Source organism: Bifidobacterium bombi DSM 19703, from assembly GCF_000737845.1.
Taxonomy (GTDB): domain Bacteria; phylum Actinomycetota; class Actinomycetes; order Actinomycetales; family Bifidobacteriaceae; genus Bifidobacterium; species Bifidobacterium bombi.
On record NZ_ATLK01000001.1, the window covers coordinates 749,728 to 807,398 of the forward strand.

The following is a 57,671-nucleotide window of genomic DNA, read 5'->3' on the forward strand; positions in this document are numbered from 1 at the left end:
CCATGGCACATACGGACTTCAAACGCAGACACCCCTATGTCGAGGACTTCTACACAGACGACGACCGCGTGCGCGTCTCCCGCCGGATGGCCGGGTATCTGGTCGGAGGAATCGCTTTCGTTTTCATTGGAATCGTAGTAAGTAAGAACCTGTCGCTGGTCCGCAGCGTAAAAGCCTGGAGTTCAGGGGCATTCTTCTTTTTTGTAGCAGGCGCAGTGGCCTTCTTCATCTATAGCTCGATACACCTCTCAGCGCTCAAGGTGAACAGGTATAACGAGAGAATGGAAAAAAGACTTGGCAGACACCGCTTCGGAATGCGGCATCACCTTTGGGACGACCGTTTGGATCGGCTCAGTTCAGTGGTAACAGATGTAATCATGGGTATCGCTACCATCGTAGCCTTCTTCCTTCTCTTCGTCAGCCACAACAGAATCTGCGACGTGACCTTCCCCTTCTGGCTTCCCTGGGTGATCGGCGGCCTCCTTTGCGGTATCGCATCGAGTATCATCAGCATCTACGACAAGAATCGGAAGGACTGAACCGCATGAAGATCTGAGCGGATTGGTATACGCACACGAAGTTGCAGAACCCATGACTTTGCGTTGCGTGCATTGCACGATGTACCTCTCCCGGCCCAGCCCATGCGAAGACCTGAAGGCCATTCCATGAAGCAGAATCTTATAACTATCATGGGCGTGTTCCAATGAATTCATAGAGTGGTTGTACCGACTCCATTCAGAGCAATAATTTGTTTTATCATGCTTGATCCTGAGGTATTCAGACAGTCGAAGTACATAGTTGGAGCATTACGTCACGAGTGGAGAAGGATAGCATTTTAGATACATGAGGATGCGTGATATAAAATGGAAGATAATGTAGTAATTAGTGTTGAATCCTTATCGAAGGGTTATAAGACTAAAACAGTTTTGAATGATTTGTCTTTCTCAGTTAGAAAGGTGATTTTTATGGTATCTTGGGGAAAAATGGTGCCGGTAAAAGTACTTTAATCGAGTGTCTATATGGTGCTTTGAAACCAGACAAAGGCCGCGTATCCGTTTTAGGTCTCACCCCCTTCCCGCGTAATCGCAAATTACTCGCTGAGATAGGTATTCAAGAACAACGAGGCGCTTTTATATACAGGGCTACCGTTAAAGAGCATCTTGAAACTTTAGCGAGAATCTTTGATTGTGACTTAAAACGCGTCGATATGCTAATTAATCGTATGGGTTTGCAAGAAGTTAAAGATCAGCGAGCCCGTTTGCTTTCAGGCGGACAGCAGCAAAAAATTGCTCTAGCAGCTGCTGTCCTTAATCGTCCTAAAGTTTTATTTTCAATCCACGCCTCCGTGAAGGGGGCGACGCGTGTTCGTATGCACCGCGCTTATGAACTGCACTCCCATGTGCGGAACAACGGTTGAACTCACTGAAATAGGATGGGACGACGGATTGACTTCAACGGTAAAGAACAGACACGGAATCATTGGAACAAAAGCCACTTGCACCGCCGTTCACCTGCGGGGACATCACTCCATTGGCGCATACACGCACCCGATGATACAGGCATGATTTCATTTCTTCTACTTGATGATGGGCTTCATCGGGGCGGAAACGTCGATCTGGTGCTTGTCTCCAATCACGTTTGGATTGTTGAGGATGGTCACAACCGTGGCCTGCTTCAGTTTGATCTGAGAGGAGTCGCCCCAAATCACCGTATAATTGCCGTGATCAAGCTCGCATGTGACCGAATCCTGGGTTTTGGAGGTGACTTTGGAGACTCGCTGCCGCAAATCCTTGGGCAGATGATCCATGATGATAAGCGCCTGCTGCACTGCCCGGTCACCAAGCGCTTTATCCACATCATCCACTTCAATAACCGGAATTCCATTCATCGGAGCGCCGTTGACGGAATTGAGCTTTCTGCCTTTGCCGTCAACCGCCGTCAGATTCTTGTCCGAAGTCTTAAGCATAGCGGCCGGCTCCTGTGCATGGACGGTCACATCCAGCATTCTCGGAAACCTCTTCTCCACCTTCGATTCCGTGACACCGGGAATGTTGTCAAGATCCCGGGTGATTTCATTCGATGAAACAAGAAACAACGATTTCCCTGACTCGCGCTGAGCTATCCCCATGATCTTGTCCTTACTCACCCAAGCGTTCTGACCTGAAACATGGATGCCCTGTTCATTGAGCAGGAACACCGGCGAAAACAGCAGAAACCAAATCAATGCCAATACCGCCGCAACAGCTGCAACCACAACGCAGACGCGCAGCATGAGGGTCCTTCGGCCAGCTTGCTTTCTTTCTTTCAGTCTCGCATTGAAATCGACGACTTTGGGTCTGGAGACCACTCCCACCGGGCCTGCCGTCTGGTTCAATGTCTGGGCCACATAATCCTTGCTCTTCAATTTACGCATATCAATGGAACGTTCGGAACCCGAAAAATTCAATGATTCCCTATCTGCGCCAGCGTGGGTTGAAGACACCATCCGGGCCGTACCGCCCCGTTGGCGGACACCCTTCGCCCTGACCTGCTCATTGCGTTCGCCGGACCTGACCTTTCGCTGCTTTTGAGCCTGACGCACTCTGCCTGACCGTAAGGTTGCGCTCTTGCGAGACACGGACTTTTTGCCGGCACCACTCTTACCACCAGTACGTCGTTCCACCCCTTCCCCATCAACGCCACTCTCCGAGGCACGGCCGCGCTGCACGGATGCATTCGAGGAGGCAGCACGAGGCATGCCATACCGGGAACCGGCGACCTTGCGGGGCTGTCTACTGGCCTCTCCTGAAGATAAGCCTTCGCCTCCACGGCCGCCTGAGCTTGCACCGATGCCATCGGACTCACCAGAACTGACGATTCTACGTGTCATCGCTGGTCTCCAGATCCATCGTTCTGACCGGAAATACAGTCCGATCCACCGCCATTAACTTGTGCCTCGCCCGAGCTTGCCTGAAGCACGCAAAGCATCACCTTCCCCATCGATGTCACATCTCCGGCGCCGACCGTGAAAAGCACGTCCCCTGATTGCGCGCGCAGCGCAAGCATCTTGGCCGCTTCACACATATCAGGAACGACCTGCATCCTCACTTTTCCGCGGGCCTGCGCACATCCGGCCGAACCGGCTTCATCGACGATGAGCTGAGAGGTCACCCCAGGGAAATCACTTTGCCGCTCACGAGCCGGGTATATCGAGGTGAGCACCACGTCATCGGCGAGCGCCAGGGCCTGCGCAAAATCCTTCACGAAAAATCGAGTCCTTGAAAAAAGATGCGGTTGGAACAATACACGAAGCCTTCCTTGGGGGTATCTCCTCCTGGCGGCGGTCAGCAACGCGTCAATTTCCGTAGGGTGATGCGCGTAGTCGTCCACCACGGTCACGCCACGTGCCTCGCCTTTGATCTCAAAACGCCGGGAAGCCCCTCGAAAACCGGATGCAGCGCTTGCAGCCACCTGCGGATCCATTCCCAGCAACGCAGCGCAGACGATTGCAGCGGTGGCGTTGCGAGCGTTGTGAATTCCAGGCATACTCAGCCGAACCGGAATGCTCAAGCCAGAGGGCGCGCTCGAGAGGTCAGCTCCGAAACCGGATCGGTCCGACGTGAACCGTAAGAGGCTCGGAGGCAGCTCTATCGTAAAACCCTCGTTACCGTCGCCTGCATCCTCATGCTCCGAAACTATATGGACCACCTGCAAACCACGTGCGCACCCACTTTCGGCATGGTCACTGCTTCGGTCGTCTCCCCGCAGCGCTTCCTCATCCAGCGCCGGGTCGGTGGTGTAGGCGATCGTTCTGTCCGCCACCTGCTGCGGCAACGATGCCAATATGGAACGCGATCCCTCATCGTCAGCCGACATCACCACGGCACCGGACGCATGTGAGGCGTATGCGACGAACGCCTTCTGGTAATTCCGCGCATTGCCGTAATGATCCAGATGGTCGGCTTCGGCATTCACTATGACGGCGATCTGAGGCCTGTACTTTTCAAAACTGCCGTCCGATTCATCACATTCAGCCACGAGAACTTTCCCCCGACCGGCATGGCCGCCATCCAACGCCTCGCCATGAGGGTTCTGAATCGACCCGCCTATGGCGTAACCGGGATCGGCCAAATCTCCCACCCCAGCGTGCACGAGGATGTGTGCGAGCAGCGAGCTGGTGGTCGTCTTCCCATGCGCCCCGGCAACGCTCACGGACGTTTTGGAAACCATCAACAACGCCAGAATGTCGCTTCGGTGCACGATGCGTAGTCCAAGACGCCTCGCTTCGACAATCTCAGGGTTGCTTGGTTTGATGGCGCTTGAATACACAACGGTACGCGCTCCTCGCACGTTTTCGGCCTTCTGCCCGAATTGCACATCGATGCCGAGCGATGCCAGACGGTCGGTCTTGGCATTGGGCACGCGGTCCGAACCATCGACGCACACGCCGCTTTCATGCAGCATTTCGGCCAGTACGCTCATTCCCGCGCCACCGATTCCTATGAAGTGAGTGGATCCCAGGACGTCAAGCGAATCCCCATCACCAAACGCGGCTTCCCGTGGGTCAAGAACATCATCACACCTGGATCGGTCATCAATATGCGGCACGTCAAACTCCTCGGACAATAGACTCACACTTCAACGGTACTCCCGACAATGGAGTGCCATGGCACAGTAAGGCACCCTCGGAAATATGAAACCGGAATCGGTCCGCACAGCCACGGCCGTACGGAATCCTGCAACCGACATTCTGATTATAGGACATCGCAGCACCTCCCCCAAATACCTGAGAACGCCGCATCCCGTGCGTGCGGACCAAGTGAAGCCTCCTCTACGACGCATGCCGAGCACACCGACCACCGGCATTACATGAAATCTTTCCTGAAGGCCCGCTCCGTAATGCCGCCCACCTCTCCGTCAGACGATATCCAATATCACCTTCGCCATCGTCGCAGCGGCATCTCGAATGCCATATGAATAGGCCTTACGACGCATGTCGATGAGACGGTCCTTGTCGGCCAGCAGGGAGGGGACATTCGAGCGCACCCAGTCGCAGGTGAACTCCTCATCGCTCACCATGACACCTCCTCCGGCCTTCACCACCGGCTCCGCATTGAACCGCTGCTCACCGTTGCCCACCGGAAGGGGCACGTAGACCGCCGGCAACCCTATCGCCGCAAGCTCGCTGACCGACCCCGCACCCGCCCTGCATATCACCAAATCCGCGCAGGCGAAGGCCAAATCGATACGTTCCAGATATTCCGCAACATGATAATCCCCCTCGCCCGCACGAGCCGGATCGAGGTCGTTCAATGAAGACTCGCCGGCGGATGCAGTAACGGCACGACGAACATCCTGTGATTTTCCCCGCCCGGTAAGATGAATAACCTGAGCCACGTCAAGCAGTTCAGACGCGCAACCGGCGACCGCCTGATTAAGGCTCACAGCTCCCAAAGATCCGCCGGTCACCACCACTATGGGCCTTTCCGGATCAAGCCCCAAGGCTCGAGCCGCCTTTATCTTCGTCGCATTCGGATCGGCGGACAGCGAAGCACATAGATTGGCGATGGCAGGTCTGAGCGGAAGCCCCACACGTCTTACCTGCATTCCCGAATGTGGACGGAACTCGGAGTTCTCATATGCGGTTGCGACGAACCGCGCCCATCGTGCGCCAAGCTTGTTGGCCATACCGGCACGCGCGTTCTGCTCATGGACGATGATGGGAATGCGCATCCGGTGCGCCACGGAATAGACCGGAGCGGAGGCGTATCCACCGAATCCTACGACCACTTGCGCTTCACGTCGCATAAGAATCTCGCGAACATGCACCTGCTCTCGATGCCACCGCATCGGAAATCGCAACGCCGCCGTATTGAGCGAACGAGGGAACGGTAGCTTTTCTATGGTGTCGAGTTCGAACCCCGCCTGTGGAACCAGGTCGTGCTCCAACCCGACGGAAGTGCCGATGACAGATACACGCGCGGAGTCATCCATATCTCTTATGGCCATGCCCACGCTGAGCAGCGGATTGACATGCCCCGCAGTACCGCCGCCGGCCAACACTATATTCTTCATCACTTGCCTTCAGGCCTTTCCTCAATCAATGCCGAAACCATCGTACAACACCTCACCGGCGATGACACCGGCTCAAGCCGCTCGACCTCTGGCCAACATTCACCCCCCACAGGCGACGGCTACACGCGCTTGGCCGAAATGCTGGCCGCTATCTGCGGTTGGCATCGCATCATACTGATGCACACGCCCGCAACGGTCAGGCACATCACAAGCGAAGACCCTCCTGCGGATACGAACGGCAAAGGAACGCCCATGACGGGCAGCAAACCCAAAACCACCATGATGTTGATGAGCGCCTGGCCCACGATCCACATGGCCGCGCAAACCAGAACGATAGATGCATAATGGTTCTCATTGCGCAAGGCGACGATGATGAGGCACCATGCGATGATGATAAAGAGCAGGACAATCAGGACTGCGCCGATGAAACCGAGCTCTTCGCAGATAATCGCGAAAATGAAATCGTTGTGCGCTTCGGGAAGGTAATTCCACTTCTCGCGTGAATTGCCCAGACCCACACCGAAGAAACCGCCCGAAGCGATGGCGTATTTCGAATGCAGCGATTGATAACAGGTTGTGTCACCAACCTTGCATGGCCGATACGCCGAAAGAACACGGTCAAGCCTGTTCGGCTTGCTGACCACGAAGTACACCACGGTAACCACCATCAGCACGGCCGCGCTCCAGAAGGTCTTCGTCGGAAAACCGCCGATGAAGAATGCGACGCCGCCGATAAGGATGATGATCATGGCCGTTCCCAGATCATCACCCTTCAATACAAGAAGTAACGGCACCATGAACATGAACAACGACCAGAAATATGCCCTGAACCCACGTAGCAGACTCCCGGCCCAATCGCGCAGGACGCCATTGCCGATGCGCGCGATGTACGCTTCAAGCTTCACGAAGGTTGGGGTCGGCGCGAAGTCATTCTCATCCAGGCGTTTCCGAGCTTGAGTCAAAGCGAGGGGAAGCCAGATGCACAACGCCAACTTGACGACCTCCGCAGGCTGAAGCGTGACCGAGCCCACTCCGATCCAGCTCCTGTTTCCGTTGATCTCACGGCCGATCGGCGAGAGCGTCAACGCCTGCAGCACGATCGCAATCCAGCAAAATACGAATCCTAGCCGCTGATAGAAAGCTGCGGGGAGATGGCTGGCTATGAGAAACGTGACCACTCCACCGAAGCAGTACAGTACCTGGGACACCCCCTGCTGCCAAGGCGCTTTCCCATTCGAAATCATCCGCACCGACGAGCTCGAGAAGACCATGACCAAGCCGATGCACGTCAGCAGTATCACTGAAATGATGAACCCGTAATAGCACCAGATGGGATTCGTCAGTACTCCCCCCAACGGGGGATCCCCGTCACGCATGGCATCATCCGGCCGTCGATCCTTGACGGTGGAATTCACCGGTTTCGCTTTGCCGCCTCGCCCGGTGACCTCCCCGGACTTCCCATCGGAAGACCCCGAACGGAACCGAAAACCGAATGTGCCGTTCCATTGCCTCCATGTTTGAGAGGGCTTCCTGAAATCTCCGGATCGATATTCACTCATGTTCGGCCGCCCATCGTTTGGCGCACTGCGCGAACTGATCACCCCGGTCCGCGTACGACTTGAATTGATCCATCGATGCGCACGCCGGCGCCATAAGCACCACATCGCCTCCCTGCGCATATGCTCCGGCCGCCTCCACGGCACGTCGCATGACGCTCGCATTGTCTTTGGGATCGATGCGCGTGAATGCGATTCCGGGGGCGCAAGCGTTCAAGGCTTGCATCACGGGGGCGCCGTCCACGCCGATGATTACCACCGCCTTGATCTTACGTAATTGAGAACGAACCAAACCTTCGAAGCGCGCGCCTTTGGCAAGCCCTCCCGCTATCCAAATCACGTGACCGTCGGGAAAACTGGAAATCGAAGCCTCGGCCGCACTGGCGTTGGTAGCCTTGGAATCATCGATGAAACGAATCGTTCCCTTTGCACTTTCGAACCAGTCTTTGTTCACGACCCCGGAGTCGGATCCGTCGTTGCGCCTTGACGCATCCTCAAATCCGGCCACAGCGACGGTCTCGATTCGATGGTCTCCTGTCGTGAAGCCGCGCAACGCAGCAACGCACCTTTCAAGATCGGCACCGAGCCCAAGGCACATGGTCAATGCGGTCAGGGCATCAGCGAGCAGGTGGGGGTAGAAGGAACCGTCAGGTTCACACAAATGAGGAAAATCAGCCAATGGGGCTACGACACGGGGAACGCCGCTGCATCCGCCGGCGAGGCCGCTCATATCGATAATCGACTGACGATCCACGCCGACCTGCCCCTCCTTGGGCGCGCCAAGTGTGAAACCGACCTTCCTGCAGTCGGGAGCGGTTTGCGCCTGCGCTGCAATGGTTGAGACGCGTCGGTCATCCGCGTTGTATGCCAGGACTTTCCGGACGCCGTGGAAAACCTTCGCCTTATCGGCGGCATACTGATCCATTCCACCATGCCAATCAAGATGATCTGCGGCTATGTTGGTGATGGCGGCGCACTCAAGCCGCAGACTGTCCGTGAAATGCATCTGGAACGAGCTGAGCTCCACACACAGGACATCATGCCCGGTTTCCACTGCTGCCTGACTGACCGACATGCCGATGTTGCCGACGGCCGGAGCGTCCAAACCACAGGCGCGAAGCATCGAGGAAACCATCTGAGTAGTGGACGTTTTCCCGTTGGTGCCGGTGATGCCGACCCAAGGGGCTGGAATACCGGTGCCCGCGTCAGGCACCCTCAGGCGCCAGGCCAGCTCCACCTCGCTGATGACGGGAATGCCGCGACTCTGCGCCTCAAGGATGAACGGTGTACGCGGTTTGAAGACTGGTGAGACCACCACGAGATCGACCTCGTCCCAACGAACATTCTCGAAGGAACTCAAATCGGCCTTCGGACTGTGCTCATCGACGGTGATGACACGCCTTGCCCGACCGACCAGCACACTCGCGGCACCTTTTCCGGAGATACCAAGACCGGCAACCAACACCGTCATACATGAAAAATCCATGCCAACCCGCTTTCATTTGAATTACCTACGAACCGACAGGACCACGCCATCCGCCAACACGCGTGGGAGCCGATCCTCACCGACCGCAATCAGAGCAACAAACCGGAATTCACGATCCAATCTCCATAGAAGATGACCACCGCCACAAGCATGAAGATGAATTCGACCATCCAGAACCGGACGACGACCTTCGCCTCTCCCCAACCCTCCAATTCGAAGTGATGATGGATGGGCGCCATCTTGAACACACGCTTGTGCGTAAGTTTGAAGCACCCCACCTGTATGACATCGCTTGCCGCTTCGATGACATACAGACCACCGAGAATGACGGCTAGGAATTCGGTATGCGTCGCTATGGAAAGCGCCGCAAACAGACCACCTAAGGCGAGGGAGCCGGTGTCCCCCATGAAGATGGTGGCCGGATTCGAGTTGTACCAAAGGAAGCCGAAGCAGGCGACCGCAGCACACGCCGCGATGATGGTCAGATCCATGGGGTCCGAAACGGCATAGGAATACCCGGGATGCCCCACCCCCTTGACGTGGTACGTCTGCCAAAAGGCTATGAGCGCATACCCGCTCAATGAAATCATGGAGGAACCACAAGCCAGCCCGTCGAGACCATCCGTGAGGTTCACCGCATTGGTCCACGCCGTCATAAGGAAATTGACCCAGATGACGAAGACGACGATGCCCAATGTCTTTCCCGCGAATTCGAAATTGAAGAACGGTCTTTCAATGAAGCTCATACCTGCCTGGGCGCTGGGGAACCCCGATTTCGTGGGGATCATGAGGGCAAGAACGGCGTAGATGGTCGCGAAAACGAACTGACCGATGAACTTCGCATGAACGGAAAGCCCAAGGTTCTGCTTTTTGCGGACCTTGGCGAAATCGTCGATAAAACCGAGCAGACCCATCGAAAGCATCGCGTACAGCACCAACACCGCAGACCACGACGGAAGCGTCCCACGGGTGGTGTATCTTTGCAGTGCGGATGCGCACCATCCCAGAAGCACGGCCAGAATCATGACCACACCGCCCATGGTGGGCGTGCCCCGCTTAACCTGATGTGACTTTGGACCGTCCTGACGGATGTACTGACCATAATGCAAACGATGCACCAAACGTATCAGCAACGGCGTGCCGAGTATTACCACCAACAACGACACCGCAACTCCCAGAATCAAGGAAAGCAACGTCAAACTCCATTCTTCAAGCCGAATATGCGATCAAAACCGAACATCACTGGCGACCTTCGGACCACCGACGCGCCAAGGCACTCAGCCCAGAGGCATGCGACCCCTTGAGCAGCACGACCGTCCCCGGATGCTCACCCGCCATAAGGGTCACCAACCGATCGGCCTCCTCTACGTCACACACCAATTTCACCACAACGGGGGTACGCCCGACATCCGTGTTTCGCGAAGCGTCTCGCTCGGCCGCAGCGGCTCCATCGGCCATACTCTGCGCCAAAATCTGAAGATGTCCGTCGCTCCTGCTGCCCACCACCACGATGGCATTCAGCCCAAGCCGGGCTGCATAACAACCAAGCTGATGATGAAGCCGCTTCTCATCGTCCCCCAGCTCCAGCATCGCACCAAGGACCGCCACGCGCCATGGCTGTCGCTCACTCTCCGAACGCCAACCTCTGAGCCCCTCCAGGCCGGCCTTTAACGAATCCGGGTTGGCATTGAAGGAATCATCAATAAGGGTGAAATCAGCGTCCCCACGTTTGATATGAGCGACTTCCATACGGTGCGGACTGATCTGACGCACCGAGCCAAGCGCGGAGGCGACCCGATTCAAAGACATGCCGTAAAAACGGGCGACGCTCGCCGCAGCGAGAGCGTTCGAGACATTATGAATCCCCGCAATCCCCATATTCACTTCGATGTCAGACTCGCCATCATCGATCATGAAACGCGGCCTGTCGAACTCATCAACCGAAACATCACGTGCACGCACCGAATCCTCGCGGTCCGAACCGCCGAACCACAGCACCCTGCCGGGCGCGAGGCGACTCATAGCGCTAACTCTCGGGTCATCCGCGTTCAGCACAGCCACACCGCCGGGCCGCAGTCCTTTGACGATCTCACTCTTGGCCTGGGCAATCCCTTCAACGGAGCCGAACTCACCCAGATGCGCCGTTCCCACCTTGAGCACAACGGCCACATCCGGAGCCACGATGCGGGTGAGTCCGGCGATTTCCCCGATGTGGTTGGCGCCCATCTCCGCCACAAGGTAACGAGTGTCCGCGTCCACCTGCAGAGCGGTGAGAGGAAGTCCTATGTAGTTATTGAATGAACCCACCGGCGCCACCGTTTCACCCAATTGGGAGAGCAGGGCCTTGAGCAGATCCTTGGTCGTGGTCTTCCCGACTGAACCGGTGATGCCGATAACGGAGAAATCGGCATCCAAAGCCCTACGCCGATCGATGTTGGACCGTGCCAGCAGCCCCAGCGCCTTGACAGTTCCCGGAGCCTCCATGCCATCTGTGGGGATGCGCGGACCCGAGCCGGCGGGAACCAGGATCTGGGTAACGTCGGCATGCTCGACGACATGATCGACGATGGCCGCCACCGCACCATGCACACCCGCATCCTTGACGTAATCATGTCCATCGGTGTTTTCACCGGCTATGGCCACAAACACCGAACCATCCATGATCAGACGCGAATCCGTCACGACGTTGTTGGCAACGCTCCCCTCAGGCACGGCACCATCCTCGGGTGGAACCACGTTCCCCTTGACACTAAGTGCAACTTGCTCCACTGTAATGGGTAACATCCCAGGTTCCTTTCCAAAACCAATCATATGCGAGCAACCGCCGAACGGCTCCTCGTCTCATCAGCACGCAGGTCCAGACCAAACACTAGGCATCGCCCTGTTCCATGCGTAAAGCGGTATGCAAAGCACTGCGCTTGACACCGGCCGCATACGCCATGGAAACAGCGAAGGCGAGGCGACGGTCCGCCTGAGGGTCGGCGACGGAGTTCCTATTGGATATAAAAGGTGCCAGCCAACTCACATTGGGGCTCAGAGTCGTCAGTTTAAGTCCTTCTTTGGCCGTGAATCCGTACCTAGCCTGTGCTGATTCGCGGACCTCGGCGGCCTGCCCGTCCTTAAGCTGACGTGCGCAGCCCAGCACGTCGACATTCACGGCCTGCAAAGCGTCGGCTCCCAACGTCTGGTCATCCGCCGAAATGACCACGGCGTTCACGCCGTCCTCCAAGCATATGGACAAAGCCCGCTGCACATCGAAAACCCCCAATGGATATGAAAAACTCAGAGGGCGTTCCAAAGACAACGACCCCGAGGCGCTAAGCCGGCCGACAGGATTGCCCAGCGTATGGAGGAATTCGGCAAGACGGTCGACCTGAGCCTGGGACTCATCGGGCTGCTCACCGCAGACGACGAAGACTGCGAGGACAGTTCCGGGATCCCCGGCCATCTGGGAGGCCAACCGGCCTATCTGAGCCGCACTGGGATCAGCCAGAAGCACCGGGATGTCCCACTGACCCCCACGCATGTGCGTCGGAAGCATCGCCGCATAGGCACCTGCGAATTGCGCCTGCTCCAATTGCGGTTTCGACACGGGACCTTTGGGTACGTACAACGCACCTGGACGGACATCGTTGGGGTCGTCTGCCAACGAGGTGACGCTCACGCTTCGCGCATAAGGCGGGTCGAGCTCGAACCCGTAACGGCCGGCTATGGCCCCCAAAGTCAAGCGCTTTGAGATGGCCTCATTCACCATACTCATCTGCCGCCCCTTTCCCATGGCATTCGTTCATCCGATTAGCTACCAGTTTATCGGTATGGCATCCGTTCGTGGAGCCGAGAACGGAACCTCATACTTCTGCATAAGAAATTCGGCGATTCTCTTGAACATCGGCGCCGTAGTGGACTCCGCATAGATGCCATCAGGATTCTTCAATATGACGCTGATGGTGAACCTTGGGCTGTCCGCTGGTATCACCCCCGAGAAAGTCGCAACGATGGAACTAAGGGAATTCCCCGAACCCCTGACTTCGGCCGTACCTGTTTTGGAGGCTATGCGGTAGCCGTTGACAGCCACCCTGCGCTCATAACCGCCTGTAGCCGATTCCATGGCATTCATCGTCTCATTGGCTACCTGCTGATCGATGACGCGCTCGCCGTCATCCTGCCGCTCGTCAGTCACATGACCGTTCTCATCGGTGGAGGACTTGAATATGAACTGTTTATGGGCCACACCTCCGTCAGCGACCGTGGTGATGGCCTTGGTCAGTTGAAGAACATTGGTGGCATAGCCCTGTCCAAAGAGGACGGTGTCCTTGGTTCGGCCGTCCCAATGATCTGGGGTATCCAGCTTCCCCTGCGACTCACCAGGAAGATTCAATCCGCCGGGTTGCCCTATGCCGAATTTAGCGAGATTGTCGTACCGCTGCTGACTTGTATAGCCGTTGCCGGCCATCACCATGCCAACGTTGGACGAATTGCGCAGTATCCCCGCCAACGTCCAATTCGAAGTAGGATGAGGCAGCGCATCATGGAAGGTCTGTCCGTTTTTTTGAATCTGGTATGGGACTGAAAACTTGTCGGAAGCCTGGCGCACACCGTTCTGCATCATCCCGGCTATCGAGAACACCTTGCCTATGGATCCAGGCTCGAACGTCTCGCTGACCGCTCTGGAGGCACCCATTTTTGCCTCGGCCGACCCAGCCTGAATCTGGTCCGAGTCATCCAAGGCTATGATTTCGTGCGTCCTCGTGTCTTCCACACAGGCCAAAGCCCAATCGGCATGATACTGCTCCTTGCCTTCTACGAGCACTTTTTTGACGAACCAATCCACATCGGCGTCAATGGTCAGCTTCACGTCGTTGCCGTCCTTAGGGGCCTTATATTCGCTCGAGGTTCCCGGAATCTCCTGACCACCTTCACCGTACTGGTTGATCTTATAGCCATCGGTTCCGGACAACTCGGCGTTTTTCATGGCCTCTATCCCTGACGCGCCAGTGGTCTTACCCTTGTCGTCGGTCTTCATACCTCCAAGCAAAGGGCCCAACAGCGTACCATCGCTGTAGACTCTGTCCGCCGTAAGAACCGCATAGACGGTGTCGCCAAGGTTAAGTTTGTCAATCTGACGCTTGACCTTGGGTTCGACATTGGTTTTCAGAACCTGATAATGGCCGGTCACGCTCAACTTCGCACCGATTTCCATCGCGCTCATACCAAGCGACGGGGCTAAGATCCGTGCGACGGCCGACACGCCATCGACGCCGACCGGTTTGCCGTCAACTTCATTACATAACTCGGCGTTGCCCTTCGTGCACGTGACAGGCTCGAAATTCTGGGCGCGTTCTGGGTCACCGATGATGGTATAACGCTCGACGCTGCTGGCCAGAACCGCACCATTGGTATCGAGGATCCTACCGCGCCTGCTTTGTATCGCGAAGCGATGGATACGCCCTTCAGTAGCAGCATTCGCCGTGGCTTTCCCGTTCAGAAGCTGCACGTTCACGAGCTGAACAAAACACGCCGCCGCGACCAGTACAAGGACAATCATGATCGCCATGCACCTCTTGAAAAAGCTCAAGGTCTTGCGCTGTGCTCGTGCAGAGACCTTCATCGCGTCTCCTCGGGAGGTTGATACCCTTGCAGGTCTATCGAAACGGAACCCTGCTGAGGAACCATACCCATTTCCTGCGCTTTCTGAGGCAACGACGATTGAAGCGCGTCCAGTGTAGCCTGGTCATCCTGGACGTCTTGGGTCAGCGCGGAGATATGCTGGCTGCTCTGCGCCTGGTCAAACGAATCCTGCTCCATCTGCACGCGCAGCAGTAGCGAGCAGAACAGGGAGACAACAAGGAACGCCACAGCGACCAACGAACACACTACCATCGCCGTACGTCCACGGGTCCATTCCAGAAAGCGGTTCCACCCCTGTTGCTTCTCACCTTCCGCCGTTCTCCCGCCCTTAACGACTCGGAGTTCCGGCCTTCGGGAAGAGGCCTGCACCTCGTTCTCACGCCCCTGCGGCACCGCGCTGGATCGCACCATCCGTTCCCTTACCGCCATCATCTTCTCCCTTTGTTCGCACCGATGTTTTTCCCGCTTCCACGCTTGATGCTCGTCTCGTCGTCATGCCGTGCCCGCTCCCCATAACGCGTTTTCCAGCGCTCAGGAAGCGGACGGATAAGCTCCACCCCGCGCAACCGGACCGATGCCGAACGAGGATTATGTTCGATCTCAACCTCATTGGCCTTCTTCGCCCCGCGCGTCAATTCCTTGAAAAATGGTTTGGCATCTTCGGGAACCACAGGCAGTCCTTCCGGCACATCGTCATGCAACCCCTGCACCATGAAGGACTTGACCGTCTTATCTTCCAGGGAGTGGTATGACTCCACGACGATCCGACCACCGACCGACAACCGAATGGCGGCCTGAGGCAAGGTGCGGGCAAGCTTGTCGAGCTCGCCATTGACTTCGATGCGCAAAGCCTGGAAAACACGTTTGGCCGGATTGCCCTTGGAACGGTGGAATCGAGGTATCACTCGATCGACCAACTCATCGAGTTGCAGGGAGGAATGCAAAGGATGCGCACCTCGCTGACCCACGATTTCATGGGCGATGGGCCGGGCGTATTTTTCCTCTCCATAATCACGGAAAATGCGCGTCAAATTATCTTCGCTGTATTCCGCCAGGACCCTTTGCGCCGTCAGTTCCTGAGTCTGATCCATTCTCATGTCGAGCGGTGCATCGTGCGAATAGGAGAAACCACGGTCATTCCGGTCTATCTGCAGACTGGAAAGTCCCAGATCCATGAACACCGCTTCCACGTGTTCGACCCCAAGGCGCAGCAATGCTTCGGTAAGCTCGTCGAAGGCCGCATGAACCGGCGTGAAACGATCCGACAAACCCAATCGATCCATACGCTCACATGCCAGACCGAGTGCCTGAGCGTCCCTGTCGATACCGATGAGTCTGGCCTCGGGCGCTGCCTGAAGAAATGCCGAGGCGTGGCCCGCAAGGCCAAGAGTGCAATCGACCACGATACTTCCGGGTTTCCTGAGTGCCGGCGCCACCAAGGAAACGCAATCCTGAAGGAGAACCGGGTCATGAATGTTGTCGATGTCCATGCTCGTATCACCAATCCATGTCCTGAAGGACGTCATCTGCGATGTCGGAATAACCCTGTTCCTGTGCCTGCAGGTAGGACTCCCAGGCTTGCCTGTTCCAGATCTCGGCGCGCGTCCCCACACCGATGACGACGATATCGTCGCCCAGCGAGGCGTAATCACGCAGCATCTGAGGCACAAGCACCCTGCCCTGTTTGTCTGGTTCCTGATCCACGGCACCCGAAAGGAAGACGCGCAGATAATTTCTGGCGGCTTTATTTCCAACCGAAATATGTTGGATACGCGCAGCCATCCTGCGAAATTCGCTGTGAGGCAACAGATATACGCAACGCTCCTGCCCTCTTGAAATTACGAGACCCGACCCAAGCTGCGCACGCATCTTGGCCGGAAGAGCCACACGCCCTTTGATATCGATCTTCGGAGCGTAGGTACCCAACAGCAAAGGGAGACCTTCCGTCTCGGCGGATTGACCAACCGTCGAATCGAAAGCGGCACGTTCCGGGGGTTGAACGGAAACACTCGAAGCGCCACGGTCGCCTTCGCCATGTACATCGCTTGGTTCGACCATTTCCGCCTCCTCTCACACTTGCGTTTCCATTCCCCCAGCGAACACCTTACAAACAATACTCCACTTTACCCCACTCTTCCCCATAATCTACCACTTTTACGTAAAAATGTCGGTATTTTTTTACGTCATTTATTCATGCCGTCAATTGCGGAGGCAGTACGGAAAAAGAAATATGCGGATTTCTACGCATGTAATGGGTTCGGAGTATATTTGAATGCCTTAAATGTCGAAAAATCAAAGGAAACAGATGCCGAATTGCTCATCCCAGATACATGAGGAACAGGTCGCCGTCACGCATGCATACCAGCGACTTGACGCGCTTCGTGACGAAACGCGCACCAGACTGAACGCCGTACGGGCGGCCGGTGCGCATGGCTCACCGACCATGCGCACCGAACGGGACTCATTCGCCACGATGTACGAAGACCGGTTGACCCAACTCAGAGCAGTGGAGGACCGTCTGATTTTCGGCAGGCTCGACAACGCCTCGGGCGAACAAAGGTACATCGGCCGCATCGGTCTTTCGGATGAGGGACACAACCCGCTGCTCACCGACTGGCGGGCGGACGCGGCACGGCCGTTCTACGAGGCCACACCGAAGCACCATGGAGACACCGTCATGAGGCGTCACATCACCTTGCGTTTCAGGGAAGTCATAGGCGTGGAAGACGAAGTGCTTGACGTTCACTCATCCCAAGTCAACCAGGCCCAGCAATCGGGAACGCTGACCGGCGAAGGCGCATTGATGGCTTCCCTTGATTCGCGGCGCACCGGCAAGATGACCGACATCGTGTCCACCATCCAAGCCGAACAGGACCGCATCATCCGGTCCCCACTTGACCGTGCGGTGGTGGTTCAGGGCGGGCCTGGAACCGGAAAGACCGCGGTCGCCCTCCACCGAGCGGCTTACCTGCTCTACACCTACAGACGCAAGCTGCAGAACTCCGGAGTCCTCATAATCGGTCCCAGCAACCAGTTCCTGCGTTACATCGATCAGGTCCTTCCCTCGCTCGGAGAGACAGGCGTGGTTTCGCGAACCATAGGCACGCTGCTTCCGGGAATACGGACGACATTGCAGGACAACCCACAGGCTGCCAGACTCAAAGGTCAAAAACGCATGGCAACCGCCATAGCCAACGCCGTTGCAGAACGTGAACGCATACCAGCGTCCCTTCCATCGGTCAAAATCAACGGATTCACCATAGCGCTCAAAACGGCGGATGTTGAACAGGCCATCGATGACGCCCGCCACGCCCGGCAGCCCCATAACACGGCACGGACGACATTCGTAAAAAGCGCGCTTCACACGATGCGACTGCACTACGTCGAGCAACTCGACTACGAACCCGGACACGATGAAATCACCGACGTCGACAACCAACTCAAGCTTGACGACGACCTACGCAAGACCTTGAACCTCTGCTGGCTGCCGATGCAGGCCACCTGGCTCGTCGACCAGATGTTCTCCAAACCTCAGCAGCTGCGTCGTTTCGCCCCGTGGCTTTCGGACAGGGAAATCGAGGTTCTCGTACGCCCCAAGGGCTCACCCCTGACGATTTCTGACATCCCTTTGATCGATGAGGCCATGGAGCTTTTGGGGCCGGACCCAAGACAGGCAGCAAAGGACGCGGCTGCGAAAGCCCAACGCAAGGAAGAGGAAAAATTCGCAGCGGAAACACTCGCCCAGACCGGCTTGGGATCCGGAATCATCACTTCCTCGATGTTGGTGGACAACATCAACGGGACCGACCCTGAAGCCGTTGCCCAACAAGCGTCTTCTGACCGTGAATGGGCCTATGGACATGTCGTCGTGGATGAGGCACAGGAACTTACGGCGATGGATTGGCGTATGCTGCTGCGCAGATGCCCCTCACGCTCGTTCACGGTGGTAGGTGATGTGGCTCAGACTGCTTCGTTGGGAGGAACGCGCCATTGGGAACAGACGATGACCAGACTCTTCGGCGAGGAAGGCTGGGACCTCAACGAGCTTACGATCAACTACCGCAATCCAAAGCAGGTTTCTAACCTGGCCAGTGCCTTCGCCAAGTCCGAAGGACTGTACATATCCACCACGAAGGCCGTACGTGATATACCAAACGCCGTGGAACGGCGGGAATATGATGACGTGAAGGATCTCCTCGACGATATACCGAACATCACCGCGGGTCTGTTCGACGAATTCCTCTCAGACGACGATGGCATGGGACTCGTCGCAATCATTGCCCCGAACCAATTACTGGAAAGTGTCACAGCCAGGCTCAAGGACAACGAGATACTCGGGAATCGAAAGTCAGCATACAGTAACGAAAATGGTGGGCCGACGCTGGACGAAAGAATCGTCATTTGCGATACGCAAAGCGTAAAGGGCCTTGAATACGACGCAGCGGTGTTGATCCAACCCGGTCTGATGGAAGAGGAGGCAGCTTCGCGACAAAGCGCGGCATCCGACATTTACGTCGCCATGACACGGCCTACACAAAAGCTCATCATCGCGCAAAGCCTTGAGGACAAAGCAAACGTCTCGTTGTGATGCCGACCACGATTCCAACCCTCATCAACCACGTCCCTCACGGAAAATCTTCAAGATCCATCAATATGAATCACCATCATCATCCGTCGCGCTGTTCGGGCCCGTCACAGCGATGCCTCACGACCGACCTCAGGCTCGGATCACTGCGAGACGGATTGCTCGGAGCGTAGGTTGTCTATGGCCTTCTGGAAATCGTCAAGTCCTTCGAAATTCTGATAGACGCTGGCGAAACGAAGATACGCGACCTCATCAAGTTCGCGCAACGGCTCAAGAATCGCCTTACCTACATCCCGTGAATCGACTTGTGCCAATCCTTGGGCACGCAAGCTCTCCTCGACCTGCTGACCCAGAAGCTTAAGATCCTCTTCCTTGATAGGCCGCCCCTGACAGGCCTTACGCACGCCATTGATAACCTTGTCTCTGTCGAAGGATTCGACGCTTCCAGAACGTTTGGTCACGAGCATCATCGTGGTTTCTACCGTCGTAAAGCGTTTCCCACAGTGGGGACATTCCCGCCTACGCCGTATGGCATGGCCGTCATCGCTCAAACGCGTATCGACGACCTTGGTATCGGAGTTTTGGCAAAAAGGACAATGCATATTCCCAACCATAGCGCCAACACGAGAAAACAAGGCCAAAAACCGATAACGCTCGCAGTTGTCCTACATTACACATGAGTGACACAACGCCACAACGCCGACATCTTCGATCAGCGGACAGGGACCTGCAATTTCTGTCCCGGTTCCAGCCATGTCGAATCCAGACCATTGATTGCGATGAGCCGATTCACGTTTTCGGATACATCTCCCCCTTGAGGCGTGATCTTCTCCGCATATGACCATAAGGTGTCCCCCGGTTGCACGGTATAACTGACCAACTGCACGGGCTCCTCGGCAACGGCCTGAGAACGACTCGTGACACCTGACCAACTCGCCATGGACACAATAAGCACAAGCACCGCAGCAACGATGGCGAACAGCCTCACGATGGCGGTTCGCACATCGGTGTTGGTCTGGTCCTCGTCGCTCTGCCCATCGTTGCGCACTGAACACAATCCTTTTGACGTGACCGTATAAGACATCCTTACCACCTTTCGAACATTTGTGCTATCGAATACTTGTTCTTATATTCGCACATTTGTTCGAGTTATGCAAGAGCCTTTCGAACATCTGTTTGATTTTCTCCTGCGTCTACGTTATCATGAAGCTGAAAGCGAAAGGATCACCGTGAGCACCATACCCTTCAATCCAAGGTACGACAAAAATACGCGCGAACCGGAAGCACGCGATGCCCGAAAGACCGATGTCATGGCCGAGTTCATAGATACGAATGCAGCCGACCGCGACTCACTTACCGAGCGGCAATCCAAGGTCCTTTCGGCCATCCGCCGCCACGTGGAAAAACAAGGCTTCGCACCATCATTCAGAGAAATCGGTGACGAGGCTGGGCTCAAAAGCACCTCTTCCGTCCGACATCAGCTTCAGGCGCTGGAGGAAAAGGGGTATATCAGAATGAACGCCAATAAAGGAAGGGCAATCGAGCTCATCGATGACTCACCTTCCACCGCACCCGCAAGTGGGGGCGCAGACTCAGGCGAGACCGCTGCCTCGACCACCAACGCAACGATCTTGTCCTTCCCTGACTTTTTCAGTGAAGACAGCGCAATCACCCAATCCCACGACATTCCGCTAGTTGGCAGGATCGCTGCGGGAACGCCAATCACGGCAGAACAGCATGTCGAGGACGTAATGCGTCTGCCCGAACGACTGACAGGCCGAGGCAATCTCTTCATGTTGGAGGTGCACGGTGATTCAATGGTGGATGCCGCGATTTGCGACGGTGATTACGTCGTAGTAAGGGAGCAGAAGGAAGCTGCGAACGGCGATATCGTCGCAGCTCTTCTTGACGACGAAGCAACCGTAAAAACGTTTCGCAACGACAACGGCCATGTCTGGCTGATGCCGCACAATCCGGCCTATTCACCGATAGACGGAACTTACGCAACCATAATGGGAAAAGTCGTGACGGTACTGCGTAAAGTCTGATGGAGTGCCGTATACCGGTACATTCGGATGCCTATTGGCGGATATCAGACACCGCTGACTGGTGCTGATGGGCGACCCACCGAGAATGGCAGGGCAAGCGGTACAGGCGCGGACACTATGGCACGATTCACCATCTACTGTTCGATTCACCATGATGCAGGGACGGCACAATGTCAAGGTCGTACCGTTTTCATCGAAGGATGCGTTCCGCGATCAACGATGGGCATATTCCTTGGTTGAACGGCTATACCCTTCCGGTTCCAGCTGGAACGTCGTATGCGAAACCGAAACAGGGAAATGCTCGACCAAGCAGGTATGGAGACTACGGAGAATTTCGGCATCCTGCGATTCGCTCAGACCCTTTTCAACGACCACATGGGCACTCAGCGTCGGGGTCCCGGTCGCCACCGTACTTGCATGCAGGTCATGGACGCTGACCACATGATCAACTTTTTCGATATGCCTGCGCACCTCATCAAGGTCCAGATCCTCCGGGGTCTCTTCGAGAAGCACTTTGAGTGCATCACGCATCAGCACGAAGGCCCTGGGAATCATCATCACTGCGATGACAGCACCGGCAAGCGCGTCAAACCGTCCCCACCCCGTAGTCATCATGACCACCGCCGACGCAACTACCGCCAATGAACCCAAGGTATCATTCACGGTTTCAAGAAAAGCCGCCTTCATATTGAGATTGTCGTTTTTGCCACGGGAAAGCAACACCGCCGAAACAAGGTTGGAAAACAGACCAAGCAGGCCGAATCCGAAAAGAAGCCCATCGCTGTGCGCTTCCGACTGAGAGAAACCGAACAACCTCATCATCGCCTCGATGAAGGCATATATGCCGACAACCATCAAAACGAAGGCACCAAGCCCGGCAGTGATGACCTCCAGCCGAGCATAACCCCAAGTCAGCCTTTTGTCGGGTTTACGTCTCCGCAAAAACGCGGTGACGGTCGAAGCGGCAAGCACCGCGACATCGGTGAGCATATGCCCGCTGTCAACCAACAATGCGAGTGAACCGGTAACCACGGAGCCGATGACCTCAGCGACCAGGACCAGCAACGTCTGCGCCAAGGCGACGCCCAGACGGGTCTGATACCCGCGCGCGGCATTGATTTCATCCTCCTCTTGGAACGGACGATGAGGCGCTCCGTCAACCGCTTGATCCGAAGAATCAGTCATAACAACCACCCCAAAAATATCGACGACACCTGAAAACGCGCATTGCCCACTGCCCGTCGCCTCAGCATAAAGCATGACAGGACGGCTACCCTACATGCTGCCGACTATACACCGACGACGTCGAAAGTGGCGACCGAAGATAACGGCGGAAGCAATACTTGCGATGACCGCAATCGAACCTACCCTGTGTAGCAGGGCTTGGGAACGTGTGTGAATCCGCATCCTCGCGACGCACGCCTCATCACCGTACAACCCACAAGAACGGCATCCCACCTACGGCCAAATACAGATGCGGCCATGGGGACTGCCATACAGAGCCCATGACCACATGCAAAACACAATGATCTCAGAAACCGAATTGGGCGGCGGATTCCTTAAGCGTCTCGGCAGAACGCTTCAACGCAGCGAGTTCATGGTCAGAAACAGGAGTGTTGATGCGTGAGTTGACGCCGGAACGGTTGAGCAGAGTCGGCACGGACATGCAGACCCCGGAGATACCGTGGAAATCATCCAACCAGGAGGAAACCGGCAGGATTCTATTGGTGTCGTCGAGGATGGCCTCGATGATGTCGACACCCGACATCGCGATGGCGTAATTCGTCGCACCCTTGCCGTTGATGATGCGGTATGCAGCGTTTTTGACCTCTTGGTGAATCTCTTCACGCTTGGCGTCATCCAATGGATCATGGCCGGGCAATTCCTTCCAATCGCACATGGAGACCCCACCGATGGTGGCAGAGGCCCACAGCGGCACTTCGGAATCTCCGTGCTCACCCGCGATGTAGGCATGGACGTTCTTGACGTTCACGCCTGTCTGCTGCGCGATAAGGAAACGCAGACGAGCCGAATCGAGATTCGTGCCGGAACCGAACATCTGGTTCGCAGGCATTCCCGAAAGCTTGAGGGAGACCTGAGTGACGATATCCACCGGGTTGGTGATAAGCATATAGATGGCGTTCGGCGCGACCTTAATGACCGAAGGGATGATCGACTTCATGATGTTGATGGTGGCACCGGCCAAATCCAACCGCGTCTGCCCCGGCTTCTGCCTTGCGCCTGCGGTGACGACGACCATGTCGGCGTCTCGGCAGATTTCGACGTCATCAGAGCCATCGATGGAAACCGTCGGATAAAAACTGGAGCCGTGCTGCATGTCAAGGACCTCGGCCTCGACACGCTCCTTATTGATGTCCTCAAGTACGATCTGACGCGCAACCCCTCTTTGCGCAGCAGTGAAAGCAAGCGTCGATCCGACCGCGCCGGCACCGATTACCGCAAGCTTCGTTGGCCTGATAGTTGAATGTACCATATTTGAAACCTCTATTCCTTTACAGTCACAGGAGCACCCAAACCCCTGAATGACGTACAGCGACCAGTGGGGCAATGTTGTTCATGATGACGCCGTTTACCCGCACTTGTTACATCAATCACTTTACAGCAACAACCGCACCAATGGCCACCTACCCTTCAACAATAGCAAAAAGGCCCCATAATGCATGTCCCTCGATGGCACGGGCCATCCGGCCCCTGCCGAGGCAGCCAATCAATTAAGCAAGCAATCAAGCATGCAGCCACACGAGAAGTCGTCCCGGCGAACCTCAGACGGCGACGCGCCGAAGGAATCGACCGATCCAGGCACCTGCGGAATGAGACACACGACGTTCACAAGCATGGCGCCTGCCGAAAACCGGTCGTCGCATGCGGCTCTCACCCTATGGCTCGATTCATAAGCTTTGCGGCCAGCCTGCTGCCGACCCGGGCCTTGACTTTCACACCGTCGTCCAAATACCGCAAATCGTCCACCACCCCGAAACGGCGCACTTCGGATATCAACGAGCCTTCGGTGTAAGGCAGCAGCACCTCGACGCTCACCTCGGGCTGAGGCAGTAAGGATTCGACCGCCATCCTCACATCGCCAAGGCCCTCACCCGTCATCGCGGAGACCAGAAACGCCTCCGGCATCAGACTCTGGAGGCGCTCCAATACCTCCGGAGCCACCAGATCGGCTTTGTTGAACGCAAGCACCCTCGGTATCCGCTCCGCACCATCGATATCGGCCAACACTTCATCCACGGCCCTGATCTGAGCGAATGGGTCGGGGTAGGATGCATCGACCACGTGGAGAATCACATCCGCCTGGTCCACCTCCTCAAGCGTCGACTTGAACGCTTCGACGAGTTGCGTCGGCAGACGGCGCACGAAACCCACGGTATCCACATATGTGTATAGCCTTCCATCGCGGGCCTTGGCACCTCTGACCGCAGTGTCAAGTGTCGCAAACAGGGCGTTCTCCACCAGCTCCTTGGCACCAGTAAGGCGGTTCGTAAGCGACGACTTACCCGCATTGGTGTATCCGACGACAGCGACCGTAGGTACATCGTTTCTCCTCCTGGAGCCACGCTTGACTTCACGCGACGGTGTCATGTCGGCGATCTGTCGCTTGAGCCGAGAGATGCGGGTGCGAATGACACGCCTATCCATCTCGATCTTGGTCTCACCAGGCCCTCTGGACCCTATACCTCCGTTGACTCCCGCGGCCTGCCCGCCCGCCTGTCTGGAAAGAGATGCGCCCCAACCGCGCAAACGTGGAAGCATGTATTCAAGCTGGGCTAGCTCCACTTGGGCCTTGCCTTCCCTGCTTGTAGCATGTTGCGCGAAAATGTCGAGAATCACTGCGGTACGGTCGACCACCTTGACCTTAGTCGCATCCTCAAGCGCCCTACGCTGGCTTGGTGCCAGATCACCATCAACGATGATCGTATCGGCCTCTTCGCGTGCCACGATTCCAGCTATTTCCTTCGCCTTGCCACGACCCACGTAGGTTGCCGCGTCCGGTTTCAAACGATGCTGCAGTACGCCGTCGCAGACCTGCGCCCCGGCCGTGGCGGCGAGCGCCGCCAGCTCTCTCAACGATTCCTCGGCCTTGCCGGCCGTGGTCTCGCGGTTCGACCACACGCCCACTAGGACGACACGTTCCAAACGGACCTGCCGATACTCCACTTCACTGACGTCCTGCAACTCGCCCAAACCGGTCACGTGTCTCAGCTCGTTGCGCGACTGGCGCTCCTGCCATTGCTCATCATCCGCATCCATCGCGAACGCCGCCGAGCCCGGTCGTGTTCGAGCGTCCTGAAGCACGTCGCTTTCGCTCGCAAGCACATCGTCGTCCTGCGTCGTGCCGTTCTCGTCTCGGGACACGTCCTCTTCGTTTTTGTCTTGGGTCAAAAGCGCCTCACTGTAATATGTTGGATTGACTATCATTATGATGGTTTTGGCAGACAACACAGGGGGAAGTTCATGACGGAACACAGGCAGGGCGCACACGGTGGGCAGTATTTCGCACCGGCTCCTGATTCCGAGGACATACGCCGGCGGCTGAATGTGGACCTCCGTGGACATCACACGCAGGTGGAGACGTCGAACGGTGTGTTCTCGGCGCACAGACTCGATCTGGGCACCTCCGTACTGCTCAAGCATGCCCCTGAACCACCCCACCGCGGTTCCTTTTTGGACCTTGGCTGCGGATGGGGACCCCTTTCGCTCGCATTGGCCCTGGAACGCCCCGAAGCGACGATCTGGCTCTGGGACGTGAACGAACGAGCCCTTGAACTCACCAGGCGGAACGCGCGGACAATCGGTCTACCTAACGTCAGAGCCGTGACAGCACAGGATGTCCCAGAAAAACTGGGGTTCGACCTGATATGGTCGAACCCCCCGATACGCGTCGGCAAAGACGAGCTTCACAGATTGCTTATGGCCTGGCTACCGCGGCTCAACCACAACGGCCGTGCCTATCTCGTGGTACAGAAAAACCTGGGAGCGGATTCGCTGACACCGTGGCTGCAGACGGCGCTCGGACCCACATTCATGGTAGGCAAGCACTCAAGTTCCAAAGGGTACCGTGTAATCGAAATAGCACGAACGACCCCGGTTCCTGCAAGGCAGAACGGTGACGACGCACGCGAAGGGACACCACAGGACCCGAGTCGCACAGAGGATGGCGACGCATGAAATATCGTTACCCCCAAGAGCTCCCCGTCAGCGCTGCGCGGGACGACATCGTGCAGGCGGTCCAAAAGAGCCAGGTCGTCATCGTTTCAGGCCAGACCGGGTCGGGAAAGACCACGCAGATTCCTAAGATGCTGCTCGAAATGGGCCGCGGGACGCATGGCAGGCAAATCGTGCACACACAACCTCGGCGTCTTGCGGCACGGACGGTGGCCGAACGCCTTTGCGAGGAAACCGGGACGAGACTTGGTGACGAAATCGGCTATCAGGTACGCTTCACCGACGAAAGCTCCGCGAAGACGCGCTTGCGCATCGTCACCGACGGCATTCTTCTGGCGCAGATTCAACACGACCCTGAGCTCAACCGCTATGACACCATCATCATCGACGAGGCACACGAACGAAGTCTCAACATCGATTTCCTGCTGGGCTACCTCACGGCGCTGCTCCCTAGACGACGCGACCTGAAGCTTGTCATCACGTCGGCAACGATCGATTCGGTGAAATTCCAAGAGCATTTCAGTCGTGCGCTGCACGCCAAGGTACCGGTCATCGAAGTGTCGGGACGTACCTATCCTGTTCAGGTGGTCTACGAGCCTCTGGGCGGCGTGCCTGCGCTGATGCGTCATGTGCCCGGTTTTTCGGACGGAACGCTGCCCAATGCCGACGGAGAGATAGACGGTGTCTCCGACCCCACAGGCTCTGACGAAGTTGCCTCACAGGATATGTCACGCGCCGTGGCGCGGGCATGTGCCGAGCTGGTGATTCATTCCACACACGACCGCGGACCTCGCGACATCCTGGTGTTTGCCTCCGGCGAGCGTGACATTCGCGAATATGAGACCGCAATCCGCCGTCATTTCGCCGCTCGGACCAGCGACATGCACCGCCCGGATGCCATTGAGATCGTTGCACTGTATGCCCGCCTGTCTGCCAAGGAACAACACCGCGTCTTCGAACCGCATAACCACCAACGTATCGTGATCGCCACCAACGTAGCCGAAACTTCATTGACGGTACCAGGCATCCGTTATGTGGTGGACCCAGGCGAGGCGCGCATCTCCCGCTATTCCAAAAGTGCTAAGGTACAGCGTCTACCTATAGAGGCCATCAGCCAGGCCAGTGCAAACCAGCGTTCAGGCCGTTGCGGCCGCATAGCCGACGGCATCGCCATACGTCTGTACTCCCCCGAGGATTTTGCGTCGCGACCGGAGTTCACGGAACCGGAGATTCTGCGCACTTCGTTGGGTGCCGTGGTGCTGCACATGCTTTCCGTCGGGGTCGCCCGCAACACCGACGATGTGACGCATTTCGGCTTCATCGACCCTCCTGACACCCGTTCCGTGGCAGACGGTTTCAATGAGCTCACCGAACTTCGCGCAATCAACCGCAGCCACGGCGAAGCCACTCTGACAGCCATCGGACGGCAACTGGCACGCATCCCCATAGACATACGCCTGGGTCGCATGATCATCGAAGCCGCGCATACCACCACAGCAAATACGCTGGCTGCGTTGCTCGTGGTCGTCGCGTTCCTGAGCCTGCAGGATCCAAGGGAGAGACCCGAGGAGGTGCGTGAAGAGGCCGACCACATACACAACAGATATGCCGACCAGACCAGCGACTACCTCACCGCGCTCAACATCTGGGACACCGTTTTCGGACCGGATGGCAAAATCTCGAACGCCCGATTGCGGAGCTTCTGCAAGACCGAATATTTCAGTTTCATCCGGATGCGGCAGTGGCGCGATCTGGTGAACCAACTGCAGGACATGTGCAGACAGATGCATTATAAGGTGGGCACCGCACAGCCTATCTCCCGCCCGGACGATACGGTCACCACGTTGCCCACGAATCAACAGCCGGCGCATTCTCTGTGCCGCTCCTGGGATAGCCAGGGCATCCACACCTCCATGCTCTCAGGATTGCTCTCCATGATGGGGATGCAGGTCACGCGCGAACCCAAGGCATCGGACTTCGCCGGGCTCAAAGGACCCGCGAAGGCACGTGCGATGAAACAGGCCAAGAAACAGGCCAAAAACGAATATCAGGGCGCACGGGGCACGAAATTCGCCATATTCCCGGCCTCCACCGTGGTCAAAACCACGCCTGCATGGGTGATGAGCACGGATTTGACGGAGACGTCACGCTTATGGGCACGGTACTGTGCGCAAATCGATCCCGCTTGGGCGGAGCCTCTTGCAAAAGGCCTGACCAGAACCACCTACGCCGAACCACACTGGTCGGGTTCGAGAGGCAGCGCCATTGCAAGTTCGAAGGTCCTGCTGTATGGGCTGCCCATAGTCCAGGATCGTCCGGTGCAATGGGGGCGCATCAATCCGCCCGAAGCCCGCGATTTCCTCATACGACAAGGACTGGTAGAGGGGGATGTCGAGCAGCGGTTCAGCTTCGATGCTTTCGTGCAAAGCAATCGCAAGGTCCTTTCCGAGGCCGCCGACGACGCCAGCCGTACGCGCAGGATATCGCAATCGGTGAGCTCCGAGGACCTGTACGACTTCTACAACAAGCTGATACCCCAGAACATCACTTCCGTGGCCGATCTGGCCAAATGGGTCAAGGGGCTCAAGGCCTCGGGCAGCGACCTCACCGAGCTTGAGTTCGACCCCGGCGATGTGGACAGGCTCAAAAGCACCGAGAGCATAAGTCTGAATGACTACCCTGACAGGTGGCACACCCTGGGCACGGACGGATCGGCGCTTGATCTGCGGCTGAGCTATATATACGACCCGAGCGACCCGGCAGACGGCGTAACGGTGCACGTGCCCATCAAAACCCTGTCCCGACTGACGCCGGCGCAATTCACATGGAACGTTCCCGGGCTGTTGGACGAACTGATACTTGCGACGATCAAGTCGCTTCCCAAAGCACTCAGGGTGCAGTTCGTCCCTGCACCCGACGCCGCACGAAGGATACGCGGTTACATCGATGAGCACTTCCCCGATCTGCCCGGATCGGGTGAGGATGGAAAGCCAAACCTTCCGCCTGGCGAAGCAGGAACGGACTGGCCCGACTTTCTACATGTCTTCACGGCCGCGGCGGTCGCATGCCTTGACGCCCAGATTCACCCCGAAGTCATCAACGGACAGTTGAAGGAAAAACTCCAATCTTACTTGCGCGTCACATTCAGCGTGGAGGATACGATCACAGGCAAAAACAGCAATGCGAACCGTCGACGTATGGGCGGCGGGAACAGGCTCAAGGTGCTGGGCACAGGAAAATCCCTGGTCGAGCTGCAGCGCACCTTCGCCCGTGAAGCCGAGGCCTCGGCTCGCAAGGTCATCGCCAAGCAGGCGAGCCAGGCCCGTTCCGAAGGCAAGGTCGTAAGGCAGGCCAACCTCCTGCATCGATCGGGCGCAACCACGGAGTCGCGTTCATCGATGCTGTGGAAGGCGGCGCTGGAAACCCTGCGCCTGCCCAGCGAGCGCATCTCCTCCCGATGGCTGAGCAATGAGGCGTTGATGCTCGCAGCTGCCCCGTACGAGTCCACGAAGAAGCTGACCGATGACCTGCAACTTGCCGCGGTCAAACGGCTGCTTCCAGACATCGTCTCCTTCAGGGACGACACGGCGCTGGCGCAGGCTGTGACGGACTGCGAAAATCGCTTCGAAGACGCGGTGTACGACGTTTGTCATGATGTAATCGCCATTCTCAAGAGATGCGCGCAAGTGGATGCCGCATGCAGCGGCAAGGCGGAACTTCCCATGCTTTCGGTGCTGCAATCCGTGCGTGAGCATATCGCTTCCCTGGTTCACCCCGGTTTCATCGGGGAGACACCCCCTCAGGCACTGCCCAACATAGAACGCTACCTTCATGCCGATCTTTTGCGACTGCAGAAGGCAAAATCGGACAAGAACCGCGACGTACGATGGGCATGGCAGGCAGAGGAGGCCAGGACACTCGTGGATCGGTCCCGCCAGGCTGCCGAGGCGGAACCGGCGGGACCGAACCGCGAAGCGGCGATGATACGTGTCCAGAACGCACGCTGGCTGCTTGAGGAGTTCTATGTGTCACTATGGGCCCAGGAGCTAGGGGCTCGCGAACACGCAAGTCTCAAACGAATCAGAAAGGCGCTCGCCGCATAGGTTCCGTATTGAATCCAGAAACGCAAATCGACGTCCTAACACATATGGTCGGACCGGTCGGCAGTACCGACACACCATCGAAGCCGAACGTGCCTGACGCCGATTCAATGTGGTGATGCCTGACTCGCGGCTGTACGTTACCAAAACGGATGATACTCTCCCTATGGATTGCACCACATCGTGAATGTCCATGTTTTCCAACAACGATCGAGGAACACTCGCGGCATGGACGCAGATGCCTTTGCAACAGGGAGACGACCAGCGAAAGGCAGAGCCGACGGAGAGAAAGCGACGCCGCCCATGTACCCTCATCTACACGGTCCAGCCCTGCTTCCAGACCGTGTTTCCATCGAGACCCCGGATTATTCCGAACCACCTGGCTGGTATAGAGACAGATGAACCGGCTACCCGCCAAAGAAAACGAACGTGCCCGCCATGCCCGAAGCGATGAGAGCTATCACAGGTATAAGCAGGCATACACCGACGAAGACCTTGTCACGTGTGTGCACGGCACTGACACGCGCGTGGGTTCGTGGCAAGGGAGCGCCGAAACCCCGCGCCTCCATGGCCACCGCCAACGTGGTGGAGCGCCGGATGGAAAGCACGAACAATGCAAACGCCTGCGGAAAAAAGGCCTTGACTTTGTTATCGTCACCAAGTCCTCTGGAACGACGCGAAGCGGTGAGCGCGGACCAGTCATCTCGCAATACCGAAAACATGCGCATGCCGGCCAGCCCACCGTAAACGAAGCGATCGGGCAGATGCAACACCTGACTGAACGAATCGGCCAGATCCGTGGCATCGATGCCAAGCACGGCGATGATGGCGGGGATGCCTATGGCAAGCACGCGTAGCCCCGTGGCGATTGCCAATGCAATCGAACGATCGGTGACATTGATCATGCCCCAATGCCACCATAGCGCCCCTCCTGATTTGCCATACAACAGCACAGCAAGGGCCGAGCCGGGCGCCCCGATGAACACCGGCCATGTGGATGCCACCACACGCCAAGGTTTCAGACCTATGCAAGCCAAAAGCAGAAATTCCAAAACGAGCGCAACAGTGGCGGAAACCCAGTCCAATGTGACGATCAGCGGCAACGCCGCCAGAAAACCGCCGATCATCCGGTACGCCGGGTTGAGGGAAGCAAGGAAAGGCGAACGACTCGAAGGCTTCACAGCCTCTGAACGTGAATCGATGCGACTGACCTCTACGCGTTGGTCAACCTGACACCATCTGGCGTCCACCATCCCTCCATTGGCATCAGACATATCGACGGGATTGAGGAGACTGGCCGTTCCCGCACGTTCACCGGCAGTTGACACGTCAACGATGCCGTCAGCGATGTCTCGTCCACGCGCGCCTTGGACGATGCTTGCACCGGCACCGTGCGAACCCCGAGCCGCAAGTTCCACGACGCGCGCGCCAAGCGCCGTCACCAGATCCAGGTCATGCGTGATTACGATGACACAGACCCCATCGGATCGTATGGAATCGATAAGCCGTGCCATCTGCATCCAAGTCACACGGTCCTGACCGAACGTGGGCTCATCGAGGATGACGACGTCAGGTGCCGCTGCCAAAGCCGAGGCCACCGTCAGACGGCGCTTCTCTCCGCCCGAAAGCGTATAGGGATTGACTTCTTCATACTGTGACAGCTTGAATCGGGAAAGCAGCCGCCGGGCCGTCGCCTGCGCCTGCACCTCCCCCACTCCGGTGCGCAACGGGCCTAGCATGACCTCTTCAAGCACGCTGCCCCGCGCGAATTGATGTTCCGGGTTTTGGAAAACGTACGAGATGCGTGCGGCCAGCTGCCTGGAGCTCCATCCGAACGGCATGTTCCCGGTCGCACCCGATGCCAATGCGGGAGCCGCCTCAACCTTGCCCGACACCGGTTCAAGCAAACCGGCAAGCGTCAAGGCAAGAGTGGATTTACCTGCGCCATTGCCGCCCACAATAGCGGTGACCTGCCCTGAAGCAAAGTCGATGTTCATATGTTCGGCGATGGCCTCGCCCCTACGCCCCACCGCAAGGTCAACCGCCGAAAGAGCAATCCTTCCGGTTCCGGACGTCTCTTCCCCTCTGCGGGAATCGTCAGCCTGAATTCGGCGGATCTCATCCTCTGCACGCCGGTAGCATTTCGGTACCCATATGCCCAGCGAGGCGAAATCCAAACCGTGGTCACCGAACACCTCATCAGGCGTGCCATCCGCCACGACGCAGGTGCGTGTCCCTTCCTCAGCGTCGAGCGTATGCGCGCAGGCGAGCTCACCTTCGCCGTCCACGACGTCGGTGTCACAGCGTCCGAGCACCACGACACGATCGATCATGTCGATCCACGGGTCGGTGCGATGCTCAACCAGCACCATCGTCGCTCCGGTGGCCTCCAGTGAGGCCCTTACCGATGCGACGACCTGGCCGACACCATCGGGATCGAGATTGGCGGTAGGCTCGTCGAGAAGCAGAACCCCTGGCTGCATCGCAAGCGCACCCGCTAATGCCAGGCGCTGCATCTGTCCTCCGCTCAGGTGCGTCGTGGAACGATGCAATTGCATACCTTCCAACCCCGTGTCGGCCATGGCCTTCCTTACGTGGGACCAGATCCGATCCATCGGGACCGCCATATTTTCCGGACCGAAAGCGACGTTGTCACCGACCCGTTCAAAAATGGCCTGCGCCTCGGGATCCTGCAGCACTAACCCCACTTTCCCCCGGGCAGCGGCGGCAGGGACGCCATCCACCTCGACGGTCCCTGCCGAGGTGCCTCCCTCGCTGTCAACCGCCTCCTGCGGTGGGGAAAGTAAACCTTCGGTACCCTCAGGGGCGGTACCCTGATCCGAGCTGACGGATTCACCATGCCGGAGGCCACCCGCCCCGGTTCCCTCATCCTGCGTACCAAGCAACCCGGCGGCGGCTTCAAGAATCGTGGACTTTCCGATTCCGGACGCTCCTAGAAGCAACACCTTTTGCCCTGCGGGAATATCCAGATCAAGCCCCCTGATGGCGAAATGCGCGCGGGAAGCATGACGGTAACCCCAATTCGCGAAACGGATCGAAGCGCCACCACGCTTCTCGGTACGCATGTGAACCATCACTCACCCCTCAGACGTCATCCGTATTCTTCCGTGGCGGGTTCCGCGTTCAGACCGACATCCCACGTACCGCACGACCTGAAGCGAACTTGTCAAGCGCACCTGTTTTCGCCAATGCCACGTACAGATACCACATCAGCACACCGGCGATCAATGCGCCGGAAACCAACGTGGAAACAAGATACCACAAGCCGTACGCCCCCAACAGGTTGATGCCCTGCAGATGTTTGAAGAACGACCAGGCCCAGCAAACCACACCGGCAAGCGTGCCGGAAAGCATGGTCGTCAGGAGATTGCAGACCTTGTACATCGTGCATGCGAAGACGATCTCAGCACCCAAACCCTGCAGGACGGCCATAGCAACGGTCTCAAGCCCACCCCACGAGTTCCCTAGCAAGGCTTCAAGCACGCCGGCAACGACTTCGGCGTATACCCCTGCTCCCGGCTTGCGCACGATGATGAGCGCCAAAGGGCCTGCAAAGAGCCAAAGGCCGTTCATTACACCGTCAAGACCCGGGACAAGCGCGGCCAACGGCGCACCAATGGGGTTGTATAGCAATCCAGCCGCCCAGTAAATCAAGGAGCTGACCACGCCTATGGCAGAGGCCACCGCGATATCCACCACTCGCCAATGAAGATTGGGTTTCACGCTGTCTTTTGTAATAGTTGACATAATCTGTGCCTTTCTGTGCTGCTGTGTTTCAGCGCACCGGGCACGGGAAAAGAGACGTCCGTGCGCCAGCATTACCTGGACTCACGTTCAATCGGTCGAGGTCACCCTCATCTCAGCCGTACCACGATTCCTCGGTGCACAGCTCCCGTGTCAATTCGAAATCGTAAAACAAACCTATGACTTATGACATTGACGCGTTCGGACCGCCGTGGAACCCACTCGCAGAACAAAGCAGACCCCGCAACGAAAGGCGCAGGCAGCGGCGACTTTCCGGAGCCCGCGCCTTCCATATAACGTCCACCTTCCCTTAGATTCATGAAGCCGGCCGAAGCGCCCGGCGAAGAGGCGGAATCAATGAGCCAGTTTTTCGAGAATAAGCGCTTCAGTGATGATGTTGTTCTTCAATGCGGAAAGACTGATTGACTCATTGGGACTGTGCGCATTGGCCTTGGGGTCCTCCGGCCCGGTGACAAGCACTTGGGCTTGCGGGAAGATGCGCTGCAATTCCGGTATGAACGGAATGGATCCGCCTTCGCCTTTGTTGACGGGGGCGACTCCGAACGCCTCCTGCATAGCAGCCAACGCGCCCTTAGTCGCAGGCGCATCCGGATCCATGCTCCAGCCCATGCCGGCGTCTATGGCACTGACCTTGACCTCGGCACCGAACGGCGCATGTGCCGTGAGGAAATCCGTCACGGCCCGCTGCGCCTCTTCTGGACGCTGTTGGGGTGCCGTGCGGATGGAAAGCCGGAACGTCGTCTCGGGAGATATGACGTTGAACGACCCCTCTACGGGATGGGCATCGAAGCCGATGACGCTGATACTCGGCTTGGTCCACAGACGTGAGGCCAGCGAGCCATTGCCGGCCAGACGGTACGAACCGACGGTTCCCGCGTCGCCGCGCACTCCTGCCTCGTCGAGGTCACGTTGCAGACCGCCGACCGGATCGCCTCCAAGCAGACCGGGGATTCTCAGACTGCCGTCATCTGCGTACATCGAAGCGATGAGCATGGCGGCCACGGTGTTCGCATCAAGAATCGGACCGCCGAACTGCCCTGAATGCACGGGGTGGTCCAGAACCTTGACGTTCACGTCCACGTCGGTGTTCCCACGCAGACTGGTCGTCAGGCTGGGTATCTGTGCCGACCAATTGCCGGAATCGGCCACGATGATGACATCCGAGGCGAACTCCTCCCGATGGGCCTCGATGAACGGGATGAAGCTGGGCGAACCCATCTCCTCCTCCCCTTCGATGAAGACCTTGACGTTGACTTTCAGATCACCGCCCAACGCATGCAGCGCCCCGGAATGTATCGCTATTCCACCGCCATCGTCTGCCGATCCACGCCCGTAGAGCCTGCCATCCACCTCCGTTGCGACAAACGGATCAGTGTCCCATGCGGAGGCGTCCGGAACGGGCTGCACGTCATGATGTGCATACAGCAATACCGTGGGGGCATGGTCATCGACCGTTTTCGAACCGATGACTTCGAAAGCCCCGGGGGTTCCGTCAGGGTTGCTTGACTGCACAACCTTCGCCTGCACGCCCACCTTCCGCAGCTCATCGGCTACGAAATCAGCGGAACGGCGCATATGAGCACCTGTTATCCCCTGTGCCGACACGGATTTCAACGCCACCTTGTCACTGAGCAACTCTACTACGCGATCGAAATCGTCTTCCACACGACTGCGCAGCTCATCTTGATTCAATGCGACCATATTTTTGCACCCTCATTCAGATTCCGGCGACTCTCACGCCGTGGAACACAACAGCATCCATTGTATGACGCATCCCGCCAGAGTCGAGGGATCCACGTAATCTCAAACTATGACATGGAACCCCTTCGGCAGGAAGAACGACGAAGCGCAAAGCGAACAAACGGCCAACGACACCGAGACGGCGGCTTCAGAAAGCAAAGGCAGACCCACTCCGAAGCGCCGCGAGGCGCAAGCCAAGAACATCCATCCTCTTGTGCCCAAAAACCGAAAAGCTGAAGCCAAAGCAGCCAAGAAACGCATGCGGGAAAAGGAAGACGCGCAATACGAAGCCATGCGTACCGGCGACATAGCCAACATGCCGCGTTCGGAACGCCTTCCCTGGCGCATCTACATCCGTGATTACGTCGATGCCCGATTCAACATCGAGGAGTTCTTCATACCCGTCATGTTCGCGGCTCTCATCGCCGAGATGGTGGTGATGGCGTTCAGCATAGCCGCGTCGTACATCATCATGATCGCCTTGTATGTCTACATCATCGTCGGCATCATCGACCTGTTCGTCATGTGGCAGGGCCTGAAGAAGAAACTCATCGAAAAATACGGCGAGAAGGCCGTAGCCAAAGGGATGAGATCATGCAGCTATGCATGCAACCGCGCAATTCAGTTACGCCGCTGGCGCGTGCCCAAACCTCGTTCCAAAAAGCGCGGGGATTGGCCGAAGTAAGTCGTGACCGGACCCCTGGAAGGCTTTCCGAGCACCATACGTCGGTCCACACAAGGACGAGGCCGGAGAGCTTCGGAACACGTCGACATATGAAGGAAGGATTCGTTGACACCGCTTTCCTCCACCACCCAAACCAACGGCAACTCCGACTATGATGTCGTAGTCATAGGGAGCGGACCTGGGGGCTGTGCCACGGTCCTCCGCGCGGCACAGCTCGGATTGAGCGTCGCCGTAGTGAAAAAGGGCGGCACGTTGGGCGGCGTGTGCCTCAACCGGGGATGCATCCCCCTCGAAGGCGCTGATAACCGCTTCCCGCGCCGTCGTCAGCGCGAACGATTGCAAACGGATGAGAATAGAAGCGAACATCAGTCGGATTGATTTTGCCACGCTGGCATCGTATCAGCGCGACGCGGTACGAACGATGACCGACGGATTGGCCTCGTTGCTCAGGTCATGATCGGTCAAGGGCATTCATGGAACCGCACGGCTGAAACCCGGGAACATCGTCGAAATCGACGGATCCGACTCGTGTTGCGACGGCTCCTCCCTGCAACTCACGGCACGACACATGGTACTCGCCACAGGATCCAGACCACGCCCATTGGCCGGTACACCATATGGCAGCCAGATCATGGATTTCACCGGTGCACTGAATCTGAAACCCTTCCCCAAACGAGCGATGGCGATCGGTGCAGGCGCCGTAGCGTCGAGTTCGCATCTATGTGGAACCAAGCCGGCGTGGGCGCAATCATGCTCATCCGTAGGCAACGTGTCCTTTCCGCCTGGCACGGGCGCACGTCAATGACTCTGACGCGGGCACTGAGGAAGGGCGGGCATAACCGTGGTGTCCAATAGCACGGTGACGGGAATGCGCGATTCGGCAGCAGGTACACCTGGGAGTCGAGGCGTTGTATGCTTACGTCCGAAGGCGCGACACATGCCATACAGGCAGATGCGTCGTTGGTGACAATCGGACACATCCCCGTCACCGACTTCGCGTGGATGCGCGACCTCGGCATCCGGATGTATGACGACGGATGCATCATGACCGACGAATACGGAAGGACGAACATCACCGGCGTGTGGGCGGTAGGCGACATCACGTCCGCCCCTTCCCTGGCTTACAGGGCGTTCGCCCAAAGCTTGGTCATAGCCGAATCCATAGCGGGCAGAAATCCCAAGCCGGTCAATGACGACGCGATTGCGAACGTGGTGTTCTCTTCGCCGGAGGCCGCCAGCGTCGGTCTTACGTCGGAGCAGGTCCGGAACCGTGACGACGTGGCATCCACGCAGGAAACGATCTACCCCATGATGGGCAACGCCAGGATGCATATGAGTGCCGCTGCGGGATCGATGTGCGTGGTGACTGGGGAATACGCCGATAGGCCTCATGTCCGGGTAATCTTGGAGGTTCATATGGTCGCCCCGGAGGCCTCAGACATAATTGCGGAAGCACAGGAGCTAATAGGCAATCGCGTCCCCCTCAGCGATGCGGCCCGGCTCATCCACCCACATCCCACCTTCAGCGAAGCCTTCGGGGAGGCGCTTCTGAAGGCCGACGGCAGACCGCTACACACGCTGTGAGGTCTGCGCTGCTGGTAGGATATACGTTATTGCGTTCATTTTCGAGATAAACCAAGCGAGGGACAGATGGCGAACGAGAAAAAGCCCAAAGAAAAGAAGGAAAAAAAGCCGAAGATCATCAAACAGATCATTCAGATATACAAGTACACCCATGCGGAAGACAAGGCCCTGCCTTGGCTTCTCACCGCGGTCCTGCTGGCCCCCGTGCTCGTCGTCGTCGTGGCGGGAGTGCTTCTGCACTGGGGCTGGCTGACTTGGATCATGCTCGTTATCTTGGCAGTGATGCTGGGCATACTCTTCTTCACGATGCTGCTGACGCGACGCGCCGACAAAGTCGGGTACGCGAAGATGGAAGGCAAGCCGGGTGCAGCGGTCAGCGTGCTGGGTAACATCAACAAAGCAGGATTCAACTTCCCGCAGCAGCCGGTGTGGATCGATCGAAAGACCAAAGCCGCCATCTGGCGTGGCACAGGATACAACGGCATCTATTTGCTGGCGGAAGGCGAAAGCACGGCCATCAAGCGCGAAGTGGATCGTCAGGAACACTCCATCAAAGGAGTGACCGCCGGATCCGCCATTCCCGTATATCGCATTTTCGTCGGCAACGGCACCGGTCAGGTGCGTCTGAAGGACCTGCGAAGCGTCGTACTCAAGTGCAAGAGCTACGAGCCAACCGACCACAGCAACTTCATCATGAAGAAGATACATCCCCGCCGCAGGTTCCTGCTCACCAAGGAGGAGCTCGATATTCTCAACGAACGTCTCCGCACGCTCCAGACGAAGCAGGGATTCGGCATCCCCAAGGGCATTGACCCCACGAAACCGCAGCGCATCAGCCGCCGTGCCATGAGGGGGCGCTGAACACTTCGCCGCACCTGCCAAAGACAAGGGCCGGGGTCTCGTGTGGGCCGCCGTGAACGAACCAAGGAATCACGTTGGACGTTCAGGACGGCCCACATCTTCGTAGGTGGCGAGATTCCATACAAAGCACGCCCTCGCAAGGTCTTCGATCGTCGATTCGCCATTCCCCACCCCCGCACCGAAGCGAACCAGGCGGAACAATCGTTATACGGCCGATGAGAATCGTCCGAAACCACACGACCTCGGAACGCACACGGGCGAAACACGTTCGTAACCAAAAACGCATGTCCCTGAAATGCATATCTCTAGACTTATACTCATTGGTGGTTCACCTCATGAAAGGAGCGGTCACGTGGCTGCACTTGAAACTAAGGAAGATTTCGAATCCTTCGCCAAAGCCGAAGGAGCTGAATACGTCTCGGTACGATTCACCGATCTGATCGGCGTACAACAGCACTTCACCGTCCCCGTCGACGAATACATGGACAACGCTTTCACCGATGGCGAGCCGTTTGACGGCTCTTCGATCCGAGGCTTCCAATCCATCGACGACTCCGACATGAAGCTGGTGCCGGACGTATCCACGGCCTATGTCGATCCGTTCCGCAAGCACAAGACCATCGTCGTGGCTCACTCAGTGGTCACTCCGGTGACGATGGAGCCCTATGGCCGCGACCCGCGCCAGGTCGCCCAAAAAGCCGAGGCGTACATCAGGACCACCGGGGTCGCCGACACCGCTTGCTTTGCCCCGGAACCTGAATTCTTCCTCTTCGATTCCGTACGCTACGAGAACTCCATGTCCCGTTCGTTCTATGAAGTGGACTCCGATGAGGCCCCATGGAACACCGGCAGCGAAACGGAACTGGATGGATCGCCGAACATAGGTTTCAAGAACTCCATCAAGGGCGGCTACTTCCCACCTGCACCGCAGGACCACAACCAGGATCTGCGCGACGACATGGTGGCCAATCTCCAGAAGGCCGGAATGACACTCGAACGCAGCCACCATGAAGTGGGCGGCGCTGGACAGCAGGAAATCAACTACCGCTTCAACACGCTGCTTCACGCGGGCGACGACCTCATGAAATACAAGTACATCGTGCATGAGACCGCGGCTCATGCCGGCAAAGCCGTAACATTCATGCCCAAGCCGATCGCGGGCGACAACGGTACAGGAATGCACTGCCACCAATCCCTATGGAAGGACGGCAAGCCGTTGTTCTATGATGAGAACGGATATGGCGGCCTTTCGGACATCGCCCGCTGGTATATCGGAGGACTGATCCATCATGCCTCCTCAGTGCTGGCGTTCACGAATCCTTCGCTCAATTCATACAAGCGTCTGGTGCCTGGCTACGAGGCCCCGACCAACCTGGTCTATTCGGCGCGTAACCGCTCGGCAGCCATCCGCATCCCGTTCGCTGGGACGTCGCCCGCCGCCAAGCGCATCGAATTCCGCGTGCCCGACCCCTCCTCTAACCCGTACCTCGCCTTCTCCGCCCAGCTCATGGCCGGCCTTGACGGCGTGATGAACCATACGGAGCCACCGGAGCCGGTCGACAAGGACATCTACGAGCTGCCGCCGGAGGAGCTTGCGGACATGAAGCATGTCCCTGCATCTTTGGACGAGGCCCTGGACGCTCTTGAGGCAGACAATGACTTCCTCACCGCCGGTGATGTATTCACGATGGACCTCATCGAGGACTGGATCGGTCTCAAGCGCGAGGAGATCGACCAGCAACGATTGGCCCCGACGCCGCTTGAGTATCAGCTTTACTTCAACATCTGACACGGCTCGTTCCATGTAAGTGGCCCATCGCCGAGGCGATGGGCCACACGTGTTTCGTATGCGTCTTCCTGGAAGAGACGTCTTAGGCACTGTACCGGCACGGGTCGATCGTCATGTCCGGCACACATACAGGGGACGTCGCACGGCTGGATATGCCTGAGGACATGCCTTACGGGACTTGCCTGGCTAACGGGACTTGCCTGGCTAGTTATGGATATATCTTCTTACATCCGCGACATCCGATGTAGGGCATCCGGCTCTCCGGACAGACGGACGAAGGATCCGTACGTCCATGAAATATTGCATTCCTTGAAATATTAAATTCCTTACAGTCTCGTCTTAAACCGACGATGCGGCTGGTACTTGGACGATAATGGATACCGATACCATCCGTTGCAACCGCTACCAACCGAAACGAAAAGTCGGTATGACAAGCGCATGCGTAGCCAAAGAGGAAGAGGAAATGCAGACCGAGCCACGGACCACGAACCCGACCGACACAGTGACGCCTACACAAAACTCGAACTTCATGGTCTCCTCTCAAGGACCGATGCTTCAAGAGGATTCGCAGACCTTGAACGGCAGCACGAACAGCACCGCCACAAGCATCCCACGGTCAGACCGGCAACCGCTGACGTACGGACGAGACGAGGGAAGCAACAGCTCATTCGATGAAAGCACCCGGCCGCTGTTCCCCGGCCATGCCTTCATCAGCACCGTGCTGGAGGTACTTGACAACAAGGCCACCATGACGGGCAAGCTCACCGGCCGATACATCCAGCGTGCGGCCATGGCCGGCATCTTCGTCAGCCTGTTCATCGCGGTCTTCTTTGTGGTGCAAGGTGCGGCAAGCATCGGTGAAGACCCGGGGCTGCGATTCGCCGGGAAAATCGTAGCGGGCATCGTTTTCGGTTGGGCGCTGGTGCTCATCTACTATACCAACTCCGAGCTGTTGACCAGCAACATGATGGTCGTCTCGATCGGAACGTACCACCGCAGAATCAACCTGCTGCAGACCTTGAAGATGTTGGGACTGTGCCTTTTTGGCAATCTTCTGGGAGCTCTTGTCGTGGCACTCATCCTGCGGTGTTCGACGATTCTCTCCGGACCGGCTTTTGACCTGATGCTGACCGCGGCCAACACGAAGACGGGATATCTGAACTCGCCCATGGGTGTGCTTGACCTCTTTGCACGCGCCATCTTCTGCAACTTCTGCATCAACATCGCCATGCTCATGGTCTTCAATGGGAAGCTTTCCAACGATTTCACCAAATGCACCATCATGGTGGTGGCCGTGCTCGTCTTCACCTTCTGCGGATTCGAGCACTCCGTCGCGGATTCCGCCATTTTCCTAATTCTGGGGACCTACGGGTCCGTCAATGCATGGCGGGCCATACTCGTCGTCATCGTTGCGATGCTGGGCAATCTCGTCGGCGGCGGGGTGCTGATCGGCTACAACTTCGCCACCATGAACGACGAAAGCAGCATGACCGGCAAGAAAATCAACGACTGATGCAGCTGTAAGGTACCCGACTTTTTAGCGGACCTCAACAAGGTTTGCTCTTCCAGCCTGACCAAGCGAAGCCCACCCGCCAAACCTGGGACGTGGCCAAAGCGAGGAGGAATTTAACTCGTTTGTTCACGAGCATTCGACACGGCCTCCCACTTGGAATTCGGATCGTAAGGGCAAGATTGTCGGGACCCATGCTTAGCCACGACATCCTCCTCATGCATATCCATCCCCAATTCACGGATATGCATGAAGCATACGCGCCGTATCCTTATGTTACGTGATGTAATCCTCGGCTTGCACATACCGACCGATCCGCATCATACCACCGCACTTCCCGTGACCAGACACTTCAGATTGCGTTCGATCCCTTCCCTGACCGACCGATAGCATTCACGTCCCGCATCGTAACGCTCGTTCGTCCAAACCTCTTGCGGATACAACCAAACAGGTTTGGACGAACGTTCAGCTGGTTCCCAAGCATACCTAGGGAAGATGTGGGCATGCAGAAACGCATCCGAATTCCCCAGGATGTCATAGTTCAGTCTGAGCACTGGAGCACAGGCCTTCGCCACTGCATCGCCGAGCAATGTCATATCTCTTAAAAAGTTCACCCGATCGTATACGGACAAATCATTGAGCTGCCTGATCCTGTGCTTGGGCAGCAACACTGAATAGCCCGGCAGAAACTGAGTATCACCGAAAACCGCATACCCGGAATCCATCTCCATCATGACCATGGGATTCGTTCCCGCTGCGGCTGAACCGATGCGATCATCCTTCCAACCTTTCACGCCCTTAACCCTACTCCCCTGATGCGAACGCTGCACAGCGGGCACTACCCTGCGAACAGCCGTCAGGCGAAACCCTTGATACAAGGCCGGTGATCGCGCATCGCGAGAAATCGTACCCAGCAAAGCTCACACGACCTGTTCAAGGATGTCGAAACGTCAGTCGTCCGTCCGTTCCCAGCGACCACCACAGCTCCGGAGCGACCTCACGCAGGAACCACTCGTCGTGCGAGACCACAAGAACGGCACCGGGGAAGCCGGCAAGCATCGAAGCCAACGCCTCGCGAGCGTGCAGATCGAGATGATTCGTCGGCTCGTCCAGCACCAGCAATTGCGGTGAGTCCAGAAGTCCCAGACACAACAACAACTTCTGCGTCTCCCCCGGCGAAAGCTCCGCAAGGGTGCTGGAGGACAGCGCATCCACAAGCCGATCCGGGTCGGCATTGAGCTGAGCATAGTTGTTCACCACCTGCGAGCGCAGATCGGCATCAAGACCAGCAAACCTCTGCGCCGCTTCAAGGAGGGCAGCATCATCGACGATCTGTCGTATTGCAAGATAGGATGAGAACCCTTGACAGATGCCGTCACGCAACAGCACCCTGAGCAATGTCGATTTACCGGCACCGTTGGGACCGCAGATGCCGATGTGATCGCGCGGGCCCACAGTGAGCTCGGGAATGGTGAATCCCTGCTCCCCAACAGAAGGCGACGCCTGCGCCTTTTCCAACCGGATACCACGAGTCCTTCCGTGCGACGATTGGACGAACCGTCCGGTACGAGCGACGTCAGATGGTCCCTGTCGGTTGAATGCCTCTGGCTGAACCGACGCATCATTGCCTGCCTTTTGAGCCTCAAAACCACCATCGAAGCTGACGAACCCCGGACCCAGGTGCAACAGTTCACGCCGGTGGCTGGGACTTGCGCAATACCGGAACGCACCATCGTAGCGTTTGGACGCCACCTGCAAGTTCTCAAGCGCGATGTGTGCCTTCCCAAGCCGTGCATCGATCCTGGCACTGGAGCGTGACGCCCCTGTGTCACCACCCACCGACCGAATGTCCTTGTTGCGCTGCAACGCATCGCTGTCCTTGGGATTGATACGCCGTCCGGCCTTCTGTTTCAACGCGTTGACGTGCGCCGTCTCCTGCTGACGCTGCTGTTTGACCTGCTGCAGACGCCTCAGACTGCGCCCATTGGCGACGAGTTCGTCATGGGCGTGCACCTGCCGACGTTTCAGCTCTCCCTTGGCTTGACTGTAGGAGCCCGGAATCATGGTCGCCTCGACGAGGTTGTGCCCGCCCACATGCCATCGTTCAAGGAAGACGCACCGCTGCACCAACACATCCATCAGTTCCGCGTCATGCGAGACGACGATGCCGATCCCGTGAAAACCGAGCAGCGCGGATGCGATTGCCGCACGCGTGGGAGCGTCGACGTAGTTCGTCGGTTCATCGAGTACCAACACGTCCGGCCGCAAGGCCAACGAACAGGCTATCTGCAGACGTTTGGCCTCACCACCGGAAAGAGCTGCGTACCGGTATGCCCAGCCGTCGTCGATTCCCAGTGTTTCACGCACTTGGTTCGTCTCAGGTGTCCAATCCGCGCGGAAATCGTCAAGATTGCTTGGCGGCACATCGGTACGCTGTTCGCAGTAAGAGCAGACGAGCCGGTTGGGGTTTGGCATCACCTCGCCGGCCGTGGGGGGAATGAGTCCTACAACGAGCTTCGCCAGCGTGGTTTTGCCGATGCCGTTGTCGCCGAGTACCGCCGTCCAACCTCGCCGAAAATCCAGCGAAATGTCGCTGAACACCGGTTTCGCAGCACCCTGATAGGTATAGGAAACCGACGAGAGGTTGATGGTTTCCATGTGCTTTTTCTGTGCCATGACAAACTCCAATCGCATAATCGGCGCACTGCGGACTATAAGAATCTCGCCTGCTGAAGAGGACGATGCCTGATGAATCGATGGAAACGGTTAAGGAAGCCTGAAGAGTCATGCGATGCAATGAACCTCCGCTACGGCGGACCATAAACGAGCGATGCTGCAGTGCGCCTCGACGCGCACGCCCGACGGACGAAGCCGCCGCATTCCATCGCTAGTGAATCCACATGATATAGGGGTCGCCTCCTGAAATAAACCGGTACACATCATGTTCCATACCGTTGTCTTACAAGATTATCATGACACCAGTCGGCGCACCCTAACCGTCCATACTTCAAGACGGCTGACTTCAAAGCATCGACGAACCATTCCACAGACGACGCTTCACCAGCCCACCCGCCTCCAATGACCATGTCATTCCTGTCCACCATACATAAACGACCCACCATGCATAACCCGCCGCTCAACGCGGATCAGGCATTAGACTGATATCGTCATCGCCCTGCAGTGGAAAAAGGAGCACACCATGCTGAATTTCGTCAATGATTACTGTGAAGCCGCCCACCCCGACATCCTCAGGCGCATCACGCAGACCAATATGGAACAGTTGCCCGGATACGGATCGGACCACTATTGTGATGAGGCGAAAGCGAAGATTCGCCAAGTCTGCGACGCCCCTGACGCGGATGTGAGGTTCCTGGTCGGCGGCACACAGACCAATCAGACCGTCATCGACACGATTACGCCGCCCTGGGCCGGCGTGGTCGCCTCCACCAGCGGCCACGTCAACGTGCATGAGGCCGGAGCCATCGAATTCTCAGGGCACAAAGTGCTCACCATTCCAAGCCATGAGGGCAAAATGGATGCGAAAGAACTCGATGCGTTCTGTGCCGATTTCTATGCCGACGGCAATCACACCCATATGGTCTTCCCCGGATGCGTGTACATTTCACAATCCACCGAATACGGCACGCTCTACACCAAAGCCGAACTCGAAGCCATAGCCGCTGCTGCACACAAGTACGACATCCCCTTGTTCCTGGACGGGGCCCGCCTAGGATACGCCTTGGCGGCCGAAGGCAACGACCTGACGCTACAGGACATAGCACGCATCACCGACGTGTTCTCCATCGGCGGCACCAAAGTCGGAGCCCTTTTCGGAGAGGCGATCGTCTTCACCAAAGGCAACACACCGAGCCACCTCACCACCCAGATCAAACAACACGGCGCCCTTCTGGCCAAAGGATGGCTGCTCGGACTGCAATTCGACACATTGTTTACGGACGGCCTGTACACGCACATCGCAGCCAACGCAGACATGCAGGCCTCTCGCATCCGTGCCGCGCTCAAGGACAAAGGCTATCGTCTGGTGTTCGAGAACACCACGAACCAGACCTTCGTGGTGATGGACGGGCCCACCGTCGACAGGCTGGGCAAGGACGTCAAGTTCGATTTCGTAACGAAATATGATGACGCACACACCATCATGCGTATCTGCACCAGTTGGGCGACCACGGACGAACACGTCGACCGGCTTCTCGAATTGCTGTGATCCCCTCGGCGGCGCAGGCATCCGACACACGGCGCCACACGACATCCGCGCAGCCCTTTGCGGTGAATCAAACGGCGCAACCATCCAGACCAGGCCATATAATAAGTTTCTGTTATACCGATATGATATCGGACCACAACCGCGCAGTTCCAATGGTTCGGACGTCAGTAAGCGTCCGCGCGAAGGGACTGACTACTCCGCGGCGCTTCGATGGGATAATCATGAGTGATTCAACAAATCATCGACTCGAACAGCAACCGACAACTATGAATGACAAAGAACACGACACAACCGTCACAGCCATACGGTCCGGAGGGCCAGACCCCTCGCTCGTCAACACCGACGAATTGGCAAGCGATCTGAACGTAGACCTGAAAACCGGATTGAGCGACGCCGAAGCCTCGCGACGTTTGGAGCGCTTCGGCCCAAACGAACTGGAAACCGCTCCCGAGGTTCCCAAATGGAAGAAATTCCTTGAACAGTTCCGCGATCCACTGGTCTACCTGCTGCTTGTGGCCACCGCCATCTCCGTCGTGGCCTGGTTCGTCGAACGTGCCAGCGTGCAGCCGGGAAGCGAAGGCAGTGAGAAACTGCCTTTCGATGCGATTGTGATTGTACTGATTCTCATCGTCAACGCGGTGCTCGGCTATCTACAGGAAGCCAAGGCCGAACAGGCCGTGGCCGCGCTCTCCAAGATGAGTGCTCCACAGACGGCGGTGCTCCGCGATGGGCAGGTGCGCCATATACCGACGTCTCAGCTGGTTCCCGGAGACATTCTTGTGCTTTCCGAAGGCGATGCCGTCTCGGCCGACGCGCGTCTGTTTTCCTCCGCCTCCTTGCGCATCGCCGAGGCGAGCCTCACCGGCGAATCAGTGCCCGTCGCCAAAAACCCGGGCACACTGGAAAATGCCAAGGCATTGGGCGACCGCACGAATATGGTGTTCAACGGGACGGCCGTGACGCAAGGCACTGGAAGGGCCTTGGTCACCAGCACCGGCATGGACACACAGGTTGGCAAAATCGCCGATATGCTGTCACGCACCGACGACGACACCACACCACTGCAAAAAGAGATGGCGAAGGTCTCGAAGGTATTGGGCATCGCGGTGTGCGTCATCGCACTCATGGTCATCGCGGCGCTTGCTTTGATGGAAGGCTTCCATTCCGTGGACGACATCATCAGTTCGCTGTTGCTTGCGGTGTCGCTGGCCGTCGCTGCAGTCCCTGAAGGCCTGACCGCGATTCTCACCGTGGTGCTGGCCTTGGGCGTGCAGCGCATGGCGGAACACCACGCCATCGTCAAGAAGCTCTCCAGCGTCGAGACCTTGGGGTCGGCTTCCGTGATCTGCTCCGACAAAACCGGTACACTGACCCGTAACGAGATGACCGTCGAACGTGTCATCACGGCGAGCGGCGAAGTCAGCATCAGCGGCAACGGATACGCGCCGGAAGGCTCCATCAGCCTGACCAGCGAGGCTGCGGACCTGGGCGCCGCGCACGATGGTCATGGCCCGACATCGTTGCCTGAGCACATCGACCAGGAAGTCGAGGCCGCGCTCGGTGCCGGATTGATGGCCAATGACGGCGGTCTGCACCATGACGAGAAGACCGGCGAATGGGAGGCCATCGGCGATCCGACCGAAGTGTCTGTAATCGTCGCAGCCCGAAAGACCGGCGCGGATACGGAATATTCTAGGTTCAGGCGCGTGGCGGAGATACCGTTCACATCCGAACGCAAGCGCATGTCCGTCATCGCCCGGGACACTCAGAACGATGACCTGCTCACCGTCTTTGCCAAGGGAGCCCCGGACGTGCTGCTGGGCTTCTGCGACTGCATTCAGGTGGGCAATACCGTAAGACCACTCACCCAGGACGACCGGGATGCCGTCATCGGGCAGGTGAAGGAACTCTCCACGCAGGCCTATCGCACCCTCGGCACCGCCAGACGTCCTTTGGAGGTATCAGAACTTGCCAAGCTTCCGGGTGTCAGGACAGACGCTGAGGGAGAACCCATCGAAATCAGCGAGCAGAGCGGAATCTTCGAGAGCCACCTGATCTGGATCGGCATGGTAGGCATCATCGACCCGCCGAGGACCGAAGTCAAGCCCAGCATCGCGCAAGCGCATAAAGCCGGTATCCGCACCGTCATGATCACCGGTGACCATCCGTTGACGGCGTCGCGCATCGCCTCTGACCTTGGCATCATCGACCCGAACGTTGGCGAGGCAGCGGCATCCGCCGCCTCTGAAGGCGAAGGATCGCCCTACGCCTCGGCTTCACAGGACAAGCTCGAGACTTGGACCATGACCGGAGACGAACTCGACGCCTTGGGCGATGACAGGCAGGCACTTGACAAGGCGACCGCCCATACCAGCGTGTTCGCCCGCGTCTCTCCCGAGCACAAGCTCAAGATTGTAGACTCACTGCAACGCCAAGGCAACATCGTGGCCATGACCGGAGACGGAGTCAACGATGCCCCGGCGGTAAAATCCGCGGATATCGGGGTGGCTATGGGAATCACGGGCACGGAAGTCACCAAGGAATCCGCGAAGATGATCCTTGCCGACGACAATTTCTCGACGATCGTATCCGCAGTGAACGAAGGGCGAGGCATCTTCGAGAACATCAAGAAGTTCCTGCGCTACCTACTGAGCTCCAATATGGGTGAGGTGTTCACCGTGTTCGGCGGTGTGGTGCTTTCAGGATTTCTCGGCATCACTCAGCCTGAGTCCACAGGCGTCACGGTTCCGCTTCTAGCTACGCAGCTGCTCTGGATCAATCTGCTGACTGATGCCGCACCTGCCTTGGCCATGGGCGTGGATCCATCTACCGAAGACCTCATGGACCGTCCACCGAGGAAGACCACGGACAGCGTCATCGACAAGGCCATGTGGGGTGACATCATCTACATCGGCGTCATCATGGCAGCCGTTACGCTCATCGGGATGGACTTGCATCTTCCCGGAGGACTGTTCACCGACAGGTCGCTTGGGGGCACCCACGCCTACCAAATGAGCCAGGCAAGGACCATGGGCTTCACAATCCTCGTCTTTGCTCAGATGTTCAATGCATTGGCTTCACGCTCCCATTTACAGAGCGTGTTCAAGGGCCTGTTCGCCAACGCGTGGCTTTGGGCAGCAATCGCGGTTTCGGTGCTGCTGCAAGTCGTGGTGATCTACGTACCCGGCCTCAACGTGGCGTTCGGAACCACACCGTTGAGTCTGGAGGGATGGGTCGAGTGCCTTGGGCTGTCGCTCTTCGTGCTCATTGCATCCGAACTGCGCAAAATTGCGCTCCGCATCATGGCACGGAGATAATCCCCTCACTGAGAAACCGCTGTCCTTCCTGTCTTCAGCAACGTCGGCCCGGCCCTACGCTTCACTCAGACAAGAGGACGGTGAGAACGGGTCACAATGGGCACCCCTAGGGGTGCCCATTGACCTAAAGGGGCAGGACTTCCCTTTCCCGCAAACGATTCGCACGGGTATTTCGCTTTGTGCTGGTATCCTATGCGACGGCGCATAGGATACCAGCGAACCAATCATGCTCGATGGCCCTGCGGGGAATCAGGATGTGGGTCACCGCCGAACGCCGGCGTCGGAGGAGACAGGAGCGTCGTTCTGGTTCTTGTGCTTGCTGTCCTTCGTCTCGCGAGGCTCCAGTACATGCACATCCATGCCGGGTAGCCTCCCCCAGGAATACACAGCCATCATATCAGCGAACATGGGGACGGCAAGTCCGAATGCGGCCATCAACCCAGGCCATTGCCGGTACGCCCAGAGAACGATGACCAACAGCACGATCACCATGAAACTGCACAACGGTCTCGCTACGACCATGGAAAGCGATGTACGCACCACCCACATAGGTCCTTGATCGAAATTCGACCGCACCGGCCAGCTCAAAAAAACAAACAACCCATACACAAGATTGACGACCACCAGAACGCCTGAAACGATGACACCCATGGTACCCATGTCGTTTCTCATGGTAAGCCAGTAATCCCAAATCAGCAATGCCCATATGAGGAACTGCGGCCATCCGAAGACGTTGGCCGATGCGAACTCAGTCTTCCATGCGCGGTGGAAAGTGACCCAACTGCGCTTCACCGTCCATGAACGGTCAGCCACATCAAGAATCCAAGTACGGTATACCGAACAGGTGGCAGCAACGGAGGGGAAGAAGCCGGCGACCACAAGGCCAAGCGCCGTATGAACGATGAAGGCGACATGCACGACGGCGACCATCATGATGATCCGACAAATGAACTCATATCCAACCGCGAAACGCTGCATGACCGCCTCCTTGTGCCGCACCGACTCTACCACAGACCGAAGCCAGCCAATCCATATCGGAACCATCTTCGTCCGTCACCACAACGATGGGATATCCACTGTCACAAGCCGATATTCGAATCTGCGATGTCACCTGCAGGAAAAACTCCCTCGCCGTTTACACAAAATCCAGATAATCCACGAAATCACGCGCGTATTTGGATCCGCTTTTCAGATTCGCGAGGCCGAATACGCAATCACGCGGTAGCTTTGACTCCCCAACCCACACTTGCGACTTCGACAAATCCAGACCAAAGGCCTTCGCGGGATCGTCCGTACGCTTGCCGGATGAATCGACCAAAGCGCCTTTGACACCCAAGGAACGCATCTGCTCCTTGGTGAGTCCATCCTGGAGCTTGGAGACATATCCACGCCTATGAAGCAGCGGGAACTGCCTGCGAGTGGAAACAAACGCGTTGATGTCGCCGGCCGAAACCATGACGAGCACCTTGGCCGAATCGTCATCGTAACCGTTGCCATTGACGCTCAGGTCGCCCTCGAACTTAATCAGGCGCCGATCAGTGAGCCCCTCATGTTCGACGAAACCATCCCTTATCCCGTTGAAAGTGGCGGAATGGTTCTGCATTCCAAGCCCCTCCACCGAGAAATAGGGATCGGGGGCCTTGGCGGCATAGGTCACCGCCAACGAGACCACCACAAACACAGCCAACGCCACGGCCAATGCAGCCAGGAGAAAGTGTTGGGCAAAGAACGGCCACTTCTGGCCCGCGGGAAGTTCACGGAACGTCTTCCACTTCGACTGCCTGACATAGACGTTGTCTTTGGAGAGCGCAGACACGCTGTCCATCTGTTCGTCGGTAAGAACCTCGGGACCCGTCACGACGCCGTCGTTCGAATCCGCGCGCACCACTTCATCGTCATCATCCGACATGTCGATTCCCTCATGAGCGCACCCGGACGACGCCGACAGGCATCGCCTGGAACAACCTGAACCTCCGCCAGTATAGCGATTGGCGTTGTCAAATTGTTGAGATGACCGCATGGCAGCAATATATCGGCATACGCCGCCGAATCAACCGATCAGCCGCCGAGCCAAAGCGGTGAAGGAGCTGGCCAGAGGCGTATCCGCGAGACTCCCATCAGAATCAAGCACAGCCGGTCTGCCCGACTCACCCACTTCCCGAATATCGGGTTCCAACGGCAAGGAAGCCAGCAACGGCACGTCATAGCCCAAGGCATCCGTGAGCCGATCGCTTACCCTGGTTCCGCCTCCCTCACCGAAGATACGCAAACGCTCGCCTGCATGGTCGAAATAGCTCATGTTCTCCACCACACCGCGCACCTTCAACGGTACCTGCAGTGCGACCAAACCACTGCGCACGGCCACGTCGGAGGCACTGGGCTGGGGGGTGGTGACCACGACGAGTTCAGCATTGGGAAGTGCCTGGGCCACGGAAATGGCCATGTCACCCGTTCCAGGCGCAAGGTCGAGGAGCAGCACATCCGGCTGCCCCCACCACACATCGGAAAGAAACTGCTCAAGAGAACGCTGCAAACGCGGTCCCCGCCATAGAATTGCCCGGTCGGCCCCGGCGAACATGCCGATGGAGATGAGCTTCACACCCCAAGCTGTCACAGGCATCAGCATGCCGTTGAGGTTGGTGGGCTGCGAGTGCACGCCGAACAGCCCCGGCAGCGAGAAGCCATAGATATCCGCGTCGATGGCCGCAGTGTCGTAGCCGAGCGCCGAGAACGTAGCAGCCAGGTTCGCACTTACGGACGATTTGCCCACGCCACCCTTGCCGGAAGCTATGGCGAATATGCGCGTTTTGATACCCGGTTTGTTAAACGGGTTCTCGCGACGTTCCGCCTTCAGACTGGAAACCAAACCGGTGAGCTTGTCCGCATCCATCGCACCGACCTCGATGTGGGGAACCAACTCAAGCCCCGGGTAGGAAGCCACGGCTTCGTCGATCCTGTCCTGAATGGTCTGTGTCAGGGGACAGCCGGGAACGGTGAGTTCCACATGCACGGTCACGTCGAAGCGTCCAGGAGCGCGAACACCTTCTGTGGAATGCGACGGGGCCACGTCGATGGCGACAATCATGCCTAAATCCGTCACCGACCTGCCGATCTCAGGGTCTATGACGTGGCTGAGCCGCTCATAGACATTCCCCCTGATGACCGTCACGTCCGTCATGTTCTCCTGCCCTGGCATCCTGTCTCCCTTCCATGCATCACCATAACGCATGCGAGTGAGACCCGCCAGAGCCCATACTGCGTCACGTTCCCCCGGACCATGGATCCCGGTAGGCTTCCTGACAAGTGTTGGTCCGTCGTGCCAATCGATCACAAATAGACAATACGCGCACGCTAGGCACTCAGGCGCGATTGCGAGAAGACGGGTCCGTCGACCGTCCTGAAAACGGCAAAACAGGACGCTACTGCACCTCACCTGTCTGCAACAGCCTTCGGAATTGCTCCTCGTCCAATCTCGGCAATCCGAGTTCCTCGGCTTTTGCCGCCTTTGAACCCGGATTGGCTCCTACTACCACATAGTCGGTCTTGCGACTCACGGATCCCGTGGCCTTGCCACCGCGGTCGACTATGGCCTCCTTTGCACCGTCACGGCTAAAACCATCCAACGTACCGGTGACCACGACGGTCTTGCCCGCAAGCGTCTGCGGCAGACTGCTCGTTTCGGTCTGTTGCATACCTATCCCGGCCGCCTTCCATGCACGTAGTATCGCACCACGCCAGTCCCCCGGCCTTCGAGAAGCCTCAAACCAATTGACTACGGTCTGCGCTATCTCCTCACCAATGCCGTCGATGGCGGTAAGATCCTCGACGCTCGCAGCGGCGATGGCATCCAGCGATCCAAGCCGTGTCGCTATGAGACGGGCCGTAGGAGGACCCAGCCGACGTATGGACAACCCCACCAGCACTCGCCACAGATCCGCCTGCCTTGCCTTGTTGATTTCCGCGAGCATTTTCCTTGCGTTCTCCTGAGGACGCACGAACAGCGGGCATTGCGCGCTTCCCCCGCCACGCAGATTCACCTTCCTGTACCCGGTTACGACGGCATCCTGCGGCACCGTATACGCACCGGTCTTCTTGTCTTTCCTGCCCTCCAACGTGGATGACCAGAAAGCCGGGACCTGATGCCACAAACCGGAACCCCCAAGATTGCGCCGAACCATGTATGTACGTCCGCGCTCATCAATGCGCTGGCCTTTTTCAATGACCGGAATCTCACGCCAAACCATGACCTCGCGCAGATCGTCTATCGTCAATGAGAACAGGTCGGCCTCGCTGGTGAGCACCGGCCGCTGCGGCGTCGGCAACTGCAAACCCTCAGCCGGCTCATATGGCTTGGGCTCCTCGCCGAGCCCGACCACAATCTCCTGAAGACCCGGTGCATACGTAGCCACGGAAGCTGGTCTGTCCTCCTCCGGATTGGTCAACGCGATGGCGCTTTGCTCACCCAAATGCTCGATATCAAACGCCTTGCGTGAAGCGAGATTGATGACGCGCTGGGTGAACTGCGCCGGGCAGGACTCGACATTGGGGCAACGGATGTCCTTGTCTCCTTCCTTGGCCGGTGCCAATTGAGCACCGCAGGATGGACAGCGTTGCGGCATAACGAACTCGCGCAGTTCATCTTCACGGCCTCGTCGACGTTCCAAGACCGGCCCGACGATTTCGGGAATCACGTCCCCTGCCTTGCGAAGCACGACGGTGTCACCTATCAGCACGTTCTTATGCTTGACTTCCGAAGGATTGTGCAACGTCGCCGCCGCGACGGTGGAGCCGGCCACGTAGACCGGGTCGAGTACTGCGACCGGCGTGACGCGCCCGGTGCGACCCACCTGCACCACGATGTCCCGCAACGTGGTGTTGACCTCCTGCGGAGGGTATTTGTAAGCTATCGCCCAACGCGGGGCTCTGGAAGTGGCACCGAGCCTATGTTGGAGCGTCAGGTCGTCGACCTTGACCACGATGCCGTCGAGTGCATGCTCGATGTCGCCGCGATGCTCCTCGTAGTAGTCAATCATGTCCAGGATCTCGGAGAAGTTTGTAACCTCACGGTTATGTGGCGAAACAGGTACTCCCCATTCCCGATACAGCGCATATGCCTGAGACTGATCATCGACCTTGTCATGCCCTTCGGCGGCCGGCCCCCACTGCAATCGTCCAAGGCCATGTGCGTAGAAACTTAGGTGACGCGTGGCGGTGATGCGAGGGTCCTTCTGACGCAAAGAGCCCGCTGCCGCGTTGCGTGGATTCGCGAATGAAGGCTTACCGGCCTGCTCGTGCGCCTTGTTGAGGTCGTTGAAATCCTCCCAGCGCATGAACACCTCACCCCGGATCTCTACGAACCGTGGGATATCCCTGTCTGCACCTGCGAGGTTCTGAGGAATGGAAGGTATCGTACGCACGTTCATGGTGATGTCCTCGCCAATCACCCCGTCACCGCGCGTCAGCCCCTGCTGCAGCACGCCGTCACGATAGATGAGGTTGAGCGCCAACCCATCGATCTTCACCTCGCACGTCATCGGCAACGGTACATCATCCGGCCATTGGAGCGCCGAACGCACTCCGTCGTACCAGGCACGCAACTCCTCGATGGAAAACACGTCGTCCAAGCTCATCATCTGAGAAGGATGACGCACCGAGGTGAAATCGTTAGAAAACGTTCCACCCACCCGATGCGTAGGTGAATTCGGATTGTCAAGCTCCGGAAAAGCGGATTCAAGTGCCTGGAGGCAGCGTATCCTGGCATCATAGGCGGCATCCGACGAGACAGGCGCATCATGGATGTAATAGGCGACCTGGTCGCTCTCCACCCATGAAGCCAGTCTGGCCCAGAGTCGCGAAGCGGCATCCGACGACAGCGCATGCACGTCCAAGGCTTCGAGTTTCATAGCGTCCGCGTCAGTGGGTTTCAAGTCAGCGACCCATCGCACGGAGCCTGGCTGAGGCTCTGCTGTGGAAGAAGCAGCGGATGCCGGACCGACTTTGGAATCAAGCTGCAGACTCAGCTGCTCGCCTCCCGTATGCACTTCCGCCTCGCCGTCATTTTCTGCGGAAATCTCATTGACGTCACCATGACGTACGGATCGACCCATAGTACCCACCAAGCTTTCGCTCCAAACCATTCATCAGTACTCTTGAACCATACTAGCCGCGATGCACAACGCGCGCCAATGGCGTTAGGCACCCAACGAACGCAGGAACTGGGCTTGGGCCATGTCCATTCCGGTCTCCCCCGCTTCGTTCATCCTGGCTTCCGCTACGGCAAGGGTGCGCGCCGGCACGAACATACCGTCATCCACACAGACCTGAGCCGCCTGCGCTACGATCGATGCGACCTCGGGATCCGGCCAAACAGGCATGCCATAGGCACGAAGAACGTTCTTGGCGTCATCAAGATTCGTCGGCACGTCGATGCACTGCGACTGAGCGCGCAGCAGGAGTTCCTGCAACTCACCCTCCAGCGAAGCTATGCCCGAACCGCTCACATGTTCGCTCATGATATAGCAGGCCGCAGCTACGTCGAATCGATCGTTCATCCATTCCGCATAAGCCAGACGATAATACGCATAAGCGGCATCGTCTCCATCCAGGCTCACTCTCAATGCGTTGAGGCATGCTGCACGTGCGGAACTCCAATCCTCCTCGCGTGCAAGTTGGACCGCAAGGCGCATATGCGACAGCGGATAGGCCGGCGCGTAGGCTACCATCCTGTTCAGGTGCGGCAACGCCGCCTTGGCACCTCGCACCTGGGCAAGGAGGTCCGCAAGCTCCAGATGCGCATAAAACAGATTGTCGGGAATGAGCACCGTGCACTCGTCACTGGTGGCGAAGAGCCGATTATAGATGACACGTTCGGCATATGAGTTGAAATATCGCGGCACCCCGACGATGGAAGCATACTTTGTATCCACCTGTGCGACAGTCCTCTCCAAATTGTCTATGGCCTCGTCGATGGCACCGGAAAAGAGCAACTGTCGGGAATGCGCGCGCTGTTCGTCGATCTGCTGGGAAACCGTGAATCGCAGGTCAGGAGTATCCACACCATCGATCAACGCGCTGCTGACGCTGGAAGCTAACTCCCGTAGTTCCGGATCACCGACTTGCTCGACGATGCGCATGGCTTCCTGGGCTTTGGAAACGCTTGGCAGAGAACGATCCTGAGAAAGCCGATGGAAATCCGCCACGACTCTTTGGAGCAAATCGGCGCGCTGGATGGACAGGCCGCCGACATTGTTCGTTCCAAGCACCTGGGAGGCATGGACGGAAAGTGTGGCGTCATCAAGTTCGGGTTCGGACTGGGAAGTGGCGGGAGAGAATCGTTTGTCATGCAGGGTGAACCCGGGTTCGACCGGCTTCAGCCCCTGGTTCCCATCCACATCGAGAACCGCCGCGAAATCCCGGTACGTGGCAATCGGATCATTCAACCCACGACTGCGGACGACGTCCATAAAGCGAGAGCGGTCGAATGTGACGCTCACGAGGGTTCGCGTCGCCGCACCATTATCCGAA

Annotated in this window: 41 protein-coding genes and 1 pseudogene (2 of these 42 only partly in view); 14 read left to right on the forward strand and 28 right to left on the reverse strand. The window is 57.6% G+C overall.

The genetic code is table 11. From position 1 onward, the window contains the following. Together BBOMB_RS02890 and BBOMB_RS07825 are read left to right on the forward strand one after the other, a co-directional pair. Positions 1-539, forward strand: the final stretch of a protein-coding gene (locus BBOMB_RS02890; RefSeq protein ID WP_044087223.1) for a helix-turn-helix domain-containing protein. It extends 610 nt beyond the left edge of the window; the window shows 539 of its 1,149 coding nt (coding positions 611-1,149); its start codon lies off the left edge, out of view; the stop codon is at positions 537-539. Between the two features lie 428 nt (positions 540-967). Then, a pseudogene (locus BBOMB_RS07825) lies at positions 968-1,417 on the forward strand (ATP-binding cassette domain-containing protein); the annotation flags it as partial. A gap of 159 nt (positions 1,418-1,576) precedes the next feature. Here BBOMB_RS07825 and BBOMB_RS02895 read toward each other — a convergent pair. The 12 genes from BBOMB_RS02895 to mraZ all read right to left on the reverse strand — a co-directional run bounded on the left by BBOMB_RS02895 (position 1,577) and on the right by mraZ (position 16,782). Then, entirely contained in the window at positions 1,577-2,869 is a 1,293-nt protein-coding gene (locus BBOMB_RS02895) for a cell division protein FtsQ/DivIB (protein WP_238549862.1), read from the reverse strand. Beyond that, on the reverse strand, positions 2,866-4,587 hold the full coding sequence (locus tag BBOMB_RS02900) for a UDP-N-acetylmuramate--L-alanine ligase (RefSeq protein WP_238549863.1): 1,722 nt from the start codon (positions 4,585-4,587) through the stop codon (positions 2,866-2,868). The genes BBOMB_RS02895 and BBOMB_RS02900 overlap by 4 nt, the downstream gene beginning before the upstream one ends. Positions 4,588-4,896: 309 nt before the next feature. Next, positions 4,897-6,054 (reverse strand): UDP-N-acetylglucosamine--N-acetylmuramyl-(pentapeptide) pyrophosphoryl-undecaprenol N-acetylglucosamine transferase, encoded by a 1,158-nt coding sequence (locus BBOMB_RS02905; protein WP_044087222.1) that lies wholly within the window; start codon positions 6,052-6,054, stop codon positions 4,897-4,899. A gap of 119 nt (positions 6,055-6,173) precedes the next feature. Next, positions 6,174-7,613, reverse strand: coding sequence for an FtsW/RodA/SpoVE family cell cycle protein (locus BBOMB_RS02910; RefSeq protein ID WP_081867252.1), 1,440 nt, complete (start codon positions 7,611-7,613; stop codon positions 6,174-6,176). Then, positions 7,606-9,096: a UDP-N-acetylmuramoyl-L-alanine--D-glutamate ligase gene (gene murD / locus BBOMB_RS02915; RefSeq protein WP_044087221.1), complete on the reverse strand. Its 1,491-nt coding sequence runs from the start codon at positions 9,094-9,096 to the stop codon at positions 7,606-7,608. The genes BBOMB_RS02910 and murD overlap by 8 nt, the downstream gene beginning before the upstream one ends. Before the next feature lie 89 nt (positions 9,097-9,185). Next, positions 9,186-10,289, reverse strand: coding sequence for a phospho-N-acetylmuramoyl-pentapeptide-transferase (gene mraY / locus BBOMB_RS02920; RefSeq protein ID WP_044087219.1), 1,104 nt, complete (start codon positions 10,287-10,289; stop codon positions 9,186-9,188). Positions 10,290-10,335: 46 nt separating this feature from the next. Then, on the reverse strand, positions 10,336-11,880 hold the full coding sequence (locus tag BBOMB_RS02925) for a UDP-N-acetylmuramoyl-tripeptide--D-alanyl-D-alanine ligase (RefSeq protein WP_044087218.1): 1,545 nt from the start codon (positions 11,878-11,880) through the stop codon (positions 10,336-10,338). 85 nt (positions 11,881-11,965) lie between these two features. Then, positions 11,966-12,856, reverse strand: coding sequence for a hypothetical protein (locus BBOMB_RS02930; protein ID WP_044087424.1), 891 nt, complete (start codon positions 12,854-12,856; stop codon positions 11,966-11,968). 39 nt (positions 12,857-12,895) lie between these two features. Beyond that, complete coding sequence (locus BBOMB_RS02935; RefSeq protein WP_044087217.1) at positions 12,896-14,704, reverse strand: peptidoglycan D,D-transpeptidase FtsI family protein; 1,809 nt, start codon at positions 14,702-14,704, stop codon at positions 12,896-12,898. Continuing rightward, positions 14,701-15,135 (reverse strand): cell division protein FtsL, encoded by a 435-nt coding sequence (ftsL, locus tag BBOMB_RS02940; protein WP_238549864.1) that lies wholly within the window; start codon positions 15,133-15,135, stop codon positions 14,701-14,703. The genes BBOMB_RS02935 and ftsL overlap by 4 nt, the downstream gene beginning before the upstream one ends. Positions 15,136-15,152: 17 nt before the next feature. Then, positions 15,153-16,214, reverse strand: a complete 1,062-nt coding sequence (gene rsmH / locus BBOMB_RS02945) for a 16S rRNA (cytosine(1402)-N(4))-methyltransferase RsmH (protein WP_044087422.1) — start codon at positions 16,212-16,214, stop codon at positions 15,153-15,155. 7 nt (positions 16,215-16,221) lie between these two features. Then, the gene (gene mraZ / locus BBOMB_RS02950; protein ID WP_081867253.1) at positions 16,222-16,782 is read right to left on the reverse strand and encodes a division/cell wall cluster transcriptional repressor MraZ; all 561 of its coding nucleotides are present in this window, start codon (positions 16,780-16,782) and stop codon (positions 16,222-16,224) included. Positions 16,783-17,029: 247 nt separating this feature from the next. Here mraZ and BBOMB_RS02955 point away from each other — a divergent pair, with 247 nt between their 5' ends. After that, positions 17,030-19,312, forward strand: coding sequence for a HelD family protein (locus BBOMB_RS02955; protein WP_044087214.1), 2,283 nt, complete (start codon positions 17,030-17,032; stop codon positions 19,310-19,312). 140 nt (positions 19,313-19,452) lie between these two features. Here BBOMB_RS02955 and nrdR read toward each other — a convergent pair whose 3' ends face one another. Both nrdR and BBOMB_RS08270 read right to left on the reverse strand, forming a co-directional pair. After that, positions 19,453-19,911, reverse strand: a complete 459-nt coding sequence (nrdR, locus tag BBOMB_RS02960; protein ID WP_044087213.1) for a transcriptional regulator NrdR — start codon at positions 19,909-19,911, stop codon at positions 19,453-19,455. Between the two features lie 110 nt (positions 19,912-20,021). Next, positions 20,022-20,393 (reverse strand): LysM peptidoglycan-binding domain-containing protein, encoded by a 372-nt coding sequence (locus BBOMB_RS08270; protein ID WP_052377378.1) that lies wholly within the window; start codon positions 20,391-20,393, stop codon positions 20,022-20,024. Between the two features lie 226 nt (positions 20,394-20,619). Between BBOMB_RS08270 and lexA the strand changes: the two genes are divergently transcribed. Further along, the gene (gene lexA, locus BBOMB_RS02970; protein WP_044087419.1) at positions 20,620-21,357 is read left to right on the forward strand and encodes a transcriptional repressor LexA; all 738 of its coding nucleotides are present in this window, start codon (positions 20,620-20,622) and stop codon (positions 21,355-21,357) included. Between the two features lie 213 nt (positions 21,358-21,570). On the opposite strand, the gene BBOMB_RS02975 is transcribed toward lexA, so the two are convergent. The 3 genes from BBOMB_RS02975 to hflX all read right to left on the reverse strand — a co-directional run bounded on the left by BBOMB_RS02975 (position 21,571) and on the right by hflX (position 25,803). Beyond that, entirely contained in the window at positions 21,571-22,542 is a 972-nt protein-coding gene (locus BBOMB_RS02975; RefSeq protein ID WP_081867377.1) for a cation diffusion facilitator family transporter, read from the reverse strand. A gap of 346 nt (positions 22,543-22,888) precedes the next feature. Continuing rightward, entirely contained in the window at positions 22,889-23,851 is a 963-nt protein-coding gene (locus BBOMB_RS02980; protein WP_044087212.1) for an L-lactate dehydrogenase, read from the reverse strand. 398 nt (positions 23,852-24,249) lie between these two features. Further along, complete coding sequence (hflX, locus tag BBOMB_RS02985) at positions 24,250-25,803, reverse strand: GTPase HflX (RefSeq protein WP_081867378.1); 1,554 nt, start codon at positions 25,801-25,803, stop codon at positions 24,250-24,252. A gap of 36 nt (positions 25,804-25,839) precedes the next feature. On the opposite strand from hflX, the gene BBOMB_RS02990 reads away from it, so the two are divergent. Then, positions 25,840-26,553, forward strand: coding sequence for a class I SAM-dependent methyltransferase (locus tag BBOMB_RS02990; protein ID WP_081867255.1), 714 nt, complete (start codon positions 25,840-25,842; stop codon positions 26,551-26,553). Beyond that, positions 26,550-30,653 (forward strand): DUF3418 domain-containing protein, encoded by a 4,104-nt coding sequence (locus BBOMB_RS02995; RefSeq protein WP_044087211.1) that lies wholly within the window; start codon positions 26,550-26,552, stop codon positions 30,651-30,653. The genes BBOMB_RS02990 and BBOMB_RS02995 overlap by 4 nt, the downstream gene beginning before the upstream one ends. Before the next feature lie 404 nt (positions 30,654-31,057). Here the strand turns inward: BBOMB_RS02995 and BBOMB_RS03000 are convergent, their stop codons facing one another. The 3 genes from BBOMB_RS03000 to BBOMB_RS03010 all read right to left on the reverse strand — a co-directional run bounded on the left by BBOMB_RS03000 (position 31,058) and on the right by BBOMB_RS03010 (position 36,137). Next, a complete protein-coding gene (locus tag BBOMB_RS03000; RefSeq protein ID WP_044087210.1) occupies positions 31,058-33,745 on the reverse strand; it encodes an ATP-binding cassette domain-containing protein in 2,688 nt (895 codons plus the stop codon). A 49-nt stretch (positions 33,746-33,794) separates the two neighbouring features. After that, a complete protein-coding gene (locus tag BBOMB_RS03005) occupies positions 33,795-34,418 on the reverse strand; it encodes an ECF transporter S component (protein ID WP_044087209.1) in 624 nt (207 codons plus the stop codon). A 351-nt stretch (positions 34,419-34,769) separates the two neighbouring features. Further along, positions 34,770-36,137: a dipeptidase gene (locus BBOMB_RS03010; RefSeq protein ID WP_044087208.1), complete on the reverse strand. Its 1,368-nt coding sequence runs from the start codon at positions 36,135-36,137 to the stop codon at positions 34,770-34,772. Between the two features lie 109 nt (positions 36,138-36,246). Between BBOMB_RS03010 and BBOMB_RS03015 the strand changes: the two genes are divergently transcribed. Then, positions 36,247-36,861, forward strand: a complete 615-nt coding sequence (locus BBOMB_RS03015) for a DUF3043 domain-containing protein (RefSeq protein ID WP_044087207.1) — start codon at positions 36,247-36,249, stop codon at positions 36,859-36,861. Between the two features lie 105 nt (positions 36,862-36,966). Continuing rightward, entirely contained in the window at positions 36,967-37,239 is a 273-nt protein-coding gene (locus tag BBOMB_RS08395) for an FAD-dependent oxidoreductase (RefSeq protein WP_052377380.1), read from the forward strand. 93 nt (positions 37,240-37,332) lie between these two features. On the opposite strand, the gene BBOMB_RS08400 is transcribed toward BBOMB_RS08395, so the two are convergent. Continuing rightward, complete coding sequence (locus tag BBOMB_RS08400) at positions 37,333-37,650, reverse strand: hypothetical protein (RefSeq protein WP_052377382.1); 318 nt, start codon at positions 37,648-37,650, stop codon at positions 37,333-37,335. 123 nt (positions 37,651-37,773) lie between these two features. Here BBOMB_RS08400 and BBOMB_RS08405 point away from each other — a divergent pair, with 123 nt between their 5' ends. From BBOMB_RS08405 to BBOMB_RS03035, 4 genes are all read left to right on the forward strand, one after another. Beyond that, the gene (locus tag BBOMB_RS08405; protein ID WP_052377384.1) at positions 37,774-38,445 is read left to right on the forward strand and encodes an FAD-dependent oxidoreductase; all 672 of its coding nucleotides are present in this window, start codon (positions 37,774-37,776) and stop codon (positions 38,443-38,445) included. A gap of 66 nt (positions 38,446-38,511) precedes the next feature. Then, positions 38,512-39,306, forward strand: coding sequence for a DUF4191 family protein (locus BBOMB_RS03025; RefSeq protein WP_044087206.1), 795 nt, complete (start codon positions 38,512-38,514; stop codon positions 39,304-39,306). A 352-nt stretch (positions 39,307-39,658) separates the two neighbouring features. Further along, complete coding sequence (gene glnA, locus BBOMB_RS03030; protein ID WP_044087205.1) at positions 39,659-41,095, forward strand: type I glutamate--ammonia ligase; 1,437 nt, start codon at positions 39,659-39,661, stop codon at positions 41,093-41,095. Between the two features lie 427 nt (positions 41,096-41,522). Then, on the forward strand, positions 41,523-42,608 hold the full coding sequence (locus tag BBOMB_RS03035; protein WP_238549865.1) for a formate/nitrite transporter family protein: 1,086 nt from the start codon (positions 41,523-41,525) through the stop codon (positions 42,606-42,608). A gap of 317 nt (positions 42,609-42,925) precedes the next feature. Here the strand turns inward: BBOMB_RS03035 and BBOMB_RS03040 are convergent, their stop codons facing one another. Then, positions 42,926-43,399: an HIT family protein gene (locus tag BBOMB_RS03040; protein WP_044087204.1), complete on the reverse strand. Its 474-nt coding sequence runs from the start codon at positions 43,397-43,399 to the stop codon at positions 42,926-42,928. Between the two features lie 139 nt (positions 43,400-43,538). Then, entirely contained in the window at positions 43,539-45,281 is a 1,743-nt protein-coding gene (locus BBOMB_RS03045; protein WP_052377386.1) for an ATP-binding cassette domain-containing protein, read from the reverse strand. Between the two features lie 523 nt (positions 45,282-45,804). On the opposite strand from BBOMB_RS03045, the gene BBOMB_RS03050 reads away from it, so the two are divergent. Together BBOMB_RS03050 and BBOMB_RS03055 are read left to right on the forward strand one after the other, a co-directional pair. Further along, a complete protein-coding gene (locus tag BBOMB_RS03050; protein WP_044087203.1) occupies positions 45,805-46,830 on the forward strand; it encodes a threonine aldolase family protein in 1,026 nt (341 codons plus the stop codon). A gap of 266 nt (positions 46,831-47,096) precedes the next feature. Beyond that, entirely contained in the window at positions 47,097-50,147 is a 3,051-nt protein-coding gene (locus tag BBOMB_RS03055; RefSeq protein ID WP_044087413.1) for a cation-translocating P-type ATPase, read from the forward strand. 261 nt (positions 50,148-50,408) lie between these two features. Here the strand turns inward: BBOMB_RS03055 and BBOMB_RS03060 are convergent, their stop codons facing one another. The 5 genes from BBOMB_RS03060 to BBOMB_RS03080 all read right to left on the reverse strand — a co-directional run. Continuing rightward, positions 50,409-51,125 (reverse strand): YesL family protein, encoded by a 717-nt coding sequence (locus BBOMB_RS03060; RefSeq protein WP_044087202.1) that lies wholly within the window; start codon positions 51,123-51,125, stop codon positions 50,409-50,411. A gap of 157 nt (positions 51,126-51,282) precedes the next feature. Further along, entirely contained in the window at positions 51,283-52,056 is a 774-nt protein-coding gene (locus BBOMB_RS03065; RefSeq protein WP_052377390.1) for a hypothetical protein, read from the reverse strand. A gap of 141 nt (positions 52,057-52,197) precedes the next feature. Then, positions 52,198-53,325, reverse strand: a complete 1,128-nt coding sequence (locus tag BBOMB_RS03070) for an Mrp/NBP35 family ATP-binding protein (RefSeq protein ID WP_044087409.1) — start codon at positions 53,323-53,325, stop codon at positions 52,198-52,200. Between the two features lie 241 nt (positions 53,326-53,566). Continuing rightward, entirely contained in the window at positions 53,567-56,284 is a 2,718-nt protein-coding gene (ligA, locus tag BBOMB_RS03075; protein WP_330934687.1) for an NAD-dependent DNA ligase LigA, read from the reverse strand. A 54-nt stretch (positions 56,285-56,338) separates the two neighbouring features. Continuing rightward, positions 56,339-57,671: the 3' end of a tetratricopeptide repeat protein gene (locus tag BBOMB_RS03080; protein WP_414133066.1), read on the reverse strand. 2,255 nt of this gene lie beyond the right edge of the window; only the last 1,333 of its 3,588 coding nucleotides appear in the window; its start codon lies off the right edge, out of view — the gene reads right to left on this strand; the stop codon is at positions 56,339-56,341.

Coding starts and splice junctions, on each gene's coding strand:
- BBOMB_RS03065 (WP_052377390.1), bottom strand. CDS start 52,056: ATGTCGGATGATGACGATGAAGTGGTGCGCGCGGATTCGAACGACGGC.
- mraZ (WP_081867253.1), bottom strand. CDS start 16,782: ATGGTCGAACCAAGCGATGTACATGGCGAAGGCGACCGTGGCGCTTCG.
- lexA (WP_044087419.1), top strand. CDS start 20,620: ATGGCCGAGTTCATAGATACGAATGCAGCCGACCGCGACTCACTTACC.
- BBOMB_RS02995 (WP_044087211.1), top strand. CDS start 26,550: ATGAAATATCGTTACCCCCAAGAGCTCCCCGTCAGCGCTGCGCGGGAC.
- BBOMB_RS02910 (WP_081867252.1), bottom strand. CDS start 7,613: ATGAGTGAATATCGATCCGGAGATTTCAGGAAGCCCTCTCAAACATGG.
- murD (WP_044087221.1), bottom strand. CDS start 9,096: ATGGATTTTTCATGTATGACGGTGTTGGTTGCCGGTCTTGGTATCTCC.
- BBOMB_RS03010 (WP_044087208.1), bottom strand. CDS start 36,137: ATGGTCGCATTGAATCAAGATGAGCTGCGCAGTCGTGTGGAAGACGAT.
- BBOMB_RS03070 (WP_044087409.1), bottom strand. CDS start 53,325: ATGACGGACGTGACGGTCATCAGGGGGAATGTCTATGAGCGGCTCAGC.
- BBOMB_RS02895 (WP_238549862.1), bottom strand. CDS start 2,869: ATGACACGTAGAATCGTCAGTTCTGGTGAGTCCGATGGCATCGGTGCA.
- BBOMB_RS02990 (WP_081867255.1), top strand. CDS start 25,840: ATGACGGAACACAGGCAGGGCGCACACGGTGGGCAGTATTTCGCACCG.
- BBOMB_RS02975 (WP_081867377.1), bottom strand. CDS start 22,542: ATGACTGATTCTTCGGATCAAGCGGTTGACGGAGCGCCTCATCGTCCG.
- BBOMB_RS02935 (WP_044087217.1), bottom strand. CDS start 14,704: ATGAAGGTCTCTGCACGAGCACAGCGCAAGACCTTGAGCTTTTTCAAG.
- BBOMB_RS02930 (WP_044087424.1), bottom strand. CDS start 12,856: ATGAGTATGGTGAATGAGGCCATCTCAAAGCGCTTGACTTTGGGGGCC.
- BBOMB_RS02955 (WP_044087214.1), top strand. CDS start 17,030: ATGCCGAATTGCTCATCCCAGATACATGAGGAACAGGTCGCCGTCACG.
- BBOMB_RS03015 (WP_044087207.1), top strand. CDS start 36,247: ATGACATGGAACCCCTTCGGCAGGAAGAACGACGAAGCGCAAAGCGAA.
- BBOMB_RS03045 (WP_052377386.1), bottom strand. CDS start 45,281: ATGGCACAGAAAAAGCACATGGAAACCATCAACCTCTCGTCGGTTTCC.
- BBOMB_RS08405 (WP_052377384.1), top strand. CDS start 37,774: ATGCTTACGTCCGAAGGCGCGACACATGCCATACAGGCAGATGCGTCG.
- BBOMB_RS03005 (WP_044087209.1), bottom strand. CDS start 34,418: ATGTCAACTATTACAAAAGACAGCGTGAAACCCAATCTTCATTGGCGA.
- hflX (WP_081867378.1), bottom strand. CDS start 25,803: ATGATAGTCAATCCAACATATTACAGTGAGGCGCTTTTGACCCAAGAC.
- ftsL (WP_238549864.1), bottom strand. CDS start 15,135: ATGGTGCGATCCAGCGCGGTGCCGCAGGGGCGTGAGAACGAGGTGCAG.
- BBOMB_RS03050 (WP_044087203.1), top strand. CDS start 45,805: ATGCTGAATTTCGTCAATGATTACTGTGAAGCCGCCCACCCCGACATC.
- BBOMB_RS02905 (WP_044087222.1), bottom strand. CDS start 6,054: ATGAAGAATATAGTGTTGGCCGGCGGCGGTACTGCGGGGCATGTCAAT.
- BBOMB_RS02925 (WP_044087218.1), bottom strand. CDS start 11,880: ATGTTACCCATTACAGTGGAGCAAGTTGCACTTAGTGTCAAGGGGAAC.
- BBOMB_RS03055 (WP_044087413.1), top strand. CDS start 47,097: ATGAATGACAAAGAACACGACACAACCGTCACAGCCATACGGTCCGGA.
- ligA (WP_330934687.1), bottom strand. CDS start 56,284: ATGGTTTGGAGCGAAAGCTTGGTGGGTACTATGGGTCGATCCGTACGT.
- BBOMB_RS03000 (WP_044087210.1), bottom strand. CDS start 33,745: ATGGTTCACATGCGTACCGAGAAGCGTGGTGGCGCTTCGATCCGTTTC.
- BBOMB_RS02980 (WP_044087212.1), bottom strand. CDS start 23,851: ATGGTACATTCAACTATCAGGCCAACGAAGCTTGCGGTAATCGGTGCC.
- rsmH (WP_044087422.1), bottom strand. CDS start 16,214: ATGGACATCGACAACATTCATGACCCGGTTCTCCTTCAGGATTGCGTT.
- BBOMB_RS03035 (WP_238549865.1), top strand. CDS start 41,523: ATGACAAGCGCATGCGTAGCCAAAGAGGAAGAGGAAATGCAGACCGAG.
- BBOMB_RS03025 (WP_044087206.1), top strand. CDS start 38,512: ATGGCGAACGAGAAAAAGCCCAAAGAAAAGAAGGAAAAAAAGCCGAAG.
- nrdR (WP_044087213.1), bottom strand. CDS start 19,911: ATGCATTGTCCTTTTTGCCAAAACTCCGATACCAAGGTCGTCGATACG.
- BBOMB_RS08270 (WP_052377378.1), bottom strand. CDS start 20,393: ATGTCTTATACGGTCACGTCAAAAGGATTGTGTTCAGTGCGCAACGAT.
- BBOMB_RS03060 (WP_044087202.1), bottom strand. CDS start 51,125: ATGCAGCGTTTCGCGGTTGGATATGAGTTCATTTGTCGGATCATCATG.